Here is a 57,671-nt window from a genome sequence, read left to right as displayed (position 1 = left end):
AAGTTGGCATTGATCGCGCGGAGGGTCATCGCGGTGTTGCGGTTGCGATCCTGGTCCAAGGCAGCCGCCAGGTCTTGCATGGCGTCCGGCAGGGAGAGGTCGTCGTGGATGGCGCGGGCGGCTTCGGTGGCGACCCAATCGGAGGCGTCGCTGAGGAAGGTTGCGACCGAGCGATGGCCTTGTCGGCGGAGCGCCAGGACGGCAACGATTCGTGCGCTTTCCGACGTGGCATCCGCCAGTCCGGCCAATTGCTGCGGCGTCGCACAGGCGGCCAGTGCGGTGACGACCGCGTGCCGCAGGTAGTGTTGATCGCGTGGCAACCCGGCGGCGAGGTCCAGCAGTGTCTTCGTCGCCGCGCTGGTTGGTCGGCGTCCCAGGGCCAGCGCCGCATGGATGCGAACGTGCAGGTCGGGATCGTCGATCAGCGGTATCAACGCGGCCGGATCAGCCGTCTCGGTTTCGCCGAGCGTTTTGGCCGCGACCGAGCGGATGATCGGGTCGTGATCGGACAGAAAACGATTCAGCATAGCGGCGGGGACGCTGCCGGTTCGCATGATCTGCCCCAGCCCCCAAACACTGTGCACGCGGGCAAGTTGATCCGATTGTTCGTTCGACAGAACCGCCAGCAGCGTGTCGGATTGCTGCCTAGCGACCAGTGCGAATTGGGCGCGAAGTCGAACACGTTGATCGATGTGAGCAAGCAATTCGGACAGCACCGCGTTCGGTTGCTCGCTGAAATCTTCAGACAGCCAGTGCGTCACGGACTTGCGGTCGGCACGGTCTTGTTCGCTAAGGTTTTCATCCGGCACGTCGATCCGAATCACGGCGCCGGTTTGGGTCAGTGGATAACCGCCACCCCAGTCGACACCGTACAGTCCGCCGTCGGGGGCGAAGGCGATTCCGACGATCGGGTCGCCGCTGCCGATCGAGTGCGAATCGATCATCCGGAACGAGTCAGCGGTGCGCTCGGTGCGAAAGGCGTATTGGAATCCGTTGGGCGCGCTGGTCATGAAGAAGAAATTCCTGTAGGCCGATGACAGTGCGGCGCCGGGATTGAATTTAAAACCGGCCGGACCATCGACGTAGTTTTGAATCGGCGGCACCAAGTAGGCGGCATGGTCTTCGCCGGCAACCTGCCACAGGTTTTCGTCCGTCCAGGGGTTGTACGCGTCGCCACGGTACTGGTAATTGCATCGCCAACCGGCATCCATCTGATCGACGATCCACACGAAACGTTCTTTTTCGCCGGGCTTGTCGGCGTCGTTGTCGACACCGAACAGATTGCCGTATTGATCGAAGGCGAATTCTTGAACGTTGCGCAGCCCATGGGCGAAGACTTCGAAATCGCTGCCGTCGGGGTTGCATCGCATGACGCCGCCCTGGTTGGGATAGCTGATCTGTTTGCCATCGTCGGTGGTCACCGCGATCCCTTTGTCGCCGATCGACCAATAGATCTTTCCGTCCGGTCCGATGGCCAGCCCGTGCATGTCGTGGCCGGCATAGGCGATGTGCAGTCCGAATCCGGTGGCCATGATCTGGCGGTCGTCGGCACGTCCGTCGCCGGTCGTGTCGGTCAGTTTCCAAACGTCGGGTGCGATCGTCGCCCAGACCGAATCGTCCCAGTGCAGCACGCCGGCGGCGATTCCGGTCACTTCGGTTTTAAAATCTTCGGCGAACAGATTGATGGTGTCGGCCGTTCCGTCGTCGTCGGTGTCGACCAGGCGGTGGATCTTTTCGCTGATCACGGTCAGGTCGCGCCAATCGTATTGGCCGTCTCCGTTGACGTCTTCGACATGTTTGGCGGCTTCGACTTGATCGCCACCGATCGCCAGCACGCGATGATAGAACGCGCGTTTTTCGTCGACCGTTTTCAAGCCCACGTCGTCGGGAATCCATTCGCTGTTCGCCCGAATGTCCAGGTCTTGGATCTTGCGACGCTGGGTTTGGGTCACGTAGACGTCACCGTTGTCCGCCACGCTGATCGCGACCGGGTCCGGCACGTTGATCGATCCGCTCCAACGGCGGTACTGCAGTTCGGGCAGCTGATCGACCGGCAGGGGTTCGGCAGCACCGGCGCCGTGGCCGAAGAAGCATCCAGAGAGGACGACGGTGACGCAAACCAGCTGGCGCGTCGTGGCGTGAAATGGCATGGAAGCGGTCGTGATGGGTGGGAAGGTTTCGGGGCTGGCTGTTTCGGGGCTGGCTCGCGCACGAGCAGCATAACGTGACGTCCGCAGGTCCATCATACCTGCCGCGGCATCAAAATCGACAGGCTGGAAACCGATCTCGCTTTCCGAACACGACAGCGGGCGACCCGATTTCCGCTAGAATGATCGTCCCTTCCCGGCGAGCTTGCCTTGCGCGCCACGATCACCACCCGAAACGACGTTCAACACCATGATTCAGCTGCCCCGTTCGGTCGCACCCGCGTGCCTCCTTCTGCTCGGTTTTCTCGCGCACGGCCTCTCATCGCAGCACACGGCGCTCGGCCAAGATGGATTCAGGCCGATGTTCAGCGATGCCGAATTGAGCGGCTGGGTGCGAACCAACACGCCCCAGGAAACCTGGCGGTTTGAAGACGGGATTTTGTACTGTACCGGCAAGCCGATCGGCGAGATTCGAACGGCAAAGATGTATCAAAACTTTGTGATGGAACTGGAGTGGCGGCATCTGGTGCCGCGGGGCAACGCCGGCGTCTTCGTCTGGGCCGACGACATCACGTCGCGTGGCGTACCGTTCCATCGCGGGATCGAAGTGCAGGTGCTCGAGAACGCCTACGGGAACACGAAAAGCCACACCACGCACGGTGACATCTTTCCGATCCATGGGGCGACGATGACGCCGATCAATGGGCGTGGCGGCAGCCGGGCCTTTCCGACCGAAAGCCTTTCCAATCCGAGTCCACAGTGGAATCGCTACCGCATCGAATGCCGCGACGGCGAGATCTCGCTGGCCGTCAACGGGACGGTCGTCACCCGCGGCAAGGACTGTGTCCCACGCAAGGGATACATCTGTTTGGAATCCGAGGGCGGCGTGGTCGAATACCGCAATGTTCGCATCAAAGAATTGCCCGGCGGTGAGGTGCCGGCCGACCAAGTTGCGATCGCCGATCGTGGCTACCATTCGCTGTACACCGGATTGAATCTGGACGGTTGGGACGCCGACGATGTGTCGCAGTGGAACGTCAAGGATTGGGTACTTGCGTTTGAAGCCGATCCTGGCACAACGGGAACACTGGCGACGACGCGTTCCTTTGACAACGCAAGCTTCGTCGTGGATGTGCGTTTGAAAGATGCCGAGAGCAACGTCGTGATCCAGGCGGGCGGAAACCTGCAAATCGATCTTTCTGATCCGGCGTCTGCGACGCACTTGGAAAAACCCGGTCGTTGGAACCGCATCGAAGTGATCGCCAAAGATGGCAAACGGGTGGTGCATCTCAACGGCCAACCCGCCGTGTCGTCGCAATCCGACGATGGCGCCAGCGACAAACTGGTGCTCTCGCCATCTGGATCGGTCGACTTCGCAAATCTCTATGCGGCGGAGTGAGGTGTATCCCGCGGGACGTCGATTCTTTTACTGCAGGATGTGGCAACCAATTTAGATTCTCTCCCTCTGGGAAAGACGGCGTTTGCGCAGCAAGCAAACGCCAGAGAGGGCCTATCCGGAGGTGTCGCTGCGCTCACCTCCGACGATGTGCTGCGACCGCATCCGCGGTCGCCAGGGGGGTGTTTTTTGTTAGCGGTAGGGCGCGAGCCCTCCGGTTCAGTGAGCCGCGACGCGTCAGCGGCCGGGCCTTCAGCGTCGCCCGAGGCCTGACGGCCAGCGGCTCACCAGAATTCAACAGATCTCCTTCAATCGACAGGCCGCTCGCGTTCTTCCGCTTACAAACGCTTCACCGCGTTACCCTTCCCCGGGCTACGCCAGAATCTCGTGCACAACCCTCGGAGCCTCAACTCCCGTCAGACGTTCTTCCAAACCGCTCCGGGTGAAGAACAGCTTTTGATGATGCAGCCCCAGGGCGTGCAAGATGGTGGCGTGGAAATCGTGGACGCTGACGGGATCTTCGATCACCTTGTGCCCGAATTCGTCGGTCTTTCCATAGCTGGTGCCTCCCTTGATCCCGCCGCCGGCCATCCAAGACGTAAAGGCTTGCATGTTGTGGTCGCGGCCGGTGTAAAGGTCGCCGCTGCGTTGCGAGGTGGGCGTGCGACCGAACTCGCCGCCCCAGATCACCAGGGTGGAATCGAGCATCCCGCTGCGTTTGAGGTCCTTGAGCAGTGCCGCGACCGGTCGGTCTGTGCGTTCGCATGCGGCGCGGTGGTTGTCTTCCAAGTCAACGTGGCTGTCCCAAGGTTGTTCCTCCAGAAAGATCTGCACGTAGCGGACACCACGCTCGACCAATCGGCGGGCCATCAAGCAACGTCGGGCAAAGGAATCGGTCGGCGAGCTGCCGACGCCGTACATCGACAGCGTTTCCGCGGTTTCGCCGGACAGGTCCAAGGCTTCGCTGGCGGAAAGTTGCATCCGTGCGGCCAGTCCATAGGACTGGATCCGCGCGTCTAGCCCAGCGTAATGTCGGCGTTCGCTTTGGTGGTGCTGGTCGAGTTGTTTCAACAGGTCGCGCGCCGTTTCGGTCACTGCGTCGGGCTGCTCGAATTGTGGTTTCAAGTTCAAGATCGGGGATCCGGTGGGCCGAAACGGCGTTCCCTGGTACACCGGCGGCAGAAACCCCGCGGTCCAGTTGCGGGTGCCGTTTTTCGGTAACCCCAGCGGATCCGACAGCACGACGTAGGCGGGCAGATTTTGGTTTTCGGAACCGAGTCCGTAAACCGTCCAGGCGCCCAGCGTGGGGTACCCCATGAATAAACGCCCGCTGTGGATTTTGTAGAGGGCGTTGTCGTGATTGGGGTGGTCGGTCCACATCGAATGGATCATGCACAGGTCGTCGGCCATCTGGGCGGTGTGGGGCAAGACGTCCGCCATCCACATTCCGGATTCGCCGTGCCGATCAAACTTGTATTTGCCGCCCAGCATGACGCCGACGTCCGACGTGCCCGTGTTGCCGATCTCTTCCACATTGCCCGGATACGGCTGGCCGTCCATCTTGCCCAGTAACGGCTTGGGGTCAAACAGATCCATCTGACTTGGCCCGCCGTTCATGAACAGTTGGATGACCGATTTGGCGGTGGCGGGATGGTGAACGGGTTTGGGGGTCAGGTCATCGATGCCGCCGCCGTGTGGTGCAATCGCTTCATCGGACGCCGTGGCGCTGTGGCCAAGTAGATCCGCACCGAGCATCTGGGCCAGCGCGGCGCCGAGCAGGCCGTCACTGGTTCGGGCAAAAAAATCACGGCGGGACGGTGTTGGCTGATTCATTCCTTAATCCACGTAGAGGAACGAAGCGGAGTTCAAAATCGTGTGGCAATACGTTTCCAGTGCCTTGGCCGAATTGTCTCCCCATGCCTGGCGAAGTTGTTTCAACGTTTCGGTACCCAGCGTTCGCTCGCGGTCGCTGGGCGATCTGGACAAGGCCAACTGGTAGACCGTCTGGACCGTCGCTTCATTGACGGCATCATCTTCGCTGTCTTCGATTGGAATTTCATCGCGAACGATTGATTCGACGCGGTGGGCCATCGCAGCGGCAAGCTCTCGGACGCGGCCGTTGTTCATCAGCAACAGAGCCTGGGGAGAGACCGTGGACACGTTTCGCGACAAGCAGTTGGGGCCCATTTGCGGATAGTCAAAGGTATCCATCATCGTCGGGATCTCGGTCCGCCGGTATTGCAGGTAAACGCTTCGTCGCCAGCCGCCTGAATCGGTCGCATTGACGCTGACCAACCCATCGCGATCGATCGAGACGGTGTCGGGAAGACCGCCCGGTGTCGGATCCAATCGGCCGGCGATCGCAAGCAGCGAATCACGCAGCGCTTCGGCATCCATGCGGCGCAGGTTCATGTGCGAGAGCAGTCGGTTTTGCGGATCGACTTGGTGCGATCGCTCGGTCACCCGACTGGATTGTTGGTAGACGCGAGAGTTCATGATCAAGCGGTGCATCTCCTTGATGCTCCAGCCGCGTCGGATGAATTCGATCGCCAACCAGTCGAGCAATTCGGGGTGCGAGGGACGCTCGCCCTGAACGCCAAAATTCTCCAGGTCCTTGACCAATCCGGTTCCGAAATGGTGTTGCCAGATTCGATTGACCATCACGCGAGCGGTCAGCGGGTGATTCGGGTTGATCAACCAGCGTGCGAATGCCAGTCGGCGGCCGGTCTTGGCGGTGCCGTCGGGGAAGGGGGGCGTGACGGTAAACGGATTGCGCTGGTCGGTCAGCACCGCGGGCACACCGGGGGCGACCGGATCACCGGGTTTGTTGTGTTCACCGCGTCGCAACACGTAGGTCGGTGAGGGGCGTCCCAAGTCCCACAGCGCCCGGATCGCGAGCGGTGGAGCCATCTTGCGACGCACACGATCGATTTGATGATCGGCGTCTTTGATCTGTTGCCGCAGCGAAAGGACTTGCTCGGACTGCTGGGAATCGGGACGCAGTTCAGCTTTGACCAGCCGTTCGACCAAGATCTTTTGCTTCAACGTGCGATTGTTGTCCGCTTTCTTCAGCGCGGTCAACGTCGCCCGGTTGTCGGCTTCGGATTGATCGGGATAGTGATCGCGCAACAGTTGCAACTGCAGGTCGGCCGTCCATTGCTTTTGTCGCACCTGCAGTTGTTTGATTTGTTTTTCCAGCGGCGGGTTTATTTCGGCGACCTTGCGACGGTGCTCGGGTGTGGCGACCTTCAACGTCCGCGTTTTAAAACTGTCCCAGTCGTGTTCGTCCAGCGCGCCTTGGAACACCGCTTTGAGCCGGTAGTAATCGCGGTGGGGAATCGGGTCATACTTGTGCGAATGGCAACGTGCACATTCCATCGTCAAACCCATCAGCCCTTCGCTGACGACGGTGATCGCATCGCTGATGACTTTGAGCCGCTCGGGGACAAAGTTCATCGTCCGCGACCCTCCCAGAGGGAGGGTGACTTCGACTCTTGCGACTTGACGTGCCTCATGCGAACAATTCGTGGACGACGCTGGCTTCTTCCGGACCGGTCAGCCGATGGATTCGTCCGCCGTGGCGATAGGTCAGTTGGTCGTGCCGCAGCCCCATGAGATGCAGGAGGGTGGCGTGCAGGTCTCGAAAGTGGACCTTGCCTTCGACCGCCCGGTCACCCGTTTCGCTGGTTCGGCCGTGCACGTGTCCTCCTTTGACGCCGCCGCCGGCCAGCCAGAACGTGAACCCTTTTGCGTTGTGTCCGGTTTCGTCTTTGCCGTCATCGGGGACCAGTCCCGGTCGGCCGAATTCACCGCCCCAGACCAGCAACGTGTCGTCGAGCAACCCCCGTGCGGCCAGGTCTTCCAGCAAGGCGGCGATCGGCGCGTCCACGGTTTCACAATTCGCCTTCAAGTCACGGCGGTGATTTTTGTGCTGGTCCCAACCGCCATGGTTGACTTCGATGAAACGCACGCCGGCTTCGGCCAGACGTCGCGCCAACAGGCATTGGCGACCGAAGTCGGTCGGCCGGCAGGTTCCGATCGACAGCTTCTTGCCGACGCGATAACGACGCAACGTCGCTTCGGTTTCGTTGCTCAAATCCAGTAGTTCCGGCGCCGCGGTTTGCATGCGATAGGCAAGCTCCATCGATTCGATCACGCCTTCGAGCGCTGCGTCGCCGTTGCGGTCGGACAAATGATCTCGGTTCATCGATTGCACGAAATCGAGTTGACTGCGTTTGACTTGGGGCGGCAAATGGTTCCCGAAGATGTCGCGGATGGTCGCCGCGGACATGTCTTCGCCATTGGTGCCGATCGGTGTGCCGGCGAACTCCGTGGGCAGGAACTCGCTGGAGTAGACCGACGGCTTGGCGGCATTCAGGCTGACGAAACTGGGCAGGTCGGCGTTCTCGCTGCCCAGGCCGTACGAGATCCATGAGCCCATGCTCGGTCGCTTTCGCAGTTTTTCGCCGGTGTGCAGTTGAAGGAACGATTGGGCATGGTTTCCCGTGTCGCAGTGCATGCCGTTGATGACGCACAATCGATCGGCGTGCTTGGCGGTTTCGGGCATCAACTCGGAGATCCACAACCCGCTTTCGCCGCGCTGTTGAAATTGGAACACCGAACCCGGATGCTTTTTATTTCCCGTTTGCGGTTTGTAATCGAACGTGTCCATCTGCGCCGGACCGCCGCTCATGCAGAGAAAGATGACACGTTTGGCGCGAGCGCGAATCGGCGGCGTCTCTGCGGTGGAAGCGCCGGCCGACGGTTGCAACACTGCTTGCAGGGAGAGAAAGCCAAAGCCACAGGACGCGGTTTGCAGCATGGTTCGACGTGAAATCATGGGCTTTCTCTCAATCCACGTAACGGAATTCGTTGGTCGTCATCAAGGCTTGGGCCAGACTGGCCCAGGCGTGCAAGCGGCATCGGTCCTGGTGTTGGCCGGCGCCCGCAAGGGTGGCTTCGGTGCTGCGCAGATACGCGATCGATCGATCCCGCTCCGATTCGTCGGGGTCCCGCCCCAGCACGGCCGAGTAAAGGGTCTGCAGCCGATCACCTTCACCACGTGATGCATCGTCGAGCACCCGGCGGGCTAATTCACGCGATTGTTCCACCACAAACTCGCTGTTGATCAAGAACAGCGTTTGTGTCGGCAAGGTCGTGACATCGCGTTTTCCCCGCACGCCGACTCCGTCGGGAAGATCAAACGCGGCGAGTTCTTGGGGAGGCGCGTGGCGAAGCATGCAGAGATACACGCTGCGGTGATGGGACTTGCGATGCAGGTCGGTGGATGCGCCCGGCGGCCAGTTGATCAACATGTCCAACGTTTCGATCGCGGACCCTTGGCCCGGCGCGTAATCCAATTGACCGCTCGCTTGCAGCAGGCTGTCTCGCAGCGATTCGGCATCCAGCCGTTTGCGAACATGCCGTGAGAGCCAGATGTTCTCCGGATCGATTTCGGACATCGCCGGTTCAGCCAGGCTGCTCAAGCCGTAGGTTCGCGACAACACGATCGCGCGGATCATCTGCTTGATCGACCAACCCTGGCGGACGAATCGATTGGCCAAGTGATCCAGCAATTCGGGGTGTGTGGGGCGGGCGCCATAAACACCGAAATCATCGGGCGTGGTGACGATGCCGCGGCCGAACAGGTGCATCCAGATTCGGTTGACGATGACGCGCGCGGTTTGGGGGTGGTCGGGGTGCGTCAGCCAGCGGGCCAGTTCCGCACGGCCGCTTTGACTCGGGGCAATGCTGACCGCGGGAAAATCGATCGTCCCGTTGGAAAGCGGCTGACCGGCGGCATCGTGCGGGGCGAGATCGTTCGGGGCGAGATCGCGATAGGCTGACAGAACGCCGCGAGCAACCTCGGGGCCAAGCTTGGAACCGTCACCGTTGATATGGATCTTGCAGTCCGCCGGTTTCGCTTTCTCGCGAACACCCATCGCAAACCCCAGCGGCGAAGACGGACGCACGCCGACGGGCTGGCCCGACGCCTGGTGCAACGCGATGGCTTCCTGATCGGTCAACGCCCGAGACAACAGCGTGAACTGGCCGATGTTTCCCGTCAGGGGCGCAAACTGATCACTGCGGCCGGCCAGGCAATAGTCGAGGGATTTGGCGAACGTCGCTTCGACTTCGCTGGCGATTTCCAGTCGACCGTTGAGAAACACTTTCACCCGGTTGCCGTCTCGCACCAGCGAGACATGGTTCCAGCTGTTGCGGGGGATCACGGTTGATCCGACGATCGACGTTTTCTTGACGTTGCCGTTGAAGATGAACAGTTTGCCCGAACGCGATTTGTCATGCTTTCCGCCGATCCCCAAATGATCACCGGGCAAGGTTTTGTCATCCAAGGCGGCGCGGGAAAACAAGTACGCCGTGATCGGGCGGGTGTCGTTGTTGACGGTGTTTCGGAACCAGAACGAAACCGAGTACGAGTCAGTCGGTTGCTCGAACCGGCCGGTGAAGCGTGTCTCGTTCACTTTGGCAAACGTATCCGCCGAGAAAGTGGATATGCGGGAAAGCGAAAGCGCGTCGGGTTTCGAATCCAGCGGCGCGTGAAGTTCGGGTTCGAGTGCATCGACGAATTTGAAATACGCGTCGGGCAGTTGTGGCGGTGACGTGCGGTCGGGACGTTTTTGGGTTGCCTGCAGATCCGCGTGCAATGCATGCAGCGGCGTCGGCGGTGCCGTCAATTTTTCCTCGCCCGCGGCACCGTACAGCGTTTCGGTGCTCTTAAAGATTCCCGCCAGGGCGTAGTAGTCTCGGGTCGGAATCGGGTCATGTTTGTGGTCGTGGCAGCGGGCGCAGGCGACACTCAATCCGATCACGCCGGTGCAGACGGCGTTGATTTGATCGTCGACGACGTCCATCGCAAAGTTCTTGTTCATCGCGGAGGCCGGTTTGGAACCGATCGCCAAGAACCCGGTCGCGATCAGTTGCCGGTTTCGCTGCCGGGCCGTTGCCGCGGGCAACAGGTCGCCGGCGATCTGCTCGGTCAGAAACCGGTCATACGGCACGTCTTGATTGAAGGCATCGATCACGTAATCACGGTACCGCCACGCATTGGGAAACGTCGCGTTGCGCCCCAGTCCGTCGTCGCCGTTGGATTCACCGTATCGCGCCACGTCCAACCAGTGCCGGCCCCAGCGAACCCCGAACTGGGGACTGTTCAATAAACGATCCACCAGACGCGCCGTCGCCTCGACACCGTGGCGATCGAAGTCGACCTGGAACGCTTCGGTTTCGGCTTGCGTCGGCCGCAACCCGATCAAGTCGTGGTACAGCCGACGAACGAGTGTCCGTGGGTCGGCGTCGCCGGTCGGTTGCAGTCCGGCCTGCTGCATCGATGACAAGACGAAGCGGTCGATCGAATCGCGCGGCCAATCGGGATCGTTGACCGATGGCACGGGCGGATTCTGTCGGGGGACAAACGACCACAAAGCTTCATCGTCGGCCGCGTCGGTTTGGACGCCCGACGTTGGGTCGGCGGGGGGCTGTTCCCGGGGATCGACCGCGCCCAGCGACACCCATCTCTCGAAGTCTTTGATGATCGTTTCCGGCAGCGGTTCCTCCGGCGGCATTTCCAATCCGTCGTAACGCAGCGCCTGGATGATCAAGCTGTCCTGCGGCCGTCCGGCCAACAGCACGGGGCCGGATTCGCCGCCGACCAACATCGACGGGCGACTATCGACGCGAAGTTTTCCTCCCAGTTCCTCTGAGTCCACGGAGTGGCATTCGTAACAGTGCTTGACCAGCACCGGACGGATTTTCTTTTCGAAGAATTCGAGTGGGTTGTCCGCCGCGGCCGGGCTGCCGAGAACGATGGCCGATGACAGCAAGAAAACGGCGGCGGTGAGTCGGTGCGGGGTCACTGCGGCGGCGTCGCGAAGGCGGGGTGGGTGGGGGAGGGACCGCCATTGTCAGCCATTTGTGGCCGCGATGCAACCTTTTCATGCAGATGCCGATCCGGCGGGCCGGGGGATCCCGCGGGCCGTCGGAAGAATAGGTGGCGGGGATTGATTGTGGGATAGGCTTCCAGCCTGTCGTTTTCGCCATGACAGGCTGGAAGCCTATCCCACTTATTCTTCCGACGTTGCCCGAGGCCTTACGGCCAGCGGCTCACCATTAACGCAGCAGATCCCGACTAAATCGACAGCCCGCTCGCGCCCTGCCGCTAACACCCTCAAGAAACACATGGGAAAAATGCTTCACCGCGTTAGACCCCGCGGGCTTCAACGTTTGCGGAACAGCCGGCCGATGTCTTTGACGACTTTCTGGCCGGCGCGTTTGACGTCCTTGGAAACCGTCTTGCTGGTTTTCCCCAGATCGCGGCCGACCGCCGAAGCGGCTTTGCCGACGTTGCGACCGTGCCGGCTGACATCGCGGGCGATCGGGTTGAAGTCGATCGATGCGTCGACGCCGATTTTTCCGCCCACGCCGAGGGCCGCTCCCAGTTCGCCTTTCAGCTTCAGCTTTCCGTTTTTCATCCCGACTCGGGCATCCGCTTCGGCACCCAGTCCGGACCATGCTTCGCCGGTCGTGCCCACGCCGACGGCGCCGATCTCGGTGCCCAGTCGCCCGCTGACGCGACTGCCGGCAAAGGCGTTGGCGCCGAGTCCCACGCCGTCTTGGGACACTCCCGCGTTGCCGCCCAATTCCGTCCCCGTGAACGATTCACCGCTCAGTTGATTCGTGATGTCGACGTTGCCCACGCGACCGCTTTGAGTGACGCCCGCTTCGGCGAAGTATCCCGCCTGGACGTTGCCGTGAACGCCCAGGTTGCGGTCACCCGTGCTATCCATCTGGCCGCCGAGCTGGCTTTCGGTGCGAACGCCCATGCCATGACCGGCCTGGGCCTGAAAGCCGTTTCGGTCTTGCTGGGTGTCGACTTGATGGTATCGGCCGGCGGGGTAAAAACGTTCCTGGCGTTGTGCGGAAGCCTGACCTCCGAAGCAAAAACAACACAGCAACAGAGCCGACACGTATTTGAGAGTCGAAGCGGACATCGGATTTTCTCGCAGGAGGAGAGAGAAGGTTTCGGAGCGACCGGAAAAGGCTCCGGACGAAAAGACCTGCGAGAAAACGGTCGAGCCCCTTAATGTGGAAACGAGTTTTTTGACTGCCGGCCGATGTTGACACCGCCGTTAACTCCTAAACTGAGGGCGCCTGACCCGAATGGAGCGGGCATACGTGTTGGTGTGCAGGCTTTAGCCGTTCAGTTGTGATGCGGTCAGCGGACTGTTGTCCGACGTCCTTTCCAGGTCGTCGTCGGGAGTCCAGCGGACGACGGCCCGGAAGGGCCATCGTACTCGAAAAACCGGTCGCCCTAAGCTGGGCGCCTAAAGGCTAAACTCCAACAGTTGCCGATCCGTCGCGCGTTGCACCTTGGACCCTGAAATGCGATTTTCCATCCGATCCCTGCTGGCGATCATGCTGCTGTGCGGGATTTCGTTTCCGCTGGTGAGCGGCATTCGCGACCTGCGACGCGATGAGGCGATGCGGAGTCAGTTGCGTCGTGAGATCGAGACGCTGCGGGAGCGGTTGGCGTTGGACGATCCGCAGCGACAGCGAATCAAACAACACCAACGCGACGAACTGACGTCGGTGCGCGCCATCCGCGAGCGAGCCGAGCGGCAGTTCGAGACGATCCAGCAGAAATACGGAGGGATTGAAGTCCGCGGAACCGACGTGCTTTCGCTGCGAACCGTTCCGCAATTGCGACGCGACAGGACGCAGCCTCCGGTCGTGTTTCGCGTCCGCGTCCCGACCGAGCGTGACGTGTGGTTGAAGTACGCGGTGATTCCCGCCGAGGGCGTCAGCCGTTCGCCTGATCAACTCGATCAACGTCACGATCCTCCGGCCGATTCCGGATTCGCGCATCCCGGTCACTATGAACGAAAACTCGAACCCGGCGAGCATCTGCTGGCGGTGCAAACCGGTCCGGTCCGTGGCAAGGTGCTGCCGGTCGCCATTCGCTTGGGGGACAAGCCCTTGCTGGACACAGAGTTCTCCGGCGACGGGATCCCCAGTACGGGCGCGTATCACATCAGCGGCCGGAAACAAATTGATTATCCGCCGCAGCGACGCTTGCCTTGGCTGTTGAGCGTCAAAGTCAAGCTTCGACTCGAGGACGACTCCCGCCGAGATGCAGCCTTTGACGGTTGTCTCTGGTTGAGTGACCGTTCCAGCGGTTACGATCCCTTTCCCTCTCTGCGCGACGATCCATGATGCCGAAATTCGCGACCGTCTTGTTCTGTTGCACGCTGGCGACCCTGATCACCGGATTGGGTTGGGTGGCGGTGACCCGGCGCTCGATCGCGGCTGACATCGTCGCTCTGCGGCAGGAGCTGGAATCGCTCCACAAGTCGACGCGACTGGAAAAGGCGCGTCGCGATCAATTCAGCAACGACGTCGACTTGATCGCCAACGTCTTTGATCACTGTCGCACCGCCGAAGATCTTCCGCGGTTAGGCGGCCACCGGATCATCTCCAATTCCGACAACGGCGAATCGGTCGCGTTTTATGTTCCCGAAGGTGGCCATCAACTGGGCGTTCGGTGCGTCTGGAAACCAACCGCGGACAAGACCAACTCAGCGACTTCGACGGAACCCGACACGGCAACGGCTGAATCGCTTGCCGGGGAATCAACATGGTCCATTCCCTTGGTCGCCGAGCGCAGCTACCTGTTCGATCGGGTCGGTTCTTGGAACGATGCCCAACCGATCGGCTGGAAACTTGCGTGTGAGGACGAGTCGTCCTTTCCGGTACGCACCGAAATGCTTCCGCTGCCGCCCTTGCGAGCCAACGGCGGTTCTTGGAGCACCTATCGCCGGGCCGTGTTTCCCAATCAGGTCAATTTTAAGGTGCTCGGCAATGCAACCGGGCGCGGCTTCATGCCGTCCCCGCTGCGACTGGCGGAATGGAGTCGGTTCGGTCGCATCGACAACGTCGGCTTGAAGATCACATTTGAATTGACACTCACGTCGGACAATCCGCCGGTCGTTTCGGCAACCGACGCCGAGGTGTTTCTGATTCTGAGCAAAGGGGATCGGCTGGGCGACTCGCTCGGGGGCGGTCGATACGCCGTCCGGACGCATTGAGGGTGCGTGCTGAATTCGCACGTTGGTGCCCTGTTGCTGTGCACTATCGCGCGCCGCGAGCGATCGATACGATTGGGAAACCGCTGACGGTCCGCAGACATTCCGCTGCAGCCGCGTTACCGCGTCAGATCGGATCGCAAATGAAATTTGGCGCGCGGTGTGCCGTAGCAATGGAGAGCGACGCGGAGGGTTGTGCGAACGGCCTCCGGAATGATCCCGTTTCCCCGCCCATTGTTTCTCAGGAACCGTTCTTCTTAGGAACCAAGTGCAGTAGCAGAAAAATGTTTGATCTATCTCAATATCAAATCGATGTTAAAAATGTGTTCCGAAACGCTTCTCCCGCGACGCTCTACGAGGAGGCCCTGCGGTACGAGAAACAGGCAACGCTGTCGGACACCGGTGCACTGATTGCTTACTCGGGTGACAAAACCGGCCGCTCGCCCAAGGACAAACGGATCGTCGAGCATCCCGAGTCGACCGATGACGTTTGGTGGGGCAGCGTCAACATCGGTCTGCACGAGAACGCCTTTTGCGTCAACCGAGAACGCGCGATCGACTATCTCAACACGCGCCAGCGGCTCTACGTGCTCGATGCCTTTGCCGGCTGGGATCCCAAGTATCGCATCAAAGTCCGCGTGATCTGTGCGCGGCCGTACCACGCGTTGTTCATGCACAACATGCTGATCCGGCCGACGCGTGAAGAGCTTGCCGATTTCGGCGATCCCGATTGCGTGATCATCAATGCCGGTGCCTTTCCGGCCAACCGCTACACCACCGGCATGACCTCCAAAACCAGCGTGGACCTGAGCCTGGAACGGCGTGAAGTCGTGATCCTTGGCACCCAGTACGCCGGCGAGATGAAGAAAGCCGTGTTCACGCTGATGAATTACTTGATGCCGCGGAGCAACGTGCTGCCGATGCACTGCTCGGCAACGTCCGATACCCAGACCGGAACGTCCTCGGTCCTGTTCGGGCTCTCGGGCACCGGAAAGACGACGCTGTCGGCGGACCCCAAACGGGAGCTGATCGGCGACGACGAACACTGCTGGACCGATGACGGCGTGTTCAACATCGAAGGCGGCTGTTATGCCAAGGCGATTTATCTGACCCGCGACGCCGAACCCCAGATCTTCGATGCACTGCGGTACGGTGCCGTGCTGGAAAACGTGGTCTACGACCAGGCCGATCACCATGTCGATTTCGACAACGCCAGCATCACCGAAAACACGCGTGGGGCCTATCCGATCGAGTACATCCCCAACGCGAAAATCCCTTGCACCGCGGAGCATCCGACCGATGTGATTTTCCTGACCTGCGACGCCTTCGGCGTCCTGCCGCCGGTCAGCAAGTTGACCCCGGAACAGGCCGAGTACCATTTCATCAGCGGTTACACCGCCAAGGTGGCCGGGACCGAAGTCGGCGTCACCGAACCCGAAGCGACGTTTTCACCCTGCTTCGGAGGCCCGTTCCTGGTCTGGCATCCGGGCAAGTACGCGGAATTGCTGTCCAAACGCATCACGCAACACAAGGCCAACGTGTGGCTGATCAATACCGGTTGGAGCGGTGGTGCGTACGGCGAAGGCAGCCGAATGAAGCTGTCTTACACCCGCGCGATCTTGGACGCGATTCATTCCGGCGGTCTTAAAACGGCTGCGACAGAGAAAGAGCCCTGCTTCGGATTGGAGGTTGTGACGAAGTGCCCGGGCGTGCCCGATGAAATGCTGCTGCCACGCAACACGTGGAGCGATCCGGCCGCCTACGACGCAACCGCGGCAAAGCTGGCCGAGCTGTTCCACAAAAATTTCGTGACCTACGCCGATGGCGTCAGCCCCGCCGTTCGCGCCGCCGGTCCGTTGCTCCACCAAACGGCCGTCGGCTGAGCGCCAGCGTCCGATCGCCTTTCCAGGTACGACGGCCCTTCCGGGCCGTCGGGAAGTCTACCTGCGACGACCTGGAAAGGACGTCGTACCGCGATGGATCGATCTCCGAGCCACGGAATTCGATCCACACGATTGACATATCGCGATCTTGCGATATATGATGAGGTCTTCCGCCCAGGAGGCTTCATGGCCAGCAAAGCAACTGAGAAAAAAACGTCCAAACCTGTCGGCAGTGTCAAAGCGTTCGGTGATGCCGCCGAATGTCTCAAGACGCTCGCCCATCCGGTCCGCTTGCGAATCGTCCAACTGTTGCTGCACGGTCGCTACAACGTCGGCGAGTTGGCCGAAGACTGCGAGATTCCCGATAACGTGGCGTCGGAGCACTTGCGGCTGCTGCAACGCTGTGGGTTTCTCTCCAGCGAGCGCGAAGGGCGGCGGGTGTTTTACCAGATCGCCGAACCCCATCTCGAACAATTGATGGCCTGTGTCGAAGGGCGGTTTCTGCAACCGCCCGCGAAACGACGTTAGCGGGCGGGAACGAGCTGCCGGATTGTGGACAATGGGATCGGCCTCCGGCCCGTCATTTCCGCATCGACGCTGCCTGCCAGACTCTGCCACTTGGTTGCCCCTCAACGCCTCGCCATCTCCCGAGATCTCGCTCTTTAGCCTCCTCGACGACGAAGGATTCCCAACCATGAAGATTGTGATCATCGGCGGTGTCGCCGGAGGCGCCTCGGCGGCCGCTCGCGCGCGACGGCTATGCGATCAGGCCCAGATCATCGTGCTCGAGCGCGGGCGGCATCCCTCGTTCGCCAATTGCGGCATGCCCTACTACGTCGGCGGCGAAATCAAGTCGCGTGACAAGTTGTTGGTCGCGCCGATCGACATGCTGCGGCAACGCCATCGATTGGATGTTCGCACGCGATCCGAAGTCGTCGCGTTGGAGCTGGCCGACAAACGCGTGCGGGTCCAGGATCTCGAATCGGGCGACGAGTACACCGAGAGTTACGACAAGCTGATCCTGGCGACCGGCGCGTCCCCGTTTCGACCACCGATCGAAGGCATCGATGGCCCGCGCGTCTTGGAGCTGCGGGATTTGGCGGACGCCGATCGGATGCACGAGCACGCCACCTCGGGTGCGACGCACGCCGTCGTCGTCGGCGCGGGCTTCATCGGAATCGAAGTCGCTGAGAATCTGGTCCGCCGCGGCATCCGGACCACCATCGTGGAACTCGGTGACCAAATCCTGCCGCCTTGGGACAGGGAGATGATGGTTCCGCTGGAAGACCATCTGCGAGATCAGGGCGTCCGGTTGCGGCTCAACGAATCGGCGCAGCGGTTCATCGATTCGCCGCAGGGACTGAAGATCGAGTTGCAATCGGGAGAATCGATTCACGCCGATTTCGCGGCGATCTGTGTCGGCGTTCGCCCCGAGAGCAAGCTCGCCGCCGAAGCGGGGATCGCGTGTGGGATGCGTGGGGGCATCGTCGTCAACGATCACATGCAGACCAACGTTGCCGACGTCTACGCCGTCGGCGATGTCATCGAAGTGACGGATTTTGTGACCAAGAAATCCGCTCAGATTCCGCTTGCCGGTCCGGCGAATCGTCAAGGCCGAATCGCGGCCGATCATCTGTTCGGCCGTCCATCGACGTATCGCGGAACACAGGGCACCGCGGTCGTCGGCGTGTTCGGAAACGTCGCCGCGATGACCGGACAAAGTGAAAAGACGTTGCGACGCGAGGGATTGCGCTTTGAAAAGATCTACATTCACCCGTCGGATCACGCCGGATATTATCCCGGCGCCGAAGCGATGACGTTGAAGCTGTTGTTTGATCCCGACAGCGGTGCCATCTTCGGAGCCCAGTGCGTGGGGGGGCGTGGCGTGGACAAACGCATCGACGTCATCGCCATGGCGATCCAAGCCGGTCTGACGGTGGAAGACCTGGAAGAATCGGAACTCTGTTATGCGCCCCAATTCGGACACGCCAAAGACCCGATCAACATGGCCGGATTTGTCGCCGCCGGCGTGCTCCGCGGCGACCAACCGATCGTCCACGTCGACTCGCTCAGCGACGCGTCCGGCCAGCCTTCGTTCCTGTTGGACGTTCGCAGCGAAGCCGAGTTTCTCGCGGGGCACGTTCCCGGTGCGACCCACATTCCCATCGAACAACTGCGCGAACGCCTGGGCGAAATTCCCCGCGACCAAAAGATCACCGCCTACTGCAAGGTCGGCCAACGCGGCTATCTGGCGACCCGCGTCTTGCTGCAACACGGCTTCGATGCCGCCAACCTGAGCGGCGGATACACGCTGTGGTGTCGCTACCAAGACTGATTCCCCTACCTTTCACCACCTCCCCGTTCCCCGAGTGACCATCATGAAACGAACGACCCTACTGATCTTGACCGTTGCACTCTCGTTGATGATCGCCGAGCCCCTGTTGGCCCAGGGCGGTTCCGGTCAAGGAAAGCTCGTCAACGCGGCGCCAACCTATCCGACGATCAAGGGCCACGGTTCGGTGGTCCGATTGCCTCAAGCGGCACACCAGCCGCGTTCGGGGACCAAGTTGCTCGTCGACGTGACGCGTGGCGGAGATCCGGGCAAATTGAACGCGGCGATTGAAAAGGTGGCCAAGTACGTCAACATTTACGCCGGAGCCGGCGCGGAGCCGGCGGAGGTTCAAATCGCCGTCGTGTTCCATGGTGATGCGACGCTCACCGTACTCAACTCCGATGCCTACGCGACGAACTTCGAGGTGAAGTCGAATCCCAATTTGGATTTACTGCATCGGTTGCACGAATCGGGAGTCGAGCTGTACGTGTGCGGCCAATCGTTGATTTCCAAGGGATCCGATCCCCGGGACGTCGCGGTCTTCGTCGACACGGCCGTCTCCGCCTTGACCGCCGTCGTCAATCTCCAGGCCGACGGTTACGCCTATCTGCCGCTGGGAAACTGAAATTCGCGCGACGCGGCTTTCCTACTTGAATGGCGGCTAGCCGCCCAGTAGGCTGTTGTTACCCAGAGGGGGGCAGTCCACTACGGCAGAGGTAACAGGCGGCATGAGCATTCCAGTCAAAGGCACGGCGACGACGACTTGCGATTTGCTGGTCTCCTCGGACTATCTGGGCGGCCAAACGCGTCAACAAACCGTTGTCGGTGTCGGAAAGTTCTTGACGAAATCGATCGTACGGATCGTCCCCAGGGGCCCGCAGTTGATCGGTGTTCGGGCGAATTCGGCGACGTTTATTTCGAGCGTGGTTGCGACCCCCACCCAGAATCTGTGCAACTTCAACACGCGGATACGGCGTTTTCAAGTCGGCCGCGCCGCCCTGGGCAGCGATCACATTGAGATTGCCGCACTCTCCCGCGGCGCTGTGCGGTCCAGGATCCAAGTGGCGACGACCCTGTTGACGTTGGCAACGACCGAAAAATCAACGGAGGTTCTGCAGCGGTCCGATGCCTTCGAGTGTTTGGTCAATGCTGACGCCGACGTCAATTTGACCTTGCCCCGTGCCAACCGGGCGATGGTCGGGATGGAGTACTACTTTGCCGTCAATCCGACTGTTGCCGGGGGGACGCTGAGGATTTCGTGCGGTGGGCGCGACGCGATCCAGATTCGCGAATCACAGACGCTCAGCCCGGCACAGGTCATCGCACGGCGACCGACCAACGGGATCGTCCGTGACGCCGTCGCCAAGCGGGTCGAATTCATCGAAGCGACGCAAACCAACGACGACAAGAATCGAACCTCGGTCGTCATGGCGTGTCGCGGCCCCGGTCTGTGGGTCGCCGAAAACCCGACCGCCAAACAGCAGGACGACGACGTCGCGGGCCTCGGTATCGATCCACCCCTTCGTTCCCTCTGGTCACTCGGCACGATCATCGAAGACTGATGCGTCACGCCCCGATCGCTTTTGGGACGTGAACGTGAGCTTGTTTTTCACCGCTGAAGTTGGAAACACACCATGAGTCAACCCACAGAACAGCAGTCCGTCGAAGTCGCTCAGCAGCCCAGCGAGCAGCCCGCCAAGCAGCCCGCCAAGCAGCCCAGCGAGCAGCCATGCGAGCAGCCCGCCGATTCGATGGACGGGATCACCAAGACGGTGGACGGGACGCTCGATGCCCAATCGGCCAACGCCAAGGGGTTGATCGCCAACCTCGGCCCGCCGCCGGGGATCCACTACGGGTACGGACCCTAGATGCGTCCCAAGACGGTTTTACTGGTCGCCGGTTCGGCCGGATTCTCCACACGTGACGTCTGGGAAGGCTATCGGGAAGGCCTGGCCCAGTGCGGCGTTCAGGTGATCCCCTATGCGACCTTTTCGATGCTTCGCGTGCTCAGCCCCGAAGCGGTCGGCAACGACATCGTGGGCAAGGCTCATGATGTCCGCAACGGAGTCGACGCGGTGGTGTTTGTCGACGGGATGCATTTCTGTGGCGAGCGATCCTGGGTTCCGTTGACCCTGCGCAGGTCGAACCTCTTGACCGCGGTGATCAAGACCGACGATCCCTATTGTCCGATCCGCGACGCCCATCAACTGTATGATCTGGTTTGCACGAACGAGCGAAGCCAAAAGCCGGACGAGGAAGCCTACTTGCCGACGGCCACACTCGATCCGCCGGAACGGTCCGGATTGATCGGCAAGGAGACCGAATCCGATCTCGTCTTCGTCGGAACGTTGTTCGAAGATCGTGTCCCGATGATGCTCCGGCTCGCCGAACACTGCGCCCGCCGCGGATTGACGTTTCGCATGGCCGGCAACGTGCCCGTCGATGCGTCGAAGTTCAAACGTCTGTCGTCGGTCGATTTCTCTTCCGGCACGGTTCGGCCCGATGCGAAATGGAGGTTGTACGCCGCAAGCAAATTGGTGGTGAACCTGTTTCGCGCCGCCGACCACGCGATCTCGCCCAGCCCACGTGTGTTTGAAGTCACCGCGCTGGGCGGGCCGGCGTTGTTGACCGGACCGCGTCGCGACGAAGTGACCGATATTTTTGGCGACTCGGTTTACCACTTTGACGATGCCGACGAAATGTGCGACCAGGTCGATGCGGCCATCAACGACAGCGTGGAACGCAAGCGGCGTGTCGCCGAGGCGAAGACGATCACCGACGCGATGCACTTGTACCGCCACCGGAGCGAAGATCTGTTGAGGCTGTTGGGGCGGGCGGCGGCCCAAAAGACACGTCTTCGCGTGACCGCCGACGCAACCGTCGATGCGGACGCGGCGGCCGAAGAGCGTTTGGCCTGGGTGATCGGATGCGGCAGGACCGGGTCGACGTGGCTTTGCGAGATGCTAGACGCGTTGCCCCGGATCCGAGGTTGGCATGAACCGTACTTCGGGCGTTTGGTTCAGCATCTGGCACAGCGGCCGTCCGAAAGAAAACGCCCCGGCGCGTTCTTTTTTGACGGCAACGGGAAAGCGGGATTGCAGGCCGTCCGTGGCGCGTTCTATCAGGTCGCCCGCGACCGGTATCCTGGTTTCGGCAAAGAGACCTTGGTGGTCAAGGAAGTCAACACGCCTGAATTGTTCGCGATGATTGAAGAGCTGTTTCCGCTCAGCCGTCTGATTTTTCTGGTGCGCGATCCGTTTGATATTCTGGATTCTTATCTCGACATGCGGCAACCCGACAGCTGGAACCGCTCTTCGGGCGAACGCATGCCCAGTGATCCCCGGCAACTGGCCCTGCATGTTGCCAGTGCGTTAAGGAACGCGGGCGAGGCGTTTGACGGATTTGAGAACAGCCAGAAATTGCTCGTTCGGTATGAATCCATGGTTCGCGACACGACGGCGGAACTGAGCAGGGTCTGTTCGTTTTTGAATGCGGATCAGCCGACCGAGCAGCTCGATCGAGTGGTCGACCGATTTCGATTTGACCGGCACACGGACACCGGTCCCGGCGCATTTCGACGCCACGGTCGGCCGGGGATCTGGCGTCAGTCACCCCATTTTACGGACCCGATTCGCGCAATCGCAGACTCCGTCTTGGGCCAGTGGCGGCAACGATTCGGATACACTGAATCGGAATCAAGCTGATGTTCCACTTGACCTAAGCCGTGATGTCTGACGAGCGAAATCCAGACGACGCAGAGGACGACGCGAGCGACGATCGTCAATCGACTTTCAAGCAAGAGAGTGATTTGACTTCGTTGAGTGATGGCGTGTTGGAATCCGCGCGGCGGACCCGCCTCAAGGTCGGCGACGGCCAGGACACGTTGAGCTACGACAACGACTCGCTGTTGGGCGAGACGGTCACGCTGAGTGTCGACGGGAACCACGTGATCGGCAACTTTCGAATCGTCAGCAAGCTGGGGGCCGGCGGTTTCGGGACGGTCTACAAGGCAGAGGACTTGAGGCTGGAGCGTTTCGTTGCGATCAAAGCCGCGCTGCCGCGATCGAGCGACAGCGGCGGCGATCATTACAATCGCGTCATTCACGAAGGCCGCGCCGCGGCGGCACTCGATCATCCGAACATCGTGTCGATCTACGACGTGGCCGAATTGGACGGCAAGCCCTACATCATCTCACAGCTGATCGACGGCATCACGCTGAAAGAGCGGATCGCCGAGGAACCGATCCGTCAGAAGCGGATCATGGAATTGATGCTGCTGGTGGCTCGCGCCGTTGACTACGCCCACGGAAAAGGAATCGTTCATCGCGATCTGAAACCGGGCAACATCCTGTTGGACCATGACGAAGTTCCCTATGTGAATGATTTCGGAATCGCCAAACATTCCGAGAGCGACGAGACGATTTCCAACGAAAGCTCGATCATCGGGACGCCCGCCTACATGTCTCCCGAACAGGCCGCCGGGCATTCGCGCGACGCCGACCGCCGCAGCGATGTCTATTCTCTGGGAGTGATCCTGTACGAAATGGCGACGGGCGAAAAGCCGTTTCGCGGCAGCTCACGCATGCTGATTCACCACGTCATTCACACCGAACCGCAACCGCCGCGGATGCTCAACCAATCCGTCCCCTCGGATCTGGAAACGGTTTGCCTGAAGTGTCTGGAAAAAGACCCCGATCGTCGCTACCAATCGGGGGCGGAACTGGCCGACGATCTGCAACGGATTCTCAATGGAGAACCGATCCGGGCGCGTCCCGTGTCGAGTCTTGAGCATTTCTTTCGGCGTTGCCGCCGCTACCCGGTGACGACGGCCAGTCTGGCGGGTTTGATCTTTGCGATCGCGACCGGATTGGCAGGAATGACATGGCAATGGCGTCGGGCCGAGTCCAGCCGACGACAGGAAGTTCTGGCCAGATGGCAGGTCGAGCGGTCGCGCAAGCGACTCCAGGAGGAAATTAAATACTCCAGACAAATGTTGCATGATGCCGAATCAAAACTGGCATTCAAGTCGATGGCCAGTGGCAATCATCGCCAAGCCACGCGATCGCTCAAAGAGTTGCAGCCGCTCGGTGACATCGAGTTTTGTCTGTTGAGGAACATCGAGAGTCGTTACGACGAATTCCTTCGTCACGCCGAACGCATCACCGACATTGCGATTTCCGATGACCAACGGCTGATTGCCGCGACGGGACTTCGGACGCTGTTGGTTTGGGACACGCAAACCAAACGCATCGTTCACCGCTTTCGTGAAAAAGGGAAACCGCTTCGCGGTGTGGATTTCGCCCGCGACAGCCATCGTTTGGCGTGGGGTGGCGAACGCGGCAACGTCTATTTAAAAACGATCGGTGACGCGGCAACCCCGATGCGAACGCTGGACCATGGGGCTCCCATCGAAGTCATTCGGTTCTCTGCCGAGGGCTCAAAACTGATGTCCGCCGGCGAGGGTGGAAGCGTCGTCGTTTGGACGGTTGCAGACGGAGCCAAGGACCAATCACTCTCGGTCTCAAGGTCCACGATTCATGCTGCCGATTTTCTTGGACCCGACGCGATCATGACGGGCGATGAAGCGGGGCGAGTGACCCGCTGCGAACTTGAGTCGGGCCGCTGTGAAACCGTCGTCCAAAACCCGTCCCCCATCCTCTCGGTCGACGTCAACACCGACGCCACGCAATTTGCCGCCGGCACGCAGGGTAGCCGGTTGCTGGTCGGCCGAATCGATGACGCCGAATCCGTCCGCAGCATTTGGACCGAGTATGGGCCGGTGGTGGATGTCGAGTTCTGGGATGCAAAGCAGGCGATCGTCACGACGAACTTGTATGGGCGGTTGAACATCTGGCGACTGCCCGATTTGACCGTCCGTGAATCACACCCGTACTTCCAAGGCGTCGGGCATTTTGCCATCGCCGCCGATTCGGATCGGCTCTTGATCGGTGCGGGTGACGGAGGCGTCGTCTCACTGAGCGTCGACAACATTCGTCCCGATGTCCTGCAGACCTCCCAGGGCGCGATCGCGGATTTGGCGTTCGTCGATCAATCGATCGTGGTCTGTCATGCCGAGGGGCCGGCCAGCGTGTTGCACCGTGATTCCGGCCGGGTGTTGCGGACGATCCCGGGCGAAACGGATGTCCCGCCGGGCGGCCAGGTGATGCCAGAGACCCTGACGTGCGTCGCCCCTTCACCCGAGCACCAACGAATCGCCTTCGGCACATCCGACGGACGCATCTTGGTCTGGGAATCGGACACCGCACAGATCCGCTTGTACGGGACGGCGACGAACAAAGCCATCTCACAAATCCAGCTTTCCGCCGACGCCTTGTCCGCTTGGACCGGGGGATCCAATGGCGGCGTTCGGTATTGGGATTTAACCCGAGCCGATTCCAGTCGCGGGATCGTCGCCCTCGGCGGCGTCGTTCGTGGCATGCAATTGTCAAGCGATCAGCAACACCTCGCCGCCGTTTCTGCCAACGGGATCGCGGTCGTGATCGATGTCGACGGGCAACAAGAATTCAAACGTGTCGACGTCGGCAAATCCTTGCAATGTGTGGTGTGGTCCGCGGATTCAACACGCATCGCGATCGGAGACGCACGAGGCACCGTCCATCTGTATCCGCGTGATCTGTCGGGGACGGCGGAGTACATTGAGGTGCACGCCGGACCGATCACGGCGGTCGCGTTTTCACCGACCAACCGCCGGATCGTGACGGTCGGCAATGACCATCAGATCGCGTTCTCCAATCTGGTGACGGGCCGATCCGGAGCGATTCTGGAGAACGGTCATCCGGTAAGTATTCGTGATCTCGCGATCAGTGACGACGCCCAGTGGTTGGCCACCGGAGACGTCGGCGGCAACATCCGTATCTGGAACGTGGCCGAGTGAGTTGCACTTTCAGTGCGACTTCGATTCCTTCAAAACAATCAACTCCTTCGGATCGACCGAAGCGGTATTCATCGTCAGCGGCGCAAACGACGGCGGTTCGACACCGACCAGCATCATCTGTCGTGAATAGTCCGGGGCAGATTTGGATACGGTCAGTTCGTACGACCCTCGCAGCGGCGGTAATTGAAAGTAGCCATCGGCATCCGTTTTCACTGCCGAACCGATCACGGCGACGTAACCAAACATTTCACGATGCTCGGTGTCGCGAAACCCGACGACGGTCCCGGCGACGCCGTTTCCGGATCGATCCAGCACGCGGCCTTTGAGTGTGACACCGGCATCCATCACGATGTTTCCCTGATCCGCGACCGGGCCGACTTCGATAAATCGAGGTGCATAGCCGACCGGGTAGACGACTCCGACGGCCTTTCCATCAACCGGAATCGAGACCGCGAATTTGCCGTCTTTGTCGACCGCCAGTGGGCCTGAATCCCAGGTGTCCGAGATCGTTTCTGAATTGTGCTGAAAGCGGACGACGGCTTTCGTGATCGCCTTTCCAGTGTCGTCGACCAATTGCCCAACGATCATTCGGCCCGGCGTCAACGTCAGGTGGGGGAATGAACCATTCAGTAATTTCTTTTCGTGGTCGTAGGCCGAGAGCTCGGCAAAACCCTCGGCGATCACCCTGATCCGCACTTCGTCGGTCCGGCGGATCGGGCCCGATGGCTGAACGGAGTACTGGCCCTGATCATCCGTCGTTGCCTTCCATGGACCGGGGCCAGAATTTTCGCCTTGAGCGCCGAAGCGTCGAATCCGCACCGTCACATCGGCACCGGCGATCGGTTTGCCGTCGTGATCGACCACCAATCCGCTAATCTCGTGGGGCAATGCCGTCGGTTCGTCGTCCCACGACTCTCGTTCAGATTGCGGCGGCTCGGCAACCATGTGCTTGAGCGGTTGTTGCCTGTCGGCCTGATCCGCATCGTTCGTGTTCGGCATCGTCACCCACAAACTGGCTGCGAAGACGACGATCGTCGCGAGCGCACCGATCCATGAAGGCCAGCTCCAATCGAAAGGACGTGGCAATTCCGTTGGCGTGGAAGTTTTGGGCAGACGTGACATCACCTCCTCGAGCACCGAGTCGCCCGGCCAGTTGTCGGCCAACCGTTCCAATTGCGATTCTGTCTTGTCAGTGGGCATGGTACGACCTTGATGGATGAAGTGAAATTTTTGTGACGGGAGTTTCCGCTTGGAGACTCCTCTTGAGCCGGTTGATGGCCCTGGAAAGTTGCTTCGTCACGGTCCCCACCGGGCGTCCGGTGATCTCCGCGATCTCGGCAACCGAATGGCCGTCAAAAAAACGAAGGACCGTGACGACACGCTCGTGCTCGGGTAGCTTCGCGACCGCATCGAGGAGCGTTTTGTCCGCCAGATCCACCGATTTGGCAGACTGATCATCGACCGGATTCAGCTCTTCGATCGGACGGGTGATCGGCGTCCGCTTGCGTGTTCGCTGTGCCTCGCGACGTGCGATCTTGGAAAGCCAGAAGCCGACGGCATCCGGATCTCGCAACTCCCTCAGTCGTCGGTGGGCGATCAAGAATGTCTCTTGAGTGACATCTTGCGTGGCGTGGTAATCGTGGAGTTCTCCCCAGGCCACGGTCCACACCAGCCGCTCATACCGCACAACAATCTGCGCGAATGCCTCCTGGTCATTACGGCCCGTCACAGCCTGAATCAGATCAAAATTGCTTTGCACACCCGAACCTCAACGCGTCCGATCTTGTTTCCCAAAAACTAGAGGCGGCGACGGACACTTTTGCGACCCAAAAATTGAAAAAACATCAGATCAATCGCTCACGAAACACTTTTCGCAGGATTCCTGCAACACAGGGTAAGATGGTGTCACGCCTGCGAGTCTGGAAATCGAAGCACCACCCTCAGCGAGTTCTCATGGATCGTCAATTCCTCAGTGATGTCACCGTTGTTCGTGCCGCGCTGTTGATCGCGCTGGCCCTGACACCAGGCCTGCGGTCACGTGCCGATGACACCCTGGGGAGTTTGCTGCAGCGGCATTGCCATCAGTGCCATGGCGCTGACGACCCGGAGGCCAATCTTCGTCTGGATGATTTGGATCTCACGGTCTCTGCCTCACGTCCCAACGCCGGCAGGTTGTTGGAAAAGGTCTACGATGCGGTCGACGGCGGGCAGATGCCGCCCGAGGATGCGGAACCGCTGACGACTTCGATGCGTCGTCAACTTCTCCGTCTGCTCCGGTTCCGACTCCTGGACGTCGCGAAACATTCACCGGAGCGAACTCCGCATCGGCGTCTGACGATTGAAGAATATAACTTCACCCTCAAGGCGCTCTTCGAAGTCGACGCCGAGTCCTGCGTGCGGCCGGGTATACGATCGCGCTTCCGGTGTTTGCATCCTTGCGTGACGTCCCGTTCGTTCACGAGGTGCGGGGATCGGAACCGGAACACGATCAGTCCGAAGCCCTGCGTCAGGGGCCGAAACGGTTTTGTTGCATCTTCTTCCCCAATGGAGTCAGTCTGCCGCCGGCGGGGCATCCGGCCCACGACGATTGGCACTGGTTTCCCCACAGCGTTGGCCGCGATTATGTCCTGACTCGCCCGCTTGAGCCCCTGGGAAAACTTCGTGACGAGCTGACGATTTTGTCAGGACTTTCCCATCCCGCGATGCGAACGTCGATCGCTCACATCACCGCCGATAGTTTTTTGACCGGGGCAGATTCGTCGCGCGAGTACACCAACAGTCTTTCGTTGGACCAGTTGATCGCCAATCACCTGGGGTCGCAAACCCGTTTTCCTTCGTTGACATTGTCGAGTGACGGAGGCGTGGGGACGCCCGGCCGCACGCAAACGCTTTCATTTTCGGCATCGGGACGTCCCATCCCAAGTCTTTCAAAGCCCCGCGCCATCTTCAATCGATTGTTTGGCGTTGAGAATCAGACGCTCGTCGAACAACGCCGACAGTTTGGCCGAAATCAAAGCATTCTCGACAACGTCTTGGAGGAGACCGCAGCGCTCGGTCAAGGGTTGTCCGCCGCCGACCGCCAACGCCTTGATGAGTACACCACGTCGGTTCGGGAAATCGAAAAGCGACTGGCAAGCGCCGACCGGTGGCTGGACGTCCAGCGGCCGAGCGTCGATCCGGCTGGTTTTGAGCTCTCCGCCACACCGCGCGACGACGTCGAAGCGTACATCCGTGTGATCTACGATCTGATGTACGTCGCGTTTCTCACCGACTCCACTCGATCGATCACCTACCAGATCACGAGCGAAGACGCGAAAGGCATCGGCGACCGTTTTCCCGGTGCGATCGGGTTGCCAGGACATCACTCGCTCAGCCATGGGACCGCTAAGGAAAACGGTTACGAGAATTGGGCACGGTACGATCAATTTCTAACGACCCAGTTCGCCTACTTCCTCGAACGCCTTCGCTCGACCTCCGATCCGTTCCAGCAAGGATCGTTGCTTGATCACACCAGTGTGCTGTACGGGTGTAGCACCAGCCGCACCCATCAAGCCGTCAACTATCCGCTGATCCTTGCCGGTGGCAGAGCGATGGGGTTTGCTCACGGATCGCACAAACGTTTCGACGAGTCACGCCACCGCCTCTCGGATCTTTACGTCACCCTGCTTCAGCAGTTTGGAATCGAAGTCGACCGGTTTGCCGACAGCACCACGTCGCTGCGCGAGGTTCTGGACGCTTGACCGTTCGGGCCTAAAGCCTTCGCGACACTCCCTTGCCGCCGAGCGCCAGTGCCAGAACCAAGACCAGGATGCCGCCGATCAACAACCCGCCACCGACACCGAGGGCTTCTGCGGCAGAGGCGATGTACAGCTGATGCCAATCGAGCGGCCGTAGTTCTTCGCCGCTGATCAGGGCCGAACTTGCCCAAATCAAACAACCGGCTCCGGCGGTGAACAGGACCACCGAGATCACGCATGCCAGGATCCGCCCCACCCGGGGAACCGCCAGCGCGACGCCGACCAGTGCGCCGACCAGCCCGCCCACGATCAAGCTGGTGATGTCAAATTGCATGTCAATCGTCCCGGTTGTGGCGTTCTAGAAGTCAGGTGCGGATTCTCGTTCCGCCACCCCATGATACTCTGCGACCGAACACACCTTCAGGAAAGTGATCCGGATCGACCCAGGGCCGAATTTCAGGTTTTGTCTGCGTCGTCCCACGTACCGATACGCCGGTCGCGATTTTCGGTTGCCCGATGTTAACGGACGCGGCGCCGACGAGATCCCTGCGTAGGGCGGCGTCTGACCTGACGCGCAACGCGATTACCGAGATTGAACCGGATTCGATTCGGACGCTGTGGCGGGTGTCAACATGCCGCTTGGCAACAGTCGCAACACCTGCTCGACCTGACGCAGATTCTGTTGCGTTTCGGGCCTGGAAAGCAATTCCAGGATCTCAGCCGTCTGCTCCAGCATCTGCGGCAGTTTCGTCACCATTTGCAAGAACTCCGTTGCAACCTCCGCACCGTCGTCGAGACGCTCGCTCGATTCGGCGCCGAGTCGTTCCGCGGTCGCCCGATCCAGTTCCATCGTGATGTTGCCGTCGCCCCGGATCACGTTGCCCGAGCCGAGGTTCAGTTCAAAGGAACCGTTCAGCTGCAAGCGGATGGGAGCATCGTCCGCAGACGGGTTCGGGGGTTTGGCACGGTCGGGCTTTCGTTCGCGCGATACCCGCTTGTTTCGCCGACCCGTGCGTTTCTTCGGCCGGTCTGTGGCGGCGCTGTCGGTGACCCGCTGGTCGTCGGCGTCTTTTGGCTGCGGACGCTGATCGGCAAATGTTGGTTGTTGCATCACAAGGATCACAAGGGACAGTATGGCGACGCGGAAGACGGCCAGGCCATCGCAAAGGCCGCGGCAAGGACGCCAGGGGTTGTGTCGATCGAAATTCATCGCGTTCCGCCTCTGCGTGTCACATCTTGTTCCTGCAAAACGGCTATCGTAGTCGAAGCTCTCGGTCCGCGCGGTTGATCGAAGTGCGATGCCTGGGACGATGTGGACAATCTTCATACTTCCCAAATCGTCTCCGCCGCCCTGCCTTTGGTAATGGAACAAACCATGCATTTTGTCAGACACGCCCTCCTGCTCGTTGTCTTCGCCATTGGATGCCCGGCCCGAGCCGATCGTGCGGATTGGGTCGAGGGCTCGTCAACTCAAACTGACGGGGCGAATCGCGAACACTACAACCGAGCCGCGATTTTGCCCTGGCAGCATTTCATGGGGGATTGGCGGGATGCGGACGATATCGCACAAGGTGATGTGGCGTATGCCGTGACCGCAGTGATCGACGACGACACACGCAAATCGGTGCGTTGGGATGTCACGACGCTCGTGAAAGAGTGGTCCGCACAGAAGTATCCGAACCAAGGCCTATTTCTGCGCGTCACCGACGGCCGGGGACGGATCGTCTTCGCCAGCCGCGAAGGCCCCGACACGTCGCTGCAGCCGGCGCTGCAGATCCGCGGCGCTGGCGGAACGATCAAGCTCGCTGCCGCCGCCGATACCTACCTGACCGCGTCGACCTATCGCAGCCAAGGCCGGGCGGAGCAGTTGCGTGTCTCGGCCGCACCGGAACACGTGTTGATCCGGTTTGACGTGGACGAACTCGATCAACTTGGCGCGATCGATGAAGCGACGTTGGTTCTTCAGTCGACCCACCAGTATGGATCGGCGCACATCGGTGTGTTCCGTTGCCGTCAGGGACACGACGAGCCGGCCACGCAACCGGTCTTGGGGCTTGCGGCCAAGTACAAAGACGATCAGGGCATTGCGGCCGATGCAGATGTGATCTTCGCCACCGGTTTTGAACGTGACGACTGGCAAGACGGATGGACGGTCGCCGAGCCGGTGGACAAGATCGATACGATCGCTGCCGACACGAACTTTCACCGCTTTGAAGCCCTGCAAGGCCGCGCGTTGCGATCACGCATCGCCAAGGGAGCGCTGACCGCGCTCAATACGACGTACAAGTTCGGCCGGGAAACCGGTGCCGAGCCGGAAGAGATCTACTTTCGTTACTACCTGCGTTTGGGTGATGATTGGAACCAAACCCTGCAAGGCGGCAAGATGCCCGGGATCAGCGGCACCTACGGCCGCGGGGGCTGGGGCGGGCGCAAGAGTGACGGGGTCAACGGATGGTCGGCGCGGGGCCTGTTTCGGATGACCGTTCCCCGCGGCAATCCGCTCGGTGGAACCACGCCGGTCGGCTTTTATTGTTACCACGCCGACATGGAAGGTTCTTACGGCACCAATTGGATTTGGAACAAGGACTACCGCGGCTACCTGGAAAACAATCGCTGGTACGCGATCGAGCAATACTGTCGTCTCAACACGCCCGGCGAAAAAGATGGCGTCTTAAAGGCCTGGGTCGATGGGCGATTGGCGTTCGAGAAAACCGACATCCGATTTCGGATGACCGACGAGCTGAAGATCGAGCAAATCTGGATGAACGTCTATCACGGCGGCAAACTCGCTTCGCCCCATGACCAGCACCTGTTCATCGACAACGTGGTGATCGCCAAGGACTACATCGGCCCGATGGTTACCTCCAGTAACCGTTGACGTCCTGGAAGAACTTGTAGTTGGGTGGCGGATTGCCGATGGCGCCGGGCCAGTCATGCGAACCCTTGATACGTGGGCCGTTGGCGGCAGGTTGCCACTGGCGAGTCGATCCCGAAGTTGTTCGTCGGGGCGAGGCGGATTGCCTGGGCGAATAAGTCCGCGGGGCAAACAGGGCGCGGCCGCGAAACAGGCGAAACCCGCGGCCGGCGGTGGCCGTTTCGGCGTCGCCCAGGTTGAGGGTGCCTACGGCGACAGCGACGGCGAAAAACCACTTGGCGTAACGACTCATTGAGCTGTTCCTCGATTTCAGACGGACAGGGTTCGGTGGACGGCTCTCGGTGAATGGACGCGACCGAGGCTCCAGTCTAACAAGCGGATAAGACGCGTTGATGTGACAGCCTACCCGAAAAATAAGTTGTGGCAGACGACGAGTTGGCGGTCGGGTCGTTGTCGAAGTCACCCTCCCAGAAAAGGGTTTTCGTCACTCTTCCACAGGGCATCGGTATCTACACAAGTCAGCCCTCATTCTCTCCTGGCTCCCCTCTCCCCCAATCAAGCCGTGCTTGCCAATTCAACACGGTCGACATGCCAGTTATCGATGCGATGCATCAAACTCTCAATCTCTAAGACGGCTTGATTGGGGGAGAGGGGCTGGGGGTGAGGGGGAACCGCAGTGACAAAACGGCGGACCAGGAATCGAAATCCTGAAGCAATTGAGTTAGCGCGCAATCAACGCGCAATAGCAAATGAGTTCGCGAATGATGTTTGGCAGTTTGTTCGAGATCGTCGTTGTTGTGATGAGAAGTTCCGACGCGTGTACGTGATTGAACCTTATCTCGTTGACTGTTGCTGCACTGGCTTGAAATCGAATCGTGACAGCGATTATTGAGACTCGCGGCTCATGAGGCCCCCTCACCCCCAGCCCCTCTCCCCCGAAAACTGACTCGCTTAGGCTCGTCAGTTTTCGGGGGAGAGGGGAGCCAGAGGAAAGCAAGTGATCAGCGACTTGTGTAGCTACCGATGGCCAGAGGGAGAGTGGCGATTTTTAAGGCGTTCAGAACCGAACGACCGCGCCGTGCGAGGGGAGCCCGTGGGCACAAACGCAATTTAGCCCAATGACACAATCTTCTCGCTGTTCTACGATAGGGCTCTTCAAATTCTTCCCGCACAACGAAGAACCCCTCTCCGATGAGCATCGCGTCCACCAAGCCCTCATTGAGCGAAATGCAAACCAATGGCTCTGCCGCCACCCGTATCCTGAACTTTGCGGATGGATTTTCCAAACGGCACATCGGTCCGTCCCAAGCGGACCTGGAAACCATGCTCGCAACGGTCGGATTTGAGTCGCTCGAGGGGCTCTCCGATGCGACGGTTCCGGCCGACATTCGGCTCGAAGGCGAACTGGATATCCCCGAACCGCGTGGTGAACGGGAATTTCTTTCGGCACTGAAAACGATCGCCGGAAAAAATAAAGTTCATCGATCCTGTATCGGTATGGGCTACACCGACACCGTGACCCCGCCGGTGATCTTGCGCAACGTGCTGGAGAACCCGGGCTGGTACACCCAGTACACCCCTTACCAGGCGGAGATCGCACAGGGGCGGTTGGAGGCGTTGTTGAATTTCCAAACGATGATCGCCGACCTGACCGGTTTGCCGCTTGCGGGCGCGAGCCTGTTGGACGAGGCGACCGCGGCGGCCGAAGCGATGACGATGTGCTACTCCATCGCGTCGCACAAGAAAAGCGGATTCTGGGCCAGTGAGGATTGCCATCCCCAAACGCTGGCGCTGCTGAAAACGCGTGCCGAGGGTCTGGGGATCGACCTGAAAATCGGCCCGATCGACGCGATCGATTTCGACTACGGCGATGGCGGGCTGTGTGGCTTGTTGGTCCAGTATCCGACGACGGAGGGGCGCATCGAGGATTATCGTGACGTGGCCGCCAACGCCAAGCAGTCGGGCTGCATGACCGTCGCGGCGGCCGACATCCTGGGTTTGACACTGCTGACGCCGCCGGGTGAGTGGGGCGCCGACATCTGCGTCGGCAGCGCCCAGCGTTTCGGGGTGCCGATGGGCTTGGGCGGTCCGCACGCGGCCTACATTTCGACGCACGAAAAACACGCCCGCAAGCTGCCCGGACGGATCATCGGAATTTCCAAGGACGTGCACGGCGATCGGGCGCTGCGGATGGCCATCCAAACCCGCGAACAGCACATTCGTCGCGACAAGGCGACCAGCAACATCTGCACCGCGCAAGCCTTGCTGGCGATCATCAGTTCGTTCTACGGCGTCTACCACGGCCCCGAAGGACTCGCCGCGATCGGCCGCCGCACCCAAGCCTACACCGCCGCTTTGGCCAAGGGCTTGGCGCGGCTGGGACACGAGACGCTCGGTGAGGGACCGATCTTTGACACCATCCGGATCCGACTGGGCAAGGGCCGCACCCACGCGGCGCGTCAGGTCGCCGATGCGGCCCGCGAACGTCTGATCAATCTGCGTGAATACGACGACGGAACCCTGGGCGTGACGCTCGATGAAACCGCCGATCGCGGCTTGGTCGCCGACCTGTTGGCCGCCTTCAACTTCGGCCATTACACCGGTTTCGACGTCGATGAATTGGTCAACGAAGCCGCCGAGGATGGAACGCTGGACCTGGGGGCGTTCAGCCGCACGTCGCCCTTCATGACGCACGAAGTGTTTCACAGCTATCGCAGCGAAACCGAATTGCTGCGTTACATCTTCAAACTGATGGGCCGTGACCTGTCGCTGGCCAACAGCATGATTCCGCTGGGGTCGTGCACGATGAAGCTCAATGGGACTAGCGAGATGATTCCGGTGACGTGGCCGGAATTTGCAAACATCCATCCCTTCGCCCCCGACGTCCAGTGGCGCGGCTACACGCACATGTTCCGCGAATTGGAACGCTGGCTGTGCGAAGTCACCGGGTTCGCCGCGGTCAGCTTGCAGCCCAACGCCGGATCGCAGGGTGAATACGCCGGCTTGCTGGTGATTCGAGCCTACCATGAACAGATGGCAAAATCCGAGGGCCGCGAAAATGTGCGCAACGTTTGCTTGATTCCGACGTCGGCCCACGGAACCAACCCGGCTTCGGCCGTGATGGCCGGGATGAAGGTCGTGGCGATCAAGTGTGACGATCGAGGGGACATCGACATGGACGACTTGCGTGCCAAAGCGGAGAAACACGCCGATCAGCTGTCCGCGTTGATGATCACCTATCCGTCCACGCACGGTGTCTTTGAACCGACGATCCGCGAAGTGTGTGACGTGATTCACCAGCACGGCGGCCAGGTCTACATGGACGGTGCGAACATGAACGCACAGGTCGGTTTGACCAGTCCGGGAATTTGCGGCGCCGACGTCTGCCACTTGAATCTGCACAAAACGTTCTGCATCCCGCACGGCGGCGGCGGCCCGGGCATGGGCCCGATCGGCGTCGCCAAACAGTTGGTGCCGTTCTTGCCCGGACACCCGGTCGAACGCCCCGACTCCGCCGGCGAGTTTGCGATCGGTCCGGTCGCCGGAGCCCCCTACGGCAGCCCCAGCATTCTGACGATCAGTTATGTCTACATCGCCTTGATGGGCGCGGCGGGTTTGAAGAAAGCCACGCAAGTCGCGATTCTGAATGCCAACTACATGGCGAAACGACTCGGCGAGCACTTCGATGTTCTCTACACCGACGCAAACGGTTACGTCGCGCATGAATTCATCATCGATTGCCGCAGCTTTGAAAAATCCGCCGGCATCAAGACCGATGACATCGCCAAGCGATTGATGGACTACGGATTCCACGCACCGACGATGTCCTGGCCCGTGGCGGGAACGTTGATGATCGAGCCGACCGAGAGCGAATCCAAGGACGAACTGGACCGTTTCTGTGACGCCTTGATCGCGATTCGCAAAGAGATCCAGGCGATCGAAGACGGCGAGATGGATCGCGAAGACAACCCGCTCCGCAACTCGCCCCACACGATGCAAGAAATCGGCGGTGACGACTGGTCGCACCCCTACTCCCGCGAGCAAGCGGCGTGGCCGACGGCCTGGTTGCGCGATGCCAAGTTCTGGCCGACCGTCGGTCGGATCGACAATACCTACGGCGATCGCAACCTGGTCTGCGCCTGCGTGCCGATGAGCGATTATGAGTGAATAGGCTTGTCGATTTTGTGAGCCGCGACGCGTCAGCGGCCGGGCACTGCGGCGCCCGCCCGAGGCCTGACGGCCAGCGGCTCACCATTGACTCAACCAATCCCATTCCATCGACGGTCAGCCGTCGGATGCGCCGTCAGCCGGCATGGTCACGGCCGACTCGTCGGGGCTGGGCGACGATTCTTCCTCGAGCATCTTTTGCAGCATCGGCATGACGACCGATTGATAGACGCCGCGGGCCATCGGATAACGGTTCATCAATTCGAAGGTGTCGTACAATGGTTCGCCGCCGGCCGCATCGGTGGGCACGCGCATTTCTCGGCCTTGGGCGTCCACCATCACGGTTTCATAACGCCAGTCTCCCGATTCGTCTTGGGTTCGAATCACGTCGGAAAGCTGTGCGGTCTTGGTGTCGAATGTTCCTTCGGCGGGCGGTGTTTTGTCGGCGTATTGATCGACGTCCAGCCCGAGTGACTGGGCGATCGTGGCGGAGACCTGTTGGACCGATTGCTCACTGGCGACCGACTCGAGCCGTTTGAGGTTCTTTTCCAGTTCCGTCAGCTTTCGCTCGTCGGAAAGTGATTCGGTCGCTTGAATTTGTGAATCGATCGAGCGTTCGATCTCTTGGGGGGAAACCTCCGCCGGCGCTTGGGCGACGTTGTCGAGTTCTGCGGGGACCGCGGGCGATGGTTGGTCGGCAGGCTGGCTGGGTGTCGATTCGCCGGGCGGGGACGCATCGGATGCTGTCTCGGAGGTCCCGTCGCCGGCATCGCCGGCGCTGGCGGCACGGGGACCGGATGCGGCTTGCGGTCGGGGCACATACCAAACCAGCAACACGACCAGCAGGATGGCGTGAACGGCGAGTGAGATTCCGATTGCGATTTGTTTGCGAGTCATGATCAGGGGGAAAGCCTTTCGACGATCCACGCGGACGCTTGTTTGCGATAACAGAGTCGATCGTGCAGCCGGCTCTCGCGGCCTTGCCAGAATTCGATGCGGTTGGGGCTGACACCGTATCCGCCCCAGTCGTCCGGGCAAGGGATTTCTTTATCGGCGTATTGTTTCTTCAGCTCATCTAAACGCTTTTCTAACACATCGCGCGAATCAATCACGGACGATTGCTGGCTGACGACGGCGCCCAGTTGGCTGTCGTGGGGCCGCTTTCGAAAGTAGCCGACCGATTGATCCCGTGGGGCCTTGGTCGCGGTGCCTTCGATCCGAACCTGCCGTTGAACGTGTTGCCACAAAAAGCAGAGCGAAACGTTGGGGTTCGATTCGATCTGTTGTGCCTTCTGCGATCGGTAATTGGTGTAGAACCAAAACTTGCCGTCGTCGAGCCCTTTGAGCAGCACGACCCGGCTGGTCACACGGCCGTGGCCATCACTGGTCGACAGCGTCATCGCATTGGCCTCCACCCAGTCCGGCAAATTCCCTTGCATCGCTTCGTTGAGCCAGGTGCGGAACTGAACCATCGGATCGCCGGCGATGTCTTTCTCCAGTAGGCTGCCAAGCTTGTAGCTTTGACGCATTTCGTAAAGGCTCATGGTGGGATTTTCCCTCGGTGTTCGGTTGGCACGCCCGGTGCATTCTAGAAGTCGGCCAAATGGCGAGCTGCCAAAATGGCAGTTTGTTTGTCTTGTTTTAAGGTGAAGTCATGCAGGAATTGAATCCTCCCCAACCATCGGAAACCATGATTGGAAAGTTGCTCGTTGCATCGACGTCTGTTCAGGACCCGGTGTTGAGCCGATCCGTTTCGCTTGTCGTGCATCAAGATAGCGAGAACGTCTTTGCCGTGCTGCTGAACCGACCGATGACGCCACCGCCGGGGCTGATGCAGTTGCTCGGATCGGCGTCGGGGGAGACATCGCAGGCGGGGCGTGGCCAGTCCGATCGGTTGGGCGGCAAGGGGGGCGCAGGCACCTCCCTGTCGGGGTCGGCGTCGTTTCCGACGAATCTGCCGGGGACGGAACCGGGTCTGAGCGCCATGGACGCTGCCGCCAGCGATCCCCAAGCGGGCGGAAACAAGCACGCGTTGGCAGCCCAGGCGGCCGCCGAGGCCTCCAAATCGCTCGGCATGATTCATTTCGGCGGTCCGCTTTCGGGCCCCGTCGTGGCGGTCCACACGTCCAGCGAGCATGCCGAGGCCGAGGCGGGCAAGGGGATTTACGTGGCCGCCCAGCGGGACATGCTGGAGACCCTGGTCAGGCAAAAGCCGGGACCGTATCGCTTGATCGTCGGACACCTGGGTTGGTCGATCGACCAGTTGCGTGCCGAACGGGAGGCGGGGTTTTGGCACATGATGGACGCGACCGATCAGGACGTGTTTGCCGGGGATCACGAGCTGTGGCCGATGGTGATTCGCCGGGCGACGACGCGTTCGGTTGCGGATTGGTTGGGGATCCAGGACACCCCGTTTGCGGCCGAGGTCAATTAGTCGGCGGGGGCGAATCCGCGTTGGCGGATTTCATCTATCGCGGATCCACTTTCTTGTTACCTTTGGATAAGTGTCCCGCACTGTCCCGTCCCGTTCTGTCCCGTCCCGTTCGCGTCCCCTTGCTGTGTCCCACGATAAGCCCCAACCGCCCGAAGACGAACGTCCGAAAAAATTCCGCATCACCCGCAAGCGGCTCGGCACGATCCGTTTCATCGACCCCAACGGTGACTACGGTTTCATCGACGCCGAAGACTTTCGGGACGACGTTTTCTTTCATCACACCGTCTGGCAGTTCGGTGGGGCCTCATCGGGGGCACCGCTTCAATTGCCGCAAAACAACTCCGATCAGCCCCGGAAACTCGATCCCGAAGAATTAGTCACCAAGTTCGTCGAGTTTGAGATCGATGATGAGATGTTTGAAACCGAGCAGCGGCTGCGTGCCAAGCTGGTGCGGCTGACCCGGCGTCCGATGGGAAAGAAACTTTCCGGCCGCGATGCGACATTCAAGATTGTCACGCATCACCCCAAGGCGCGGCGGAAGCGTCCCGACTGGCGGGGTTGAATCGACTGTTGTCGGGCATGCTGTGCATGCCAGCGGTCACGCACAGCGTGACCTACGTGTCGACGCCCTAGGCCTCGCCCTCTTCTTCCGGGTCGTCGGGCAGTTTACCGCCATTGTCTTTGGCGCGCTGCACGTCGGTTTCCAGATCGCGGATGACGGTCGGGTTGATCTGTTTGCCCAGCATCTCTCGCGTCTCTTTGAACATGATGTCGACTTTGCGACGCTGGTTGGGATTGCGTGTCCCGATCTCCTTCAAGAACATCCCCTGCTTCCTTCCCATGTCATCGGCCAACTGTTCGTTGGTGGGTTGATCACGGAGTGCATTGAGCAGTTCTTCGGCTTCGGTCATCTGCCCTTTCTTCAGTCGCATGCGGATCCGTGCGGCGAGCAGTTGACGAATCGCGACGAGGTCGATGATTGCGTTTTGCACGCCGCGAATGTACGCCTCGGCTTGCAGTCGCATGTCATCACCGGTCAGGTCGGCGACTTCTTTGGGCGTCAGCCCCGGCACCATCGGCAAACGGGCGAGCACGGCGCCGCCGTTTTTGACGTACAGCAAACGCAGCGGGTGATCGGATTTTTCGATCGCCAAACGGCCGTTCCAGTCCGTCCGCCCGACGAAGCTCATCGATTTGCTTTTCAGTTCGCGTTCGTAGAGTTCGTAGCCGATCAGGGGCAGATCTTCGCGGCCTTTGACGTGCAGCCGCAGCAGTGTTTCGTCGCGTTGCGGTTTCAGCAGCATGCCCATTTTGAAGGTGCGTTGATTCTTTCGGCCTTGCAGACCGCCGGCCATTCCGGAGTAGTAGTCCATGTTGACGTTGGGACCTTCGCGTTCGGTCGCGATCAGGTAGGCCCATTCGATGCGACCGACGGCGATCGGTTTCCCGTTGCGGTCGTTCTTTCGAATCATCGGCTGCAGGGCGCTGCCCACCGTCACGTTCGCCGGTGACTCGGGGTCCAGGATCAGATTTCCGGCGCGGATCATTCCTGTCGCCGTCTTTTGTCCGGCATCATCGATCCGCACCATCGGTGAAAACGCCTGGGTGACGGTATGGCCGACGACGTTGGGCAGGTCGACGGCCGAGAGGAAGGGCGATTCAACGACGGCGCCGAACGACCGCATCAGTGTTTCCATCTCCGACACCGCGACGGTGGATCCGTTGGCGTCCTGCCGGATTCGGACGACGAAGACTTTGTCGAACTGTTCGACGGTCGAAGCGACCAGCCCGGTCACGGGCAGGGGAATGATCTTGGCGCCGGGTTTGGCAAACGTCGCGGCTTGCCCGCGGGTGACGAGCAGGGCTTCGGTGGACGGGGCGTTCCAGGTTTCCGCCAACGCGATCGCGTCACCGTCGAACGGTTTCAGTTTTGCGGCGGTTCCGGCCATCGACGGATCGCCGTGTTCACTGGCGCGACGCAGGACGTTGGCTTGCATGCCTGGGGTGACCGAGACCGAACTGACGTATTGCGGCAGGCTGCGGACCGACTGGATTCGAATCGCGTCCTCGTGATCGCGTTTGACCGCGATCACCGGATCCGACGCGGCGATTTGATCGTACGTCAGGTCGTCCATGGAACGAAACGACGCGGTGGCGACCGGCGGCGGGGCGTCGGCGATCGTGGTCCGCCACAGCGCATTGAAATCACGATCCAAATACGCCAGTACCGGTTCGCGAAGTGTGTCGGCGGTGAATCGGGGGTCGCGTGAGACGACCCAGATCAGGACCCGATAGGGAGAGTAATCCCAGGGCTCTTCGGCGCGGGGATCCGGCTGGGCGACCGGCGTGTCGTCTTCGGGTTCGCTCGTCGTTGCCTCGTCCGCATCGTTGCTGGCGTCGTTGCTGGTCTGTGCCGACAGCGAAGCGGCCGTCAGCCAGGACAACAGTGCCAGACAGGTGGTGGCGAAAATCAGTCGGGTCGGGGCGGTCGTGAAACGCTTCAAAATTCCAATCTCCAATTCCCGGCGTTCTGATAAAGCGAAACGATGTTGTTGCCCATGCCGATCAGATTGGTCCGGTAGGCAAAGGAATCGACCATCTGCCACAGCGGCAAGACCGGCAATTCGTGATGCGAAATCGAGTGCAAGACCAGCAAACGGTCGCGAACTTCTTTCCAATTACGAGCTTCTTCGAGACGGCGCAAGCCGAGGCCGATCAACTGGTCCTCGCTCCTGGCCAATCCGCGTGGCCCGAGCAAGCGACGCGCGTCGATGATCGGTTCCCAGATCGCGCAGGAAACGTAGACCAGGTCCGCCGTGTCGGGCTCGGGGTAGGTGCGTCCGACGGGAAGTTCGACCAATTCGATGTCCAGCCCGATCAATTCCCATTGGCTGCGAATCGCTTCACAGGCGACCCGTGACAGGTTGTCCGAGGGGAACGCCAGTCGTACGGTGCGGAGTTTCGGTTCGGGTTCGCCCTTCCGCTCGGCCTCGGCCGCTTTCAAGTTCTGGCTCAGCGAGACCAACAACTGGGCCAGGCTGGGCTCGAACCGTCGCGGCAAGATCGAGGTGTCATAGCCATAACCGAGCGGATCGTCTTGGCTGAGTCCGGCCGGAAAGGGGCCCGAGAGGACACGGCAGCCGAGCGATTCATGGTTCTCCAACAATTCGCCTTTCAAGATGTCTTCGCGGTTGATGCCGTAAAGCAGTGCGCGGCGAAAGTTCTTGTCCGCGACGAATTGGTGGTCCGAGCAGGGGACCAGCATGTGGATCGTGGGAAGCGGGTACTCCACGACTTTCACGTCGCGGCGTTCTTTCAGTTTGATCGCGTCGGCGGGGAACAGTTGATCCAGCACATCGATTTCGCCGCTGAGCAATTTGGACACCGAGTCGCTTCCGGTGTCGCATCGGATCTCGACGATTTCGCGTGGCTTGCCGCTATCACCGCTGGCCCGCCGCGCGTCCTCGGTCAGCTTGAACCGGGTTTGGTTGTCTTCGATCACGTCGATGAAATAGTCTCCCGTCGGTCCGTCTTTTTCACCCCCGAACCAACTGGCGTCGACGTTGATTTGAAGCAGGCAGGTGGGCAGCACGTGGGGGCGGCGGAGGACACATTCGATGCGTTGGGGGCCGTCGATGCCGATTCCGGTGACGGAGGCGGCCCAGGGCGAAAAATAGGTTTCCGATTCAGGCATCGCCCGCCGGGCCAGTTGATCGGCCAGGAAATCGACTTCGATGCGATTGAGCGGATTGGGCAGTTTTGCCGTGTCGATGGAGAGCTCCAGGACTTGGCGGTCGGGCGTCGTTTCGGCGGATCCGAAAATGAAATCGTATTCGCCGCCTTCGGGTGCGGCGCCTTGGATTTCGAACATCGTCCGGTACAGCAGTCGGCCGGCGCGTCGCGCGGCCCAGTTGTCCAGGCGCACGGGGTCGTACACCCGCGCCGCTTGCAGCACGCCGACGGAGACCAGCGGATAGGCCTCGTCGATCTTCCGAACCAATTCCCGACCGCCCTCGATGTCGGGTTTGAGATACAGACTTTCCCGCGCCAATTTTCGAGCCGACCGAAAGTCCTTTTGTTTGACCGCTTCGATCGCCTCGGTTTGTTTCTCCTGTGCCATCCGCAGGAATTCGCCTTCCCATTTCGAAATCGCCGGCAGATCAAATCGACCGTAGTCTTCTTCCAACCGAGCGAGCAGTTGTTGCGCGTTGTCCAGATCACCTTCGTCGACCAGCGATTGCATCAGCGTGCCGGTGGTCAAACTGATCGCCTTGAGCACCTGGGCTTGGTTGTATTGGGGATCATAACGAAACAATTCTTCCAGCATCGCCAAGGACTCGGCACGCTGGCTCCCCGAGGCGCGTTGAATCGCGTTCCGCCACAGGAACTCTGAACGCAGGGCTTTGAGACCGGGGCGTCGCGGGTAGTCGCGGATCAAGATCGAGAGGAACGGGTAGGCGCCGACGAAGTCTTCGTTGGCGATCCGTGACGCGGTTTCTCGCTCCAGTCGTTTTTCCCAGAAATCGATGCGTTCGACATCCGTCCACTTGGCGACAAATTCATCGAGTTCGAACCCCAGAATCGAAAACCGCAACGCGCCACGTCGCGTCGTCGGCATATCTCGGAACGGCAACAACTGGCACTTCACCCATCCGCCACCGGATTTCTCGGTGAAGTAGATGATGTCGTGCGGATCTTCTTGCAACAAACCCAGCCCGGAATCTTCCGGCTTTCCGGATTCGGCATAGGTCAGCAGCTGTGCCTGGGCGGGGCGGTTCGGTCCGAACGCGACCAGGCCGAACAGGGTCACCGCGAGGGCGCCCAGGGACCGCGGGAGAACGCGAAAGGTTGCTTGGAATTGGAACTTCATCGGCCACTCACCCCACTGGGAATCTTGACGACGTAGACGACACCCTCTTCGCCCGGCACCAGCAATCGATTTTGCAGGACCAGGGGAGTTGCCGAGAACGGTTCGCCGATCTCGGTCAGTCCGACCGGATCATTGGAGGCCGGATCGATCACGACGATCCAGCCGGAATCGGAAACGATGATCAGGTTGCCCTCGTGGACCACGACGTCTCCGACCGGCAAACCGCGCGGGACGGGGACGGCGAAGGTGGTTTGGCCGTCGGTCGTGATCCCTCGCAGGACTTGATCATCGGTCAACACGACCGCCTGGTCGCCGGCCGTCGCCGGTCCCCAGATCACCCGACCGTCCATCTGGGTCTGGAATTTGTCTTTCAGCGTCACCAGATCTCGACCGATGACCAAATCCGCCGCCGGTCCGCTGGTCGCGGCCATCATCGTCGTGCCGACGCCCGCGATGGTACCCAGCGTCGGCGAGGGCAGTTTGGTTTCGGCCAACGGTGTCGTCCGGGGGCCGACCCGCAATCGGTACAGACCGCTGCGGCTGTCGGCGACGACCACCTGGCCCGGGTCATCGGGAAGCGGCACGGCGTTGGACCAGGCGATCTTTTCGACGGGGTTGGCGATCGGCTGGAAAGGGTTGCCCAGTTGCGATCCCGTCTGGTAATCCATCACGACCGCGCGGCCGTTGTCGAGCGTGAGGAACAATCCTCCGCCGGCGACCAGTCCGCGTCCGGAGGGTTTGCCCGAGAGCACGTTCAAGCTGACCAGCCGCAATTTTTCGGTCTTGCGAGTCGGGTCGTAGACGGCGACTTGCTGGCCGCCTTCGCCGCCGGCCTTGTTCAACAGCACCGCGCGTTTCTCGTCGATCTGCAGCGGATCTTCGAAACGCATGATCACGCCGACGCTGCCGCGGTTCTCGATCGGTGCCCGGGTGGCACCGGTTTCGATCGCCGATCGGTCCAGTTCGAACAGGGCCGCTTGGGTGGTCAAGGCGTGCACGCCCGCGTCGGCACGGCGGAGCATGGCGACGGGGGCGCCGATGTCGTTGCGCCACAGTTCTTCGCCCGTTTTGGGATCGACCGCGGAGACCCGGACGCCGGAGGTCCCACGCAGCTGTCGCGCGTGCACCAGTGCATCGCCGATCGCCAGCGGTTGTCCGACAAACATGTCGCCTTCGTGTTTAAACCAGTCCGGGACGACACGGGCGCGGTTGACCTGCAATTCGTAGCGTCCGATCCGCGAGCCGGTGGTCCACATTTGGCTGCGTCCGACGGCCATTTGTGTCAGCGTCGGTGTTCCGTAGGACGCCAGTTGTTTGGCGACGACGGAGACCTTGTCCGTTTCGCTGGTGACTTCGATGTCGAACACGGAGATTTCGCCCAGGTCGGTCAGTACCACCAGGCGGCGTTGCTGGGCCACGATCGGCGGCACGACGACGTTCCCGCTCATCCGCACCGGGTCCTGGACCTTGGTCACGTTGGCACCGTTTTCGTCCACGCCCAGGATGTGAACCAGGCAATACTCGGGGCCTTTGTTTTCGATCACAAACAGGTGTTCCAACAGCGGCGTGGGCGGCACCGCGATGGTGCCCGCTTTGTGCCCCACGTAATAGCTTTGCAGGCTGTCGCCGTTGTTGCTGTCCAGGACATACAGGTTGCTGTGATCGCCGGGGATGTAAGCGATCGCGGCGCGGTCATCGACCCCCGGTCCGACCTCCAGCGACTGGGGAATCTGTTGTGCCCATTTGGCGTCACCGGTCGTCGCGTCCAGTTCGATCAATCGTCCGGATTTGGTGGAGATGAAAATGTCGTTGTCGCTGACGACCGGTTGGTTGAACGGCTCGCCGATTTTGACCCGCCAATCGGCATCACCGCTGCGCCCGTCGCAGCGTTCCACCGACAGGTCGCTCGAACCGGTCAGCAAGACCGCGGTGCCGCCGTCCAAGCGGATCGGGCTGTGGGCCAGGGAGTTTCCGACGTAGCGCCGCCACAGCAACGTGCCGTCTTCGCCGTTGAAGGCCAGCACGCTGCCTTTGGTTCGAATGAAGATCACTTCGTTACGCAGATCGGGGACGCGATCCCCCGAGCGTGCCGTCAACACGATCGGGTTCAAATCGGTTTGCGTTTCGGCTTCGATCCGCTGGGGCAACGATGCAGTGGTTTCGACCAATTGTTGTTGGATCTCGCTGGCCTTGGCGATCAGCGTGGCCAGCCGTTCGTTGTCGCCGAGTTCGGGAAAGGAGCGGAGCAGTTCGTAGCGAACATCGTACGCCTCTTTGGTTTTCTTTTCGGCCAGCAAGGCGGTCATTTGATCGACCGCGGCATCGAGTTGTTCGTTGCGGTTGATTTCGCGTTCGACGCGGCCCCGCGCCTCCTCGATTTCTTTGAGTCGCCCCGAGAGCGTTGTCCGCATCGCGCCGGTCATGTATTGCGGATTGTTGGTCAACTCGATTTGTTCTTCCAGTTTGTTGAGCAGTTCTCGCTTGGCGGTGGTTTCCGATTTTTCGTTGGCTTCGTTGACGATGTTTTCGGCGATCTTGACCAGCAGCGCGGCCAGGTTGCCACGTTCTTCGTTGAGCCCCTCTTCGTCTTCAACCCCGGGCAGTTTTTGTTGTGCCAATTCCGTCGCATAGGTCGGATCGGTCATGCCTTCGGCCCGATACAATTCGGTCATGATCACGCGGGTCCGCGCCAGGGAACTGTGTTCGTTGGCGTTGCCGAACGAATCGAGAAACTCCAGGTACTTCTCTTGGGCCGGCGTGTAGTTTTGGTTGTCGTAGAGTTCGTTGGCGATCTGGATGCGTTCGTCCGCGTTGCCGCGGGACAGGATCCAATAGAGTCCGCCGCCGGAGAGGAGCAGGAATCCGATGATCCCCAAGAACCCATAGATCTTGAAGGAGTCCCATTGGTTTTCTTTTGGGGCGGGTTTGGCGCGTCGGGCGCGGGGGCGTTCGCGCTGGGGGGCTTCGGACAGCAGGTCGCTGTCGCCGTCGGCGACGGGAACGGCCTCCACGGGGACCGCTTCGGTTGCGGCCGAATCGAATTCGACGAACGGTTCGGGGGTCGCTTCGACCGGAATCGCTTCGACGGCTTGGACCTCGACCGCATCGTCCTCGTCGATCGCGACCAAGTCGTCTTCCACGACTTCCGCCGCGGCCATCGTTGCGTCGTCGGAGTATTCGCCGCTGCGGATTTCGCCGATCAACTTGGTCGCTTGGAAACGCGTCAGTTGTCCGTTGTCGACCAGCAGTTTTGCGACGGCTTCAGGGGTCACCCGTGCGCCGCCCTGGTCCAGTTGTTCGCGCAGCGCTTCGATGATCTCCTGGTCCAGCAGACCGCGTCGTTCCAGTTGATCGATCAGTTCGTTAGCAAGCATCGTGATAAAGAGAGTGGTTACGAGAAGTGGTTGACGAGCGATCCGCCGTACCGCCACGTGTTGTGTCCATGATGACCGAAACAGAGTGAAAGCGGCATTAATCAAATTCCTCGACTTGGGTGACCTGGGTTTCGGTGAACCCGGCGATGGTTCCGGCGTCCATCGCGTCGACCAGGTACTGCAGCTTGCACAGCTCGTGAACTTTGATGACCAACCTCGCCGGGTTGCCGGTTTCGTTGGCGCGTTTGAGGGTCGTGATCAGGTTTTGTTTGCCGGGGGTTTCCTCTTGCCAGTCCGTCGCCAGGACCAGGAAGGATCCGAATTCGTCGACTTGGACTTCGACCATCTCCAAGTCTTCCTCTTCCTCTTCGACGACCGTGGTGCTGGGGGCGTCGGTTTGTTGCCGCGGCATCTCGATCGATTTTTGCAGACTGAACGCCGCGGTCACCATGAAGAAGATCAACAGCAAGAACGTGACGTCGACCATCGGGGTCATGTCCAGCTCTTCTTCTTCCCGCTTGGTTTTTTGGAAGATCGGCTCGTCGTCGTCGTCGTCCAGGCCCGCGAAACTCGCTGCGGTGCCGGTGCCGGGGGACGGCGCCGGTGTTTTGGCTGGTGTTTTGGCTGGCGGCGGTGCGGTTGCCGCCGGAGTCGGAACGGCTTCGGCCGGCGTTACCTCGACCGTTGCGGGTTCAGCCTCCGCCCCAGCGGATGGGCCGGGCAGCGGTGGCGGACCGCCGCTCTCGTCCCATTCGGGGACGTGGACCGCTGTGTCGCACTGGGGGCAGCGGACACGACGACCGGCCAACGAATCGTTGACTTTGTTCGTGGCGCCACACTGGGGACAGGTAACTGGAATCGACATGCGTTGAGACGAGAAGAGGAGCGGTGTGTCTAAATCAATTCGGAAGCGATTTCGGTCAGTTGGAACTGGTGAAATCCGGCGATCGTTGCGGCGTCCATCGCGTCAACCAGGGCTTGCAACCGGGCCGCCGATTCGACTTCGATCAGCAGGTCGGTGATCATCGGTGTGGCGAGTTTCGCGGCGGCCAGTTCGCTCACCAATTCCTGTTTGCCGACCAGTTCCTTTTGCCAATCGGTTGCCATCAACAAAAAACTGCCATGCCGGTCGACGTGCAATCGGATCGGGTCACGGTCCTGGGCAACGGCCGTTCGGCTGGCCAGGTCGTTCTCCGGGTTCGGCGTTTCGATCGCACGTTGCATCGAAAAGGATGCGGTGACCATGAAAAAAATCAGGATCAAAAACGTGACGTCGATCATCGGCGTCAGATCGAGTTCGGATTGGTTGCGGCGCGTCATAGTTCTTTGACCGCGATGTAGGTCGACGAAATGTCCTCGAACGCGTCGCCGATGATTTTCTGCACCCGCGTCACCTCGCCGACCGCGACTTCCCCGTCGCCCATGATCATCACGTGGTTCTTTTCTTCCCCGCGGGTGGTCTTGAGTTCTTCGGAGATGTATTCGACCAATTCGGTCGTTTGGGTTTCTTCGTCGCTGCTGAATTCGGTTCCGTCGATTCGTTTCAGGATGACCTTGTCGTTGCCGGCCGGTTCGATGAACACGACCGCCGATTCTTTGGCGCTGATGGCGATTCCGTTTTGTGCTTCGGGGATCTTTCCCATTTGGGTCGGATCCATTTTGGAGCAGACGACAAAAAAGATCAGCAACAAGAAGGTGATGTCGATCATCGGCGTGATGTCCATTTCGTCATCGTCTCGCTTTTTGCGAGGCATTTCGAAATCGTCATCTTCCTCGATGTCGGGTTCTTCGATCACGCTACTCATGATGCGTTAGCGTCCCCCGCTGCGAGCGAGTCCGGCTTTGAAGGCGTCCATGAAACGGCTCAGCCCGGATCCGACCAGGTCTTCCATCTTGGCGATTCGGATGTTGACGTTGGCGACCAGGATCATCAGCGGGATGGCGATCGCCAATCCGCTGGCGGTCGTCACCAGGGCGACGCGGATATCGCCGGCCAGCTTGCTCGGTTCGACCGACTCGGCGGTGGCCAGGGTTTGGAACGCACCCATCATGCCGAAGACCGTCCCGAACAACCCGATCATCGGAGCGGCCTTGATCACGGTGCTGACCCAGCTGAGTCGGTAATCCAGATCGCTCATGACGTCGCGCTGAAAACGGTCCATCATGAATTTGCGGGCCCGGTTGTATCCCAGGTTGCGATGGCTGACGGCCAATTCGATGATCTGCGGTAACGCCCGGCCGTCGCCTTCGCAGTAGTCGATGGTGCCTTCAAAGTCGCCGGACTCAATCATCTGTTCCACGTCGTCGAGGAACTGGTCTTGTTCGTCCTCGGATTTGAACCGTTTCTGTCCGACGCGATTCCAGACGACGACGATGCAGTACAACCCCCAAAGTGCCACCGCCGCGAGTGCGAGGTAGGTCGCATCGGCGATCATGTTGAAAAGCGAATACGCAAAGATCATTGACATTCGTGTCTTTCCCGTTGATTGATTAGTTGAGAGGTTTCGTTTGCAGGGTGGCCAGCCAACCTGGGTTCGTCCATTCGCCCCCCGGATCGGCGTCCCCGGTCGATCGGCTCAGTAGCCTTTTCGGTATCGCTGGCTGACGATACTGAAGACATAGCCGCTACCGTCGGCGGTGCTTTCGAAGACGGTTTTGGCGATCGAGTGGGGGAATTTTTTTCCTTTTTCTTCGGCGTACTGCTTTTCCATGTTGGCCAACTGGTTCTCCAGGTCCTTGGGGACAAAGCGGATCACGTTGCGGCCGCTGACCTGGATGCCGGCGGCGCCGAGCAACTGGCGGTCAAATTGCAGCAGCGGGTTGGAGAGTTTCCAAGAAAAGTACAGTCGTTCTTCGGTTTTGGGCTGTGTGTTGACCCGCTTGGTCGGCGAGGTGGACAAGTTGCTAGCCATCTCGATGACGTTGGGGCCACCGCCCCCGAAAGCGGCCAGTTCGATTTTGTAAAAATCCAGTTGCTTCGCGTAGTCTTTTTTGCCTTTGGCGTTGAACGTCAGCTCCCAGCGTTCCCAGCGGCCGATGATGTCGTCCCCCTCGCCCTCGGGGCCGGGCGGGCGGCTGTCCCCCTGGCCGGTTCCCTGCGTCGACGCGGTGGCATTGGTGTCGGCGGTCGTCAGCGAAGCGGCCACGCTGCTGACCGCGTCGGTGACCGCTTCGATCGTGTCGGCCAGCGTCGGCTCCATCAAATCCTCGACCTCTTCGGCCCCCGGCGGTTCAAAATCACGCTCGAAACCCTCGGGGTTTTCACCGCGGCCGGGCGGGTTTTCGATGATCGGCGCCAACGCGATCGGTTTGGGTTCCCCGCTGAGTAACCAGACGACGAACATCATGAACACGAACGCACCGAGAAACAGGATCAACGCCAGGAATAGCGAGGTCACCGAATCGAAGCGGCTGAGCTTCAGTTTTTCGCGCTCGAGCTCGCGCTCCAGCCTGGCCGCTTCCAGCTGGTCCGTTTTTTCTTCCTGCTCAACGATGGTTGACATCTTTTTTAACTACCTCCGCCCATCCGCGCGTGGCCGGAATTCATGATTCGTGCTCGACCCGAATGGGACGACCGGCTGCCAGACGACGGGCTGCCGGTGGCGTTAGTGTGATCGGAAAACCCAAATGCCGCGAGTGCCGGCAGGGAATTGGTGTGAAAAGTTAGCGAGCTGGTCACATCGGTGAGGAAATCGCCGTTTGGAGAGATTTTTCGAGCTATCATAAGCTGTCGGACGCATCTGCAAAAAGTCGCCGTCGCAATCGGTGTGGTCTGAATTGAAATTTGTCTTGTAGTGAACCAATTGACGAACCCACGCATCATACCCTAGGATCCCCGCAGATCGAATGAATCTTCCAGCTGGTCAGGTAGCTCAGTTGGTAGAGCACGGCCCTGAAAAGGCCGGTGTCGCCGGTTCGAGCCCGGCCCTGACCACTCTCTTCCACTCGCTGTGAAGGCCTCGATTTTCTCTGGCTTTCGCTAGGCCTTCTCGCAGGTCGCCGCATCTCGCAGGTTGTTGCATTTCGTTGCTCCCGCGCTTCGGCGATGTTGATCGACTTGTCGTCTCTTAGCTGGGCGACGACCGGGCGGTCAGGCGAACAGAATCTTTTTTGAGTTTTCGATTTCTTTGCGTGAGTTTCCGATCGCATCGCCGCGCAGTCGGTGGGGCGTGCAACCGATCAGCGAAGCGGACCTCCGCGATGGAAGGCAAGGCGCGGGTGGATGTCGATTCGTCCACGCTGCGACGGGCGTTGCAGCCCGGATCCGCCGCCGGTCGAGGGCGAGCATTTTTACTTGGCGTCGCCGGCAGGTGGTGTTGTCGGTCCATTCCGACGTCGGGACAGCTTTTCACGTGTCCGGCCGCCCAAAATTCTGCTCTGCCGGGTAAACTGACGTCTCGCCTGTCCGCATGTCCCGATCCAAAGACTGGAAAGACGTGGAAAATTCATCTGAAAACCAGACGGCTTCGCATCACGGCAGCAAAGAACAGTGGGGGACTCGGATCGGCGTGATCTTGGCCGTCGCCGGTTCTGCGGTGGGGCTCGGCAACTTCTTGAGGTTCCCCGGCCAAGCCGCTCAAAACGGCGGCGGCGCGTTCTTGTTGCCCTACTTCATCTCGTTGCTGGTGCTGGGCATCCCGCTGTGCTGGGCCGAGTGGACGATGGGGCGTTATGGCGGGCACCACGGTTTCAATTCCTCACCGGGGATTTTTAGCGTCGTTTGCCGCAATGCCAAGGCACGCTACCTGGCGGTTCCGGCACTGCTGATTCCGCTGGTGATCTACATGTACTACGTCGTCATCGAGGCCTGGTGTCTGGCGTATGCGTTTTCGTACTTAAACGGTTCCCTGATGCTCGGTGACGACCCCGAGGCCTACGGTTCTTTCTTCGGCAGTTTTGTCGGCAGCGGCGAAGGGCAAAACGGCGCGGCGTTTCGCGGCGAGTCGTCGCTGCTGTACTTCGTGGTCATCACCTTTGTGATCAACTTCATCTTTATCTACCGCGGCGTCGCCAAGGGGATCGAGACGTTCTGTCGCTACGCCATTCCGTTGATGGTCGTGTGTGCCCTGTGTGTCCTGGCCAGGGTGCTGACCTTGCCGGCGGACAAAGTGAATGAGGGATTGGGATTCATGTGGAATCCCGATTTTTCGGCCTTGTTGGATTCCAAGACCTGGCTCGCCGCATCCGGCCAGATCTTTTTCTCCCTCTCGGTCGGGTTCGGCGTGATCGTCAACTACGCCAGCTACCTGAAGAAAAAAGACGACGTGGTGCTCAGTGGGTTGACCGCCTGTGGGATGAATGAGTTTTTCGAAGTTTGCTTGGGCGGCTTGATCACGTTGCCGGCCGCGTTCATCTTTCTCGGTGCGGCGGCAGGGGATCAGGGGACGTTTGGCCTGGGGTTCACCGCGCTGCCCAATGTGTTCGCCCAGATGCCGGCCGGACAGTTTTTCGGATTCCTGTGGTTCTTTATGTTGTTCCTGGCCGCAATCACCAGCAGCCTGTCGATGCTGCAGCCGGTGATCGCGTTCTTCGAAGAAGGCTTCGGGATGCAGCGCGGTGCGTCGGTGTCGTTGCTGGGCATCATCTCGCTGTCGGGCAGCGGATTCGTGATGTACTTTTCTGCGGGGCTGAAAGCACTCGACACGTTTGATTTCTGGGTCGGCACGTTTTTGATCTTCGTGCTCGCGATGGTCCAGGCGGTGATTTACGGCTGGGTGTTTGGGATCGAGCAGGGTGCGAAAGAGTCCAGTCAGGGATCGCATCTAAGGATCCCAACCGTGGTGCAATACATGCTGAAGTACGTCGTTCCTGTTTATCTGGGGCTCATCTTCATCGCGTTCGCCTGGGAAAACGTGTTGGACAAAACGGATCCGGAGACGGGCGCGGTCACACAAGGGTATCTGTCCAAGATCGCCGGCGATGAAGTGATCTTGATGTCGTTGTTGTTCATCGGAGGCACGATCGCGTTCCTGACCGTGATGGTTCACGTCGCGGGAATCCGCTGGCGTCAGCAAGGCCGGTTCGACCAGATGGAGTGAAGTTGCAAGTTCGAAGTTTCAGGTTCCAAGTTGTCCTGAAACCTGAAACCTGAAACCTGAAACCTGAAACCTGAAACCTGAAACCTGAAACCTGAAACTCAAATGAACATCTACGGTTGGATCGTGATGGCCTGCTCGGTCGGTTCGGTGATCACATTGCTGACATATTGTCTGTACCGGGTGATGACGCTTCCGCCGGTTCCGGATGACGAACCCGAATGATGAATCGGGTTTGCATTATCAACGTCGTCGGGTTGACCGCGCGGCTGCTCGCCGACGCGCCGGCCATTCGCTCGCTGGCGGGGAATCCGCCCAGCGACAATCTTGCCGGGGGTGGCAAGCAATTCATGCCGTGGACCAGCCCGCTGCCGGCGGTCACCTGCACCTCCCAGGCGACGATGCTAACCGGGTTGGCGCCCCGCGATCACGGCGTGGTCGGCAACGGCTGGTACTACCGCGAGACCCAGGAGATCCGGTTCTGGCAGCAAGCCCGTTCGTTGGTCGAAGGTTCCGCGTTCTATGACGATTTCGAAACCGCCAAAATGTTTTGGTGGTTCAATCAGTCGTCGACGGCGCGCTACAGTTGCACGCCGAAGCCGCATTACGGCTGTGACGGCAGCAAGGTCTTCGACGTGCTCGATCACACCGGGTGCGATCTCACCGGGCGTCACGGCGCGTTCCCCTTTTTCACGTTCTGGGGGCCCGGCGCAGGTCTGCCGTGCAGCCGCTGGATCGCGGAGGCCACCGCAACGGTGCTCCGCGAAAAGCAGCCCCAGATCACGCTCGCCTACTTGCCGCATCTGGATTACGACTTCCAGCGATTTCCCGACCACGACCCGGCGCGGGTGGCCGAAGTCGACCAGTGTGTTCAAACGATCCTAACGGCCGCCGATGAGATCGGGGCGCAGGTGGTGATCGTTTCGGAATACGGCTTGGTTCCCGTCGATCGCCCGGTGCACATCAACCGTGTGTTGCGTCAGGCCGGCTGGTTGTCGGTGCGGAACGGGCCGTTTGGTGAAGTCTTGATGCCGGGGGAATCGAAGGCCTTTGCGGTCGCCGATCATCAATTGGCGCACGTCTACGTCAACGATCCCGGGCTGGTCGCCTCGGTGCGAAAGGAACTTGAATCGGTCCCGGGTATCGGCGGCGTGTTTGATCCCGGTGATCTGGAACTCGACCATCCGCGCAGCGGCGAGCTGATCGCATTGGCCCAGCCCGATGCCTGGTTCACGTATTACTACTGGAACGACGACGCGCTGGCGCCCGACTTTGCCCGCACGGTGGATATCCATCGCAAGCCGGGCTACGACCCTTGCGAATTGTTCATGACCAGCAAAGTCCGGGTGGCGGCGCGGTTGTTGCAAAAGAAGCTCGGCATGCGCTACAAGATGGACGTCATTCCGCTCGACCCGACGCTGGTCCGCGGCAGCCACGGATTGCATCCCGATCCGATCGACGGCCCGATCATCATCGGACCGTCTGGCGAGCACCCGCTGCCGTCCGACATGCGCGGGTTTGCCGGCTACATCCGATCGCTGTTGGGCGCCCGGTAAACAACGATCGGCGAATACGTGGGATAGGCCATTCGCTCGACACGGATCCCTGGCTGTTTTACATCCGTGGGTACGCCTTGCCATCCGTGGGCTCATTCCGATTAGGCTTGGGGAACCGTCCTCGGGCGACCTGGCGGGTATCCGCCGGATTTTGCGGCGCGCGTTGAAAGCCGCTAAGCTAGCGAGCCGGTCTCCCTGCCCGCACTCATTCTCCCCCCCCTCATCACCGGATCGCCAAGCCGCTTTCCCCAAGTCGCTTGGCTGGAGGTTCGCAACATGATGTCTGCGCGACGTAACCGTCCCTTTCCGCGTCCCAATCGTGCCGCCCGGCGACGGCCACGACAGTCTCGACGCCGAATGCTTTACCAGTCCTTGGAGGCACGCCATTTATTGACGGCGTCGGTCGAGGGCTTGGTGTTCGGCGATTCGAACCAAGACGGCATTCAAAACAATGCCGAAACGGGGATCGCGGGCGTCACGGTCTATGCCGACCTGAACAGCAACGGCGCACGAGACGCCGGCGAACCGTTCACGCAAACGACGGCCGATGATTCGGGAACGTCGGGCGTTGACGAACTGGGGCGTTATGTGCTGGGTGGTTTAAGCGAACAGACTCATCAGGTGACGATCGAGTTGCCGGCCAACACCCGGCAGACCGCACCGCTTTTGCCGGCCACCACATCAACGCTGACCCTGTTTGAAAACGCACTGCGGCCGACACAGACCAGCGGATCCGGACCACGGGATATACAAGTCTCACCGGATGGCCAATTCGTCGTCGTCGGTTGGGATCAAGGGAGACGCGTCACCACGTTCGCGCGGCGGGTGCAAGACGGTCAGTTGACGTTCCAGTCGGAACTCGATGGCACGTCGCTGTACGGGCTTCGACGCGGCGTCTTTTCTGCCGACGGGAGTTTCTTGTACGTTCCGGCGGAGTACTCCGACGCGATCAATGTGGTGCAGATGGACGCGTCGGGCGCGTTGTCGGTCGTTCAATCGATCACCCTCAACGATGATGCCAACCTGGATCGCGTCAACGCTTTGGCGATCGCACCGGACGGGTCACAATTGTTTGCGACGTCGACAACGACGAAGTCCCTGCTGATCTACGCGATCGATTCTGCCGCCGGAACACTCACGCACACCCAAACGTTTACACAGGGCATCGACGGTGTCGTCGGGTTGGACTTTCCCGCACAGCCACGTGTTTCGCCAGATGGAACGCTTGTTGCGGTCGCGACGCAGGGCAGTGGGAATCCATTGACCTTGTTGGACCGTGATCCGGCGACGGGAATCGTCACTGCCAGTGGAACCAGTCTGTCGCTGGGATCGAACCGCGACGTCGTCTTTTCCGACGACGGTCGATTCCTCTACGTCGCCGATTTTAATGGTCGTCTGTGGACGCTGACACGGGATCTGGCCACCGGCGATGTCCAAGTCCAAGGGTCGATTGATTTGGGATCCAAACGATTGGACAAACTGGTGATGCGTCCCGACCAAGCCGGGATCTATGCGACGTCCAGTTACACCGATTCACTGCTGACGTTTGATCGGGACCCGAGCAGCGGCGTCGTGACGTTGAACCAAACGTTCGACTCAATCGACGTGCCAGGCATGGCCAATGCCGAAGGCATCGCGATCAGCCCCGACGGGCAGCACCTCTACCTGGCGTCCCAGGGCAGCAATCGAATTCAGACGTTCTGGACCAACCCCACCGGGCGTTCCCCGATTGCTTCGCTGGTCACGACCGTGGAGGGGCAGTCGATCACACAGGTCAACTTTGCAGTCGGCGATGCATCGCCAAGTGTGGTCTCGTTTTCAACGGCATCGGTCAGTCCCGTATCCGCCGACCAGGTTGATTTTACGCTTGTCTTTGACGAAGCGGTCTCAGGCGTGAACGTCGATGACTTTCAGTTGTTTGCCAGCGGGCTGGATCATTCTGCCATCACATCGGTCACCGGGGGCCCGACTGAATTCACCGTCAGCGTCTCGACGCCGGATTACGCCGGCAATTTGCAACTGCAGTTGATCGATGATGACACGATCGTGGACGTCGATTCGATCCCGATCGGTGGTGTCGGAACAGGTGCGGTGGTCAGCCGCACGGATGCTTTGCACGTGGATTCCCTTCCTCCGCAGGTCGTCGCCATTGCGGCGGCCCCCGGAGTCGCCCCGCTGGCCCGCCAGCTTGATTTTTTTGTGACGTTTGACGAGCCGGTCAGCGGCGTCGATGTCTCCGACTTTCTAACCGTCGACGTCGGAGGGGCAGTCGGAAGCGTGGATGCCGTCGTCGCAACAGGCGATGCCCGTGTCTATCGCGTCGAAGTCGGTGTCAGCGGCACGGCCGGCAGCGTGTCGCTGGCGCTCGTTGACGATGACACGATCGTTGACGTGGCGGCCAATGCACTCGGTGACGTCGGCACGGCCGGCGGCGGTGCCGGTGACGGATCGTTCCAATCTTCCGCCGTTGTGATCGACGCTGCGACGATCCGTGGCCGTCTGTGGATCGATACCAATGCGGACGGTCTTTACGATCGCGACGAATCGGGCGCGGGCGGCATTATCGTCTACGCGGACACCAACGCAAACGGTTCCCGAGACGCCGGCGAACCCGTGGTGACCACGCAAGACGATGATCCGGTGACGAGCGAGATTGACGAAGCCGGGACCTATGAATTAAACGGTCTGGCGGACGCGACGACGTATGCCGTGCGAATCGATTCGCCACAGCATCGACAGACCGCGCCGGTTTCTTACGCCCAAGACGACGGGCAGTTGACCGTCGCGGACTCCCTTTTCGCCGGAGTCAATTCGTCCGACACGCTGTACAGCGTTGACGGAATCTCGCTCACCGCCGACGGCAAACATCTT

At 60.4% G+C, this 57,671-nt stretch carries 41 protein-coding genes, 1 tRNA gene and 1 pseudogene (2 of these 43 running past the window's edge); 22 read left to right on the top strand and 21 right to left on the bottom strand.

Annotation, left to right across the window (positions count from 1 at the left end; all coding sequences use genetic code 11):
• Nucleotides 1-2,150, bottom strand: the 5' portion of a protein-coding gene (locus Enr13x_RS36495; protein ID WP_197455638.1) for a HEAT repeat domain-containing protein. 1,198 nt of this gene lie to the left of the window's left edge; 2,150 of the gene's 3,348 nt are visible here — the first part of the coding sequence; the start codon lies at nt 2,148-2,150; the stop codon falls past the left edge of the window.
• A gap of 247 nt (nt 2,151-2,397) precedes the next feature.
• On the opposite strand from Enr13x_RS36495, the gene Enr13x_RS36490 reads away from it, so the two are divergent.
• Entirely contained in the window at nt 2,398-3,546 is a 1,149-nt protein-coding gene (locus Enr13x_RS36490) for a family 16 glycoside hydrolase (protein WP_145391839.1), read from the top strand.
• A 369-nt stretch (nt 3,547-3,915) separates the two neighbouring features.
• Here Enr13x_RS36490 and Enr13x_RS36485 read toward each other — a convergent pair whose 3' ends face one another.
• From Enr13x_RS36485 to Enr13x_RS36465, 5 genes are all read right to left on the bottom strand, one after another.
• Entirely contained in the window at nt 3,916-5,376 is a 1,461-nt protein-coding gene (locus tag Enr13x_RS36485; protein ID WP_145391838.1) for a DUF1501 domain-containing protein, read from the bottom strand.
• Nucleotides 5,377-5,379: 3 nt separating this feature from the next.
• Nucleotides 5,380-6,999 (bottom strand): DUF1553 domain-containing protein, encoded by a 1,620-nt coding sequence (locus Enr13x_RS36480; protein ID WP_145391837.1) that lies wholly within the window; start codon nt 6,997-6,999, stop codon nt 5,380-5,382.
• A gap of 55 nt (nt 7,000-7,054) precedes the next feature.
• Nucleotides 7,055-8,383 carry a DUF1501 domain-containing protein gene (locus tag Enr13x_RS36475; RefSeq protein WP_145391836.1) on the bottom strand — a complete coding sequence of 443 codons (1,329 nt, stop codon included), beginning with the start codon at nt 8,381-8,383 and terminating at the stop codon, nt 7,055-7,057.
• A gap of 10 nt (nt 8,384-8,393) precedes the next feature.
• Nucleotides 8,394-11,417 carry a DUF1553 domain-containing protein gene (locus Enr13x_RS36470; RefSeq protein WP_145391835.1) on the bottom strand — a complete coding sequence of 1,008 codons (3,024 nt, stop codon included), beginning with the start codon at nt 11,415-11,417 and terminating at the stop codon, nt 8,394-8,396.
• A 360-nt stretch (nt 11,418-11,777) separates the two neighbouring features.
• Entirely contained in the window at nt 11,778-12,551 is a 774-nt protein-coding gene (locus Enr13x_RS36465; RefSeq protein WP_145391834.1) for a hypothetical protein, read from the bottom strand.
• Nucleotides 12,552-12,942: 391 nt separating this feature from the next.
• On the opposite strand from Enr13x_RS36465, the gene Enr13x_RS36460 reads away from it, so the two are divergent.
• From Enr13x_RS36460 to Enr13x_RS36415, 10 genes are all read left to right on the top strand, one after another.
• Entirely contained in the window at nt 12,943-13,773 is an 831-nt protein-coding gene (locus Enr13x_RS36460) for a hypothetical protein (RefSeq protein WP_145391833.1), read from the top strand.
• On the top strand, nt 13,770-14,645 hold the full coding sequence (locus Enr13x_RS36455; RefSeq protein ID WP_145391832.1) for a hypothetical protein: 876 nt from the start codon (nt 13,770-13,772) through the stop codon (nt 14,643-14,645). The genes Enr13x_RS36460 and Enr13x_RS36455 overlap by 4 nt, the downstream gene beginning before the upstream one ends.
• Before the next feature lie 281 nt (nt 14,646-14,926).
• Entirely contained in the window at nt 14,927-16,525 is a 1,599-nt protein-coding gene (pckA, locus tag Enr13x_RS36450; protein ID WP_145391831.1) for a phosphoenolpyruvate carboxykinase (ATP), read from the top strand.
• 186 nt (nt 16,526-16,711) lie between these two features.
• Entirely contained in the window at nt 16,712-17,053 is a 342-nt protein-coding gene (locus Enr13x_RS36445; RefSeq protein ID WP_145391830.1) for an ArsR/SmtB family transcription factor, read from the top strand.
• Between the two features lie 166 nt (nt 17,054-17,219).
• Nucleotides 17,220-18,860, top strand: coding sequence for an FAD-dependent oxidoreductase (locus Enr13x_RS36440; protein WP_145391829.1), 1,641 nt, complete (start codon nt 17,220-17,222; stop codon nt 18,858-18,860).
• Between the two features lie 43 nt (nt 18,861-18,903).
• Nucleotides 18,904-19,482, top strand: a complete 579-nt coding sequence (locus tag Enr13x_RS36435; protein WP_145391828.1) for a DsrE family protein — start codon at nt 18,904-18,906, stop codon at nt 19,480-19,482.
• A 103-nt stretch (nt 19,483-19,585) separates the two neighbouring features.
• Complete coding sequence (locus Enr13x_RS36430; protein ID WP_145391827.1) at nt 19,586-20,419, top strand: hypothetical protein; 834 nt, start codon at nt 19,586-19,588, stop codon at nt 20,417-20,419.
• Between the two features lie 72 nt (nt 20,420-20,491).
• Complete coding sequence (locus tag Enr13x_RS36425; protein WP_145391826.1) at nt 20,492-20,725, top strand: hypothetical protein; 234 nt, start codon at nt 20,492-20,494, stop codon at nt 20,723-20,725.
• Nucleotides 20,726-22,561 (top strand): sulfotransferase, encoded by a 1,836-nt coding sequence (locus Enr13x_RS36420; protein ID WP_145391825.1) that lies wholly within the window; start codon nt 20,726-20,728, stop codon nt 22,559-22,561.
• Nucleotides 22,562-22,584: 23 nt separating this feature from the next.
• Nucleotides 22,585-25,752 carry a WD40 repeat domain-containing serine/threonine-protein kinase gene (locus Enr13x_RS36415; protein ID WP_145392885.1) on the top strand — a complete coding sequence of 1,056 codons (3,168 nt, stop codon included), beginning with the start codon at nt 22,585-22,587 and terminating at the stop codon, nt 25,750-25,752.
• A 9-nt stretch (nt 25,753-25,761) separates the two neighbouring features.
• On the opposite strand, the gene Enr13x_RS36410 is transcribed toward Enr13x_RS36415, so the two are convergent.
• Both Enr13x_RS36410 and Enr13x_RS36405 read right to left on the bottom strand, forming a co-directional pair.
• The gene (locus Enr13x_RS36410; protein WP_145391824.1) at nt 25,762-26,952 is read right to left on the bottom strand and encodes a carboxypeptidase regulatory-like domain-containing protein; all 1,191 of its coding nucleotides are present in this window, start codon (nt 26,950-26,952) and stop codon (nt 25,762-25,764) included.
• Nucleotides 26,942-27,511 carry an RNA polymerase sigma factor gene (locus tag Enr13x_RS36405; RefSeq protein ID WP_145391823.1) on the bottom strand — a complete coding sequence of 190 codons (570 nt, stop codon included), beginning with the start codon at nt 27,509-27,511 and terminating at the stop codon, nt 26,942-26,944. Before Enr13x_RS36405 ends, Enr13x_RS36410 begins: the two co-directional genes overlap by 11 nt.
• On the opposite strand from Enr13x_RS36405, the pseudogene Enr13x_RS40010 reads away from it, so the two are divergent.
• Nucleotides 27,454-27,966, top strand: a pseudogene (locus Enr13x_RS40010) (c-type cytochrome domain-containing protein); the annotation flags it as partial. The gene Enr13x_RS36405 and the pseudogene Enr13x_RS40010 overlap by 58 nt on opposite strands.
• A 209-nt stretch (nt 27,967-28,175) precedes the next feature.
• Complete coding sequence (locus Enr13x_RS36395; protein ID WP_197455636.1) at nt 28,176-29,492, top strand: DUF1552 domain-containing protein; 1,317 nt, start codon at nt 28,176-28,178, stop codon at nt 29,490-29,492.
• A 10-nt stretch (nt 29,493-29,502) separates the two neighbouring features.
• On the opposite strand, the gene Enr13x_RS36390 is transcribed toward Enr13x_RS36395, so the two are convergent.
• Nucleotides 29,503-29,823: a hypothetical protein gene (locus Enr13x_RS36390; protein WP_145391820.1), complete on the bottom strand. Its 321-nt coding sequence runs from the start codon at nt 29,821-29,823 to the stop codon at nt 29,503-29,505.
• A 249-nt stretch (nt 29,824-30,072) separates the two neighbouring features.
• A complete protein-coding gene (locus Enr13x_RS36385; protein WP_145391819.1) occupies nt 30,073-30,600 on the bottom strand; it encodes a hypothetical protein in 528 nt (175 codons plus the stop codon).
• 264 nt (nt 30,601-30,864) lie between these two features.
• Between Enr13x_RS36385 and Enr13x_RS36380 the strand changes: the two genes are divergently transcribed.
• The gene (locus Enr13x_RS36380) at nt 30,865-32,367 is read left to right on the top strand and encodes a polysaccharide lyase (protein ID WP_197455635.1); all 1,503 of its coding nucleotides are present in this window, start codon (nt 30,865-30,867) and stop codon (nt 32,365-32,367) included.
• On the opposite strand, the gene Enr13x_RS36375 is transcribed toward Enr13x_RS36380, so the two are convergent.
• Nucleotides 32,348-32,656: a hypothetical protein gene (locus Enr13x_RS36375; RefSeq protein ID WP_145391817.1), complete on the bottom strand. Its 309-nt coding sequence runs from the start codon at nt 32,654-32,656 to the stop codon at nt 32,348-32,350. The two genes, Enr13x_RS36380 and Enr13x_RS36375, sit on opposite strands and share 20 nt — an antisense overlap.
• Before the next feature lie 384 nt (nt 32,657-33,040).
• On the opposite strand from Enr13x_RS36375, the gene Enr13x_RS40005 reads away from it, so the two are divergent.
• Both Enr13x_RS40005 and gcvP read left to right on the top strand, forming a co-directional pair.
• Nucleotides 33,041-33,256: a DUF559 domain-containing protein gene (locus Enr13x_RS40005; RefSeq protein ID WP_145391816.1), complete on the top strand. Its 216-nt coding sequence runs from the start codon at nt 33,041-33,043 to the stop codon at nt 33,254-33,256.
• A gap of 299 nt (nt 33,257-33,555) precedes the next feature.
• Nucleotides 33,556-36,531 carry an aminomethyl-transferring glycine dehydrogenase gene (gene gcvP / locus Enr13x_RS36365; protein WP_145391815.1) on the top strand — a complete coding sequence of 992 codons (2,976 nt, stop codon included), beginning with the start codon at nt 33,556-33,558 and terminating at the stop codon, nt 36,529-36,531.
• Between the two features lie 117 nt (nt 36,532-36,648).
• Here the strand turns inward: gcvP and Enr13x_RS36360 are convergent, their stop codons facing one another.
• Together Enr13x_RS36360 and pdxH are read right to left on the bottom strand one after the other, a co-directional pair.
• On the bottom strand, nt 36,649-37,428 hold the full coding sequence (locus Enr13x_RS36360; RefSeq protein ID WP_145391814.1) for a hypothetical protein: 780 nt from the start codon (nt 37,426-37,428) through the stop codon (nt 36,649-36,651).
• A 2-nt stretch (nt 37,429-37,430) separates the two neighbouring features.
• A complete protein-coding gene (pdxH, locus tag Enr13x_RS36355) occupies nt 37,431-38,075 on the bottom strand; it encodes a pyridoxamine 5'-phosphate oxidase (RefSeq protein WP_145391813.1) in 645 nt (214 codons plus the stop codon).
• Between the two features lie 110 nt (nt 38,076-38,185).
• On the opposite strand from pdxH, the gene Enr13x_RS36350 reads away from it, so the two are divergent.
• Nucleotides 38,186-38,965 (top strand): YqgE/AlgH family protein, encoded by a 780-nt coding sequence (locus tag Enr13x_RS36350; protein ID WP_145391812.1) that lies wholly within the window; start codon nt 38,186-38,188, stop codon nt 38,963-38,965.
• 124 nt (nt 38,966-39,089) lie between these two features.
• Nucleotides 39,090-39,527: a cold-shock protein gene (locus Enr13x_RS36345; protein ID WP_145391811.1), complete on the top strand. Its 438-nt coding sequence runs from the start codon at nt 39,090-39,092 to the stop codon at nt 39,525-39,527.
• Nucleotides 39,528-39,594: 67 nt separating this feature from the next.
• Here the strand turns inward: Enr13x_RS36345 and Enr13x_RS36340 are convergent, their stop codons facing one another.
• The 8 genes from Enr13x_RS36340 to Enr13x_RS36305 all read right to left on the bottom strand — a co-directional run bounded on the left by Enr13x_RS36340 (nt 39,595) and on the right by Enr13x_RS36305 (nt 50,712).
• Entirely contained in the window at nt 39,595-41,469 is a 1,875-nt protein-coding gene (locus Enr13x_RS36340; protein WP_231744002.1) for a hypothetical protein, read from the bottom strand.
• Nucleotides 41,466-43,835, bottom strand: coding sequence for an ABC transporter substrate-binding protein (locus Enr13x_RS36335; RefSeq protein WP_145391810.1), 2,370 nt, complete (start codon nt 43,833-43,835; stop codon nt 41,466-41,468). The genes Enr13x_RS36340 and Enr13x_RS36335 overlap by 4 nt, the downstream gene beginning before the upstream one ends.
• Entirely contained in the window at nt 43,832-47,209 is a 3,378-nt protein-coding gene (locus Enr13x_RS36330; protein ID WP_145391809.1) for an outer membrane protein assembly factor BamB family protein, read from the bottom strand. Before Enr13x_RS36330 ends, Enr13x_RS36335 begins: the two co-directional genes overlap by 4 nt.
• Before the next feature lie 97 nt (nt 47,210-47,306).
• Nucleotides 47,307-48,074, bottom strand: a complete 768-nt coding sequence (locus Enr13x_RS36325) for a biopolymer transporter ExbD (protein ID WP_145391808.1) — start codon at nt 48,072-48,074, stop codon at nt 47,307-47,309.
• A 29-nt stretch (nt 48,075-48,103) separates the two neighbouring features.
• The gene (locus Enr13x_RS36320; protein WP_145391807.1) at nt 48,104-48,529 is read right to left on the bottom strand and encodes an ExbD/TolR family protein; all 426 of its coding nucleotides are present in this window, start codon (nt 48,527-48,529) and stop codon (nt 48,104-48,106) included.
• The gene (locus Enr13x_RS36315; protein WP_145391806.1) at nt 48,526-49,014 is read right to left on the bottom strand and encodes an ExbD/TolR family protein; all 489 of its coding nucleotides are present in this window, start codon (nt 49,012-49,014) and stop codon (nt 48,526-48,528) included. Before Enr13x_RS36315 ends, Enr13x_RS36320 begins: the two co-directional genes overlap by 4 nt.
• A 6-nt stretch (nt 49,015-49,020) precedes the next feature.
• Nucleotides 49,021-49,677, bottom strand: a complete 657-nt coding sequence (locus Enr13x_RS36310) for a MotA/TolQ/ExbB proton channel family protein (protein WP_197455633.1) — start codon at nt 49,675-49,677, stop codon at nt 49,021-49,023.
• A gap of 108 nt (nt 49,678-49,785) precedes the next feature.
• Complete coding sequence (locus Enr13x_RS36305; protein ID WP_145391805.1) at nt 49,786-50,712, bottom strand: hypothetical protein; 927 nt, start codon at nt 50,710-50,712, stop codon at nt 49,786-49,788.
• A gap of 358 nt (nt 50,713-51,070) precedes the next feature.
• On the opposite strand from Enr13x_RS36305, the gene Enr13x_RS36300 reads away from it, so the two are divergent.
• From Enr13x_RS36300 to Enr13x_RS36285, 4 genes are all read left to right on the top strand, one after another.
• Nucleotides 51,071-51,143: transfer RNA gene (locus Enr13x_RS36300), tRNA-Phe, on the top strand.
• 502 nt (nt 51,144-51,645) lie between these two features.
• On the top strand, nt 51,646-53,247 hold the full coding sequence (locus Enr13x_RS36295; RefSeq protein ID WP_231744001.1) for a sodium-dependent transporter: 1,602 nt from the start codon (nt 51,646-51,648) through the stop codon (nt 53,245-53,247).
• A 218-nt stretch (nt 53,248-53,465) separates the two neighbouring features.
• On the top strand, nt 53,466-54,800 hold the full coding sequence (locus Enr13x_RS36290) for an alkaline phosphatase family protein (protein ID WP_231744000.1): 1,335 nt from the start codon (nt 53,466-53,468) through the stop codon (nt 54,798-54,800).
• Between the two features lie 357 nt (nt 54,801-55,157).
• A protein-coding gene (locus Enr13x_RS36285) for a beta-propeller fold lactonase family protein (protein WP_197455632.1) crosses the window boundary here: on the top strand, nt 55,158-57,671 show its 5' end (the start). It continues 15,891 nt past the right edge of the window; the window shows 2,514 of its 18,405 coding nt (coding positions 1-2,514); it begins with the start codon at nt 55,158-55,160; the stop codon falls past the right edge of the window.

Origin of the sequence: Stieleria neptunia (assembly GCF_007754155.1) — a bacterium.
Taxonomy (GTDB): Bacteria; Planctomycetota; Planctomycetia; order Pirellulales; family Pirellulaceae; genus Stieleria; species Stieleria neptunia.
This window is presented reverse-complemented; position numbering and strand designations above follow the sequence as displayed.

What these genes read in the sequence shown, in the direction of transcription:
- Enr13x_RS36490 (WP_145391839.1), top strand. Translation starts at nt 2,398, where the DNA reads ATGATTCAGCTGCCCCGTTCGGTCGCACCCGCGTGCCTCCTTCTGCTC.
- Enr13x_RS36485 (WP_145391838.1), bottom strand. Translation starts at nt 5,376, where the DNA reads ATGAATCAGCCAACACCGTCCCGCCGTGATTTTTTTGCCCGAACCAGT.
- Enr13x_RS36480 (WP_145391837.1), bottom strand. Translation starts at nt 6,999, where the DNA reads ATGAACTTTGTCCCCGAGCGGCTCAAAGTCATCAGCGATGCGATCACC.
- Enr13x_RS36475 (WP_145391836.1), bottom strand. Translation starts at nt 8,383, where the DNA reads ATGATTTCACGTCGAACCATGCTGCAAACCGCGTCCTGTGGCTTTGGC.
- Enr13x_RS36465 (WP_145391834.1), bottom strand. Translation starts at nt 12,551, where the DNA reads ATGTCCGCTTCGACTCTCAAATACGTGTCGGCTCTGTTGCTGTGTTGT.
- Enr13x_RS36460 (WP_145391833.1), top strand. Translation starts at nt 12,943, where the DNA reads ATGCGATTTTCCATCCGATCCCTGCTGGCGATCATGCTGCTGTGCGGG.
- Enr13x_RS36455 (WP_145391832.1), top strand. Translation starts at nt 13,770, where the DNA reads ATGATGCCGAAATTCGCGACCGTCTTGTTCTGTTGCACGCTGGCGACC.
- pckA (WP_145391831.1), top strand. Translation starts at nt 14,927, where the DNA reads ATGTTTGATCTATCTCAATATCAAATCGATGTTAAAAATGTGTTCCGA.
- Enr13x_RS36445 (WP_145391830.1), top strand. Translation starts at nt 16,712, where the DNA reads ATGGCCAGCAAAGCAACTGAGAAAAAAACGTCCAAACCTGTCGGCAGT.
- Enr13x_RS36440 (WP_145391829.1), top strand. Translation starts at nt 17,220, where the DNA reads ATGAAGATTGTGATCATCGGCGGTGTCGCCGGAGGCGCCTCGGCGGCC.
- Enr13x_RS36435 (WP_145391828.1), top strand. Translation starts at nt 18,904, where the DNA reads ATGAAACGAACGACCCTACTGATCTTGACCGTTGCACTCTCGTTGATG.
- Enr13x_RS36430 (WP_145391827.1), top strand. Translation starts at nt 19,586, where the DNA reads ATGAGCATTCCAGTCAAAGGCACGGCGACGACGACTTGCGATTTGCTG.
- Enr13x_RS36425 (WP_145391826.1), top strand. Translation starts at nt 20,492, where the DNA reads ATGAGTCAACCCACAGAACAGCAGTCCGTCGAAGTCGCTCAGCAGCCC.
- Enr13x_RS36420 (WP_145391825.1), top strand. Translation starts at nt 20,726, where the DNA reads ATGCGTCCCAAGACGGTTTTACTGGTCGCCGGTTCGGCCGGATTCTCC.
- Enr13x_RS36415 (WP_145392885.1), top strand. Translation starts at nt 22,585, where the DNA reads ATGTCTGACGAGCGAAATCCAGACGACGCAGAGGACGACGCGAGCGAC.
- Enr13x_RS36410 (WP_145391824.1), bottom strand. Translation starts at nt 26,952, where the DNA reads ATGCCCACTGACAAGACAGAATCGCAATTGGAACGGTTGGCCGACAAC.
- Enr13x_RS36390 (WP_145391820.1), bottom strand. Translation starts at nt 29,823, where the DNA reads ATGCAATTTGACATCACCAGCTTGATCGTGGGCGGGCTGGTCGGCGCA.
- Enr13x_RS36385 (WP_145391819.1), bottom strand. Translation starts at nt 30,600, where the DNA reads ATGCAACAACCAACATTTGCCGATCAGCGTCCGCAGCCAAAAGACGCC.
- Enr13x_RS36380 (WP_197455635.1), top strand. Translation starts at nt 30,865, where the DNA reads ATGCATTTTGTCAGACACGCCCTCCTGCTCGTTGTCTTCGCCATTGGA.
- Enr13x_RS36375 (WP_145391817.1), bottom strand. Translation starts at nt 32,656, where the DNA reads ATGAGTCGTTACGCCAAGTGGTTTTTCGCCGTCGCTGTCGCCGTAGGC.
- gcvP (WP_145391815.1), top strand. Translation starts at nt 33,556, where the DNA reads ATGAGCATCGCGTCCACCAAGCCCTCATTGAGCGAAATGCAAACCAAT.
- Enr13x_RS36360 (WP_145391814.1), bottom strand. Translation starts at nt 37,428, where the DNA reads ATGACTCGCAAACAAATCGCAATCGGAATCTCACTCGCCGTTCACGCC.
- pdxH (WP_145391813.1), bottom strand. Translation starts at nt 38,075, where the DNA reads ATGAGCCTTTACGAAATGCGTCAAAGCTACAAGCTTGGCAGCCTACTG.
- Enr13x_RS36350 (WP_145391812.1), top strand. Translation starts at nt 38,186, where the DNA reads ATGCAGGAATTGAATCCTCCCCAACCATCGGAAACCATGATTGGAAAG.
- Enr13x_RS36335 (WP_145391810.1), bottom strand. Translation starts at nt 43,835, where the DNA reads ATGAAGTTCCAATTCCAAGCAACCTTTCGCGTTCTCCCGCGGTCCCTG.
- Enr13x_RS36330 (WP_145391809.1), bottom strand. Translation starts at nt 47,209, where the DNA reads ATGCTTGCTAACGAACTGATCGATCAACTGGAACGACGCGGTCTGCTG.
- Enr13x_RS36325 (WP_145391808.1), bottom strand. Translation starts at nt 48,074, where the DNA reads ATGTCGATTCCAGTTACCTGTCCCCAGTGTGGCGCCACGAACAAAGTC.
- Enr13x_RS36320 (WP_145391807.1), bottom strand. Translation starts at nt 48,529, where the DNA reads ATGACGCGCCGCAACCAATCCGAACTCGATCTGACGCCGATGATCGAC.
- Enr13x_RS36315 (WP_145391806.1), bottom strand. Translation starts at nt 49,014, where the DNA reads ATGAGTAGCGTGATCGAAGAACCCGACATCGAGGAAGATGACGATTTC.
- Enr13x_RS36310 (WP_197455633.1), bottom strand. Translation starts at nt 49,677, where the DNA reads ATGTCAATGATCTTTGCGTATTCGCTTTTCAACATGATCGCCGATGCG.
- Enr13x_RS36305 (WP_145391805.1), bottom strand. Translation starts at nt 50,712, where the DNA reads ATGTCAACCATCGTTGAGCAGGAAGAAAAAACGGACCAGCTGGAAGCG.
- Enr13x_RS36290 (WP_231744000.1), top strand. Translation starts at nt 53,466, where the DNA reads ATGATGAATCGGGTTTGCATTATCAACGTCGTCGGGTTGACCGCGCGG.